At 71.5% G+C, this 56332-nt stretch carries 53 protein-coding genes (2 of these 53 only partly in view); 21 read left to right on the top strand and 32 right to left on the bottom strand.

The window, feature by feature from the left end; genetic code table 11:
- Positions 1–38, bottom strand: the 5' portion of a protein-coding gene (locus E5671_RS10260; protein WP_160503539.1) for an ABC transporter ATP-binding protein. It extends 928 nt beyond the left edge of the window; only the first 38 of its 966 coding nucleotides appear in the window; the start codon lies at positions 36–38; its stop codon lies off the left edge, out of view.
- Positions 39–140: 102 nt separating this feature from the next.
- Between E5671_RS10260 and E5671_RS10255 the strand changes: the two genes are divergently transcribed.
- The 3 genes from E5671_RS10255 to E5671_RS10245 all read left to right on the top strand — a co-directional run bounded on the left by E5671_RS10255 (position 141) and on the right by E5671_RS10245 (position 3965).
- Entirely contained in the window at positions 141–1376 is a 1236-nt protein-coding gene (locus tag E5671_RS10255) for a sensor histidine kinase (protein ID WP_160503538.1), read from the top strand.
- Positions 1373–2062 carry a response regulator gene (locus tag E5671_RS10250; protein WP_160503537.1) on the top strand — a complete coding sequence of 230 codons (690 nt, stop codon included), beginning with the start codon at positions 1373–1375 and terminating at the stop codon, positions 2060–2062. The genes E5671_RS10255 and E5671_RS10250 overlap by 4 nt, the downstream gene beginning before the upstream one ends.
- Positions 2063–2132: 70 nt before the next feature.
- Positions 2133–3965, top strand: a complete 1833-nt coding sequence (locus tag E5671_RS10245) for a glycoside hydrolase family 15 protein (RefSeq protein WP_160503536.1) — start codon at positions 2133–2135, stop codon at positions 3963–3965.
- 27 nt (positions 3966–3992) lie between these two features.
- Here the strand turns inward: E5671_RS10245 and E5671_RS10240 are convergent, their stop codons facing one another.
- The 7 genes from E5671_RS10240 to E5671_RS10210 form a co-directional block, all read right to left on the bottom strand.
- Complete coding sequence (locus E5671_RS10240; RefSeq protein ID WP_160503535.1) at positions 3993–4727, bottom strand: class I SAM-dependent methyltransferase; 735 nt, start codon at positions 4725–4727, stop codon at positions 3993–3995.
- 6 nt (positions 4728–4733) lie between these two features.
- Positions 4734–9158, bottom strand: a complete 4425-nt coding sequence (locus E5671_RS10235; RefSeq protein ID WP_160503534.1) for an aminotransferase class I/II-fold pyridoxal phosphate-dependent enzyme — start codon at positions 9156–9158, stop codon at positions 4734–4736.
- Positions 9159–9340: 182 nt separating this feature from the next.
- On the bottom strand, positions 9341–11017 hold the full coding sequence (locus E5671_RS10230; protein ID WP_160503533.1) for a right-handed parallel beta-helix repeat-containing protein: 1677 nt from the start codon (positions 11015–11017) through the stop codon (positions 9341–9343).
- 5 nt (positions 11018–11022) lie between these two features.
- Entirely contained in the window at positions 11023–11985 is a 963-nt protein-coding gene (locus tag E5671_RS10225) for a UDP-glucuronic acid decarboxylase family protein (protein WP_160503532.1), read from the bottom strand.
- Positions 11982–13352, bottom strand: a complete 1371-nt coding sequence (locus E5671_RS10220; protein WP_160503531.1) for a UDP-glucose dehydrogenase family protein — start codon at positions 13350–13352, stop codon at positions 11982–11984. The genes E5671_RS10225 and E5671_RS10220 overlap by 4 nt, the downstream gene beginning before the upstream one ends.
- A 25-nt stretch (positions 13353–13377) precedes the next feature.
- Complete coding sequence (galE, locus tag E5671_RS10215) at positions 13378–14442, bottom strand: UDP-glucose 4-epimerase GalE (protein ID WP_202121072.1); 1065 nt, start codon at positions 14440–14442, stop codon at positions 13378–13380.
- 6 nt (positions 14443–14448) lie between these two features.
- Positions 14449–16278, bottom strand: coding sequence for a glycosyltransferase family 2 protein (locus tag E5671_RS10210; protein WP_160503530.1), 1830 nt, complete (start codon positions 16276–16278; stop codon positions 14449–14451).
- A gap of 124 nt (positions 16279–16402) precedes the next feature.
- Here E5671_RS10210 and E5671_RS10205 point away from each other — a divergent pair, with 124 nt between their 5' ends.
- A complete protein-coding gene (locus E5671_RS10205) occupies positions 16403–17125 on the top strand; it encodes a TetR/AcrR family transcriptional regulator (protein WP_160503529.1) in 723 nt (240 codons plus the stop codon).
- Here the strand turns inward: E5671_RS10205 and E5671_RS10200 are convergent.
- From E5671_RS10200 to E5671_RS10185, 4 genes are all read right to left on the bottom strand, one after another.
- Entirely contained in the window at positions 17120–17518 is a 399-nt protein-coding gene (locus tag E5671_RS10200) for a MerR family transcriptional regulator (RefSeq protein ID WP_160503528.1), read from the bottom strand. The two genes, E5671_RS10205 and E5671_RS10200, sit on opposite strands and share 6 nt — an antisense overlap.
- Positions 17519–17593: 75 nt before the next feature.
- Positions 17594–18955 carry an aldehyde dehydrogenase family protein gene (locus E5671_RS10195; RefSeq protein ID WP_160503527.1) on the bottom strand — a complete coding sequence of 454 codons (1362 nt, stop codon included), beginning with the start codon at positions 18953–18955 and terminating at the stop codon, positions 17594–17596.
- Between the two features lie 59 nt (positions 18956–19014).
- Positions 19015–19584: a TetR/AcrR family transcriptional regulator gene (locus tag E5671_RS10190; protein WP_160503526.1), complete on the bottom strand. Its 570-nt coding sequence runs from the start codon at positions 19582–19584 to the stop codon at positions 19015–19017.
- A 5-nt stretch (positions 19585–19589) separates the two neighbouring features.
- Positions 19590–20285 carry a type 1 glutamine amidotransferase domain-containing protein gene (locus E5671_RS10185; RefSeq protein ID WP_160503525.1) on the bottom strand — a complete coding sequence of 232 codons (696 nt, stop codon included), beginning with the start codon at positions 20283–20285 and terminating at the stop codon, positions 19590–19592.
- A 111-nt stretch (positions 20286–20396) separates the two neighbouring features.
- Between E5671_RS10185 and E5671_RS10180 the strand changes: the two genes are divergently transcribed.
- Positions 20397–21347, top strand: coding sequence for a LysR family transcriptional regulator (locus tag E5671_RS10180; RefSeq protein WP_160503524.1), 951 nt, complete (start codon positions 20397–20399; stop codon positions 21345–21347).
- A 10-nt stretch (positions 21348–21357) separates the two neighbouring features.
- Here E5671_RS10180 and E5671_RS10175 read toward each other — a convergent pair whose 3' ends face one another.
- Positions 21358–21750 (bottom strand): nuclear transport factor 2 family protein, encoded by a 393-nt coding sequence (locus E5671_RS10175; protein WP_160503523.1) that lies wholly within the window; start codon positions 21748–21750, stop codon positions 21358–21360.
- Between the two features lie 82 nt (positions 21751–21832).
- On the opposite strand from E5671_RS10175, the gene E5671_RS10170 reads away from it, so the two are divergent.
- A complete protein-coding gene (locus tag E5671_RS10170; protein ID WP_160503522.1) occupies positions 21833–22408 on the top strand; it encodes a PadR family transcriptional regulator in 576 nt (191 codons plus the stop codon).
- A gap of 70 nt (positions 22409–22478) precedes the next feature.
- On the opposite strand, the gene E5671_RS10165 is transcribed toward E5671_RS10170, so the two are convergent.
- Positions 22479–25718, bottom strand: a complete 3240-nt coding sequence (locus tag E5671_RS10165) for a bifunctional cytochrome P450/NADPH--P450 reductase (RefSeq protein ID WP_160503521.1) — start codon at positions 25716–25718, stop codon at positions 22479–22481.
- Positions 25719–25900: 182 nt separating this feature from the next.
- Here E5671_RS10165 and E5671_RS10160 point away from each other — a divergent pair, with 182 nt between their 5' ends.
- Positions 25901–26482, top strand: a complete 582-nt coding sequence (locus E5671_RS10160) for a PAS domain-containing protein (RefSeq protein WP_160510098.1) — start codon at positions 25901–25903, stop codon at positions 26480–26482.
- 49 nt (positions 26483–26531) lie between these two features.
- Here E5671_RS10160 and E5671_RS10155 read toward each other — a convergent pair whose 3' ends face one another.
- The 7 genes from E5671_RS10155 to E5671_RS10125 all read right to left on the bottom strand — a co-directional run bounded on the left by E5671_RS10155 (position 26532) and on the right by E5671_RS10125 (position 31313).
- Positions 26532–26870 carry a helix-turn-helix domain-containing protein gene (locus E5671_RS10155; protein ID WP_160503520.1) on the bottom strand — a complete coding sequence of 113 codons (339 nt, stop codon included), beginning with the start codon at positions 26868–26870 and terminating at the stop codon, positions 26532–26534.
- 439 nt (positions 26871–27309) lie between these two features.
- Complete coding sequence (locus tag E5671_RS10150; protein ID WP_160503519.1) at positions 27310–27618, bottom strand: SCO5918 family protein; 309 nt, start codon at positions 27616–27618, stop codon at positions 27310–27312.
- Between the two features lie 47 nt (positions 27619–27665).
- Complete coding sequence (locus tag E5671_RS10145) at positions 27666–27893, bottom strand: CBS domain-containing protein (protein ID WP_237330148.1); 228 nt, start codon at positions 27891–27893, stop codon at positions 27666–27668.
- A 44-nt stretch (positions 27894–27937) separates the two neighbouring features.
- Positions 27938–29455, bottom strand: coding sequence for a DEAD/DEAH box helicase (locus E5671_RS10140; protein ID WP_160503517.1), 1518 nt, complete (start codon positions 29453–29455; stop codon positions 27938–27940).
- A gap of 289 nt (positions 29456–29744) precedes the next feature.
- A complete protein-coding gene (locus E5671_RS10135; protein WP_160503516.1) occupies positions 29745–29948 on the bottom strand; it encodes a cold-shock protein in 204 nt (67 codons plus the stop codon).
- Between the two features lie 322 nt (positions 29949–30270).
- The gene (locus E5671_RS10130) at positions 30271–30729 is read right to left on the bottom strand and encodes a PRC-barrel domain-containing protein (RefSeq protein ID WP_160503515.1); all 459 of its coding nucleotides are present in this window, start codon (positions 30727–30729) and stop codon (positions 30271–30273) included.
- Entirely contained in the window at positions 30726–31313 is a 588-nt protein-coding gene (locus E5671_RS10125) for a PRC-barrel domain-containing protein (protein WP_160503514.1), read from the bottom strand. The genes E5671_RS10130 and E5671_RS10125 overlap by 4 nt, the downstream gene beginning before the upstream one ends.
- A gap of 307 nt (positions 31314–31620) precedes the next feature.
- Between E5671_RS10125 and E5671_RS10120 the strand changes: the two genes are divergently transcribed.
- Together E5671_RS10120 and E5671_RS10115 are read left to right on the top strand one after the other, a co-directional pair.
- Positions 31621–32523, top strand: a complete 903-nt coding sequence (locus E5671_RS10120) for an RNA polymerase sigma factor SigF (protein WP_443032591.1) — start codon at positions 31621–31623, stop codon at positions 32521–32523.
- Positions 32524–32587: 64 nt separating this feature from the next.
- On the top strand, positions 32588–32995 hold the full coding sequence (locus E5671_RS10115) for an STAS domain-containing protein (protein ID WP_160503513.1): 408 nt from the start codon (positions 32588–32590) through the stop codon (positions 32993–32995).
- An 81-nt stretch (positions 32996–33076) separates the two neighbouring features.
- Here the strand turns inward: E5671_RS10115 and E5671_RS45355 are convergent, their stop codons facing one another.
- A complete protein-coding gene (locus E5671_RS45355) occupies positions 33077–33223 on the bottom strand; it encodes a hypothetical protein (RefSeq protein ID WP_202121071.1) in 147 nt (48 codons plus the stop codon).
- Between the two features lie 242 nt (positions 33224–33465).
- Between E5671_RS45355 and E5671_RS10110 the strand changes: the two genes are divergently transcribed.
- The 4 genes from E5671_RS10110 (at position 33466) to E5671_RS10095 (ending at position 36897) form a co-directional block, all read left to right on the top strand.
- Positions 33466–34974 (top strand): FUSC family protein, encoded by a 1509-nt coding sequence (locus E5671_RS10110; protein WP_160503512.1) that lies wholly within the window; start codon positions 33466–33468, stop codon positions 34972–34974.
- 152 nt (positions 34975–35126) lie between these two features.
- Entirely contained in the window at positions 35127–35888 is a 762-nt protein-coding gene (locus tag E5671_RS10105) for a GAF domain-containing protein (protein ID WP_160503511.1), read from the top strand.
- Positions 35860–36252 carry a DUF2267 domain-containing protein gene (locus tag E5671_RS10100; RefSeq protein ID WP_160503510.1) on the top strand — a complete coding sequence of 131 codons (393 nt, stop codon included), beginning with the start codon at positions 35860–35862 and terminating at the stop codon, positions 36250–36252. Before E5671_RS10105 ends, E5671_RS10100 begins: the two co-directional genes overlap by 29 nt.
- Before the next feature lie 84 nt (positions 36253–36336).
- A complete protein-coding gene (locus tag E5671_RS10095) occupies positions 36337–36897 on the top strand; it encodes a VanZ family protein (protein WP_237330147.1) in 561 nt (186 codons plus the stop codon).
- Between the two features lie 24 nt (positions 36898–36921).
- On the opposite strand, the gene E5671_RS10090 is transcribed toward E5671_RS10095, so the two are convergent.
- Positions 36922–37791 (bottom strand): RNA polymerase sigma factor SigF, encoded by an 870-nt coding sequence (locus E5671_RS10090; RefSeq protein WP_160503509.1) that lies wholly within the window; start codon positions 37789–37791, stop codon positions 36922–36924.
- Positions 37792–38001: 210 nt separating this feature from the next.
- Here E5671_RS10090 and E5671_RS10085 point away from each other — a divergent pair, with 210 nt between their 5' ends.
- The 4 genes from E5671_RS10085 (at position 38002) to E5671_RS10070 (ending at position 41379) form a co-directional block, all read left to right on the top strand.
- A complete protein-coding gene (locus E5671_RS10085; protein ID WP_160503508.1) occupies positions 38002–38478 on the top strand; it encodes an ATP-binding protein in 477 nt (158 codons plus the stop codon).
- Between the two features lie 68 nt (positions 38479–38546).
- Positions 38547–38780, top strand: coding sequence for an XRE family transcriptional regulator (locus E5671_RS10080; protein WP_160503507.1), 234 nt, complete (start codon positions 38547–38549; stop codon positions 38778–38780).
- Positions 38781–38943: 163 nt separating this feature from the next.
- Positions 38944–40242 carry a nitric oxide synthase oxygenase gene (locus E5671_RS10075; protein WP_160503506.1) on the top strand — a complete coding sequence of 433 codons (1299 nt, stop codon included), beginning with the start codon at positions 38944–38946 and terminating at the stop codon, positions 40240–40242.
- 81 nt (positions 40243–40323) lie between these two features.
- Positions 40324–41379, top strand: coding sequence for a lactonase family protein (locus E5671_RS10070; RefSeq protein ID WP_160503505.1), 1056 nt, complete (start codon positions 40324–40326; stop codon positions 41377–41379).
- 93 nt (positions 41380–41472) lie between these two features.
- Here the strand turns inward: E5671_RS10070 and E5671_RS10065 are convergent, their stop codons facing one another.
- The 9 genes from E5671_RS10065 to E5671_RS10025 all read right to left on the bottom strand — a co-directional run bounded on the left by E5671_RS10065 (position 41473) and on the right by E5671_RS10025 (position 52192).
- Positions 41473–42414, bottom strand: a complete 942-nt coding sequence (locus E5671_RS10065) for a sirohydrochlorin chelatase (protein WP_160503504.1) — start codon at positions 42412–42414, stop codon at positions 41473–41475.
- A gap of 196 nt (positions 42415–42610) precedes the next feature.
- Positions 42611–43609 (bottom strand): N-acetylglucosamine kinase, encoded by a 999-nt coding sequence (locus tag E5671_RS10060; RefSeq protein WP_336605723.1) that lies wholly within the window; start codon positions 43607–43609, stop codon positions 42611–42613.
- Positions 43606–44283 (bottom strand): uracil-DNA glycosylase, encoded by a 678-nt coding sequence (locus E5671_RS10055; protein WP_160503503.1) that lies wholly within the window; start codon positions 44281–44283, stop codon positions 43606–43608. The genes E5671_RS10060 and E5671_RS10055 overlap by 4 nt, the downstream gene beginning before the upstream one ends.
- Before the next feature lie 33 nt (positions 44284–44316).
- Entirely contained in the window at positions 44317–45408 is a 1092-nt protein-coding gene (locus E5671_RS10050; RefSeq protein WP_160503502.1) for a WD40/YVTN/BNR-like repeat-containing protein, read from the bottom strand.
- A gap of 135 nt (positions 45409–45543) precedes the next feature.
- Positions 45544–46446: a homocysteine S-methyltransferase gene (mmuM, locus tag E5671_RS10045; protein WP_336605722.1), complete on the bottom strand. Its 903-nt coding sequence runs from the start codon at positions 46444–46446 to the stop codon at positions 45544–45546.
- The gene (locus tag E5671_RS10040; RefSeq protein WP_160503500.1) at positions 46443–48485 is read right to left on the bottom strand and encodes an ABC transporter ATP-binding protein; all 2043 of its coding nucleotides are present in this window, start codon (positions 48483–48485) and stop codon (positions 46443–46445) included. The genes mmuM and E5671_RS10040 overlap by 4 nt, the downstream gene beginning before the upstream one ends.
- Before the next feature lie 13 nt (positions 48486–48498).
- Positions 48499–49413: an ABC transporter permease gene (locus E5671_RS10035; RefSeq protein ID WP_160503499.1), complete on the bottom strand. Its 915-nt coding sequence runs from the start codon at positions 49411–49413 to the stop codon at positions 48499–48501.
- The gene (locus E5671_RS10030; protein WP_160503498.1) at positions 49410–50360 is read right to left on the bottom strand and encodes an ABC transporter permease subunit; all 951 of its coding nucleotides are present in this window, start codon (positions 50358–50360) and stop codon (positions 49410–49412) included. The genes E5671_RS10035 and E5671_RS10030 overlap by 4 nt, the downstream gene beginning before the upstream one ends.
- A complete protein-coding gene (locus E5671_RS10025; protein ID WP_160503497.1) occupies positions 50357–52192 on the bottom strand; it encodes a peptide ABC transporter substrate-binding protein in 1836 nt (611 codons plus the stop codon). Before E5671_RS10025 ends, E5671_RS10030 begins: the two co-directional genes overlap by 4 nt.
- A 171-nt stretch (positions 52193–52363) precedes the next feature.
- On the opposite strand from E5671_RS10025, the gene E5671_RS10020 reads away from it, so the two are divergent.
- From E5671_RS10020 to E5671_RS10005, 4 genes are all read left to right on the top strand, one after another.
- A complete protein-coding gene (locus E5671_RS10020) occupies positions 52364–53581 on the top strand; it encodes an ROK family transcriptional regulator (RefSeq protein ID WP_237330146.1) in 1218 nt (405 codons plus the stop codon).
- Positions 53578–55155 carry a M81 family metallopeptidase gene (locus tag E5671_RS10015; RefSeq protein ID WP_160503496.1) on the top strand — a complete coding sequence of 526 codons (1578 nt, stop codon included), beginning with the start codon at positions 53578–53580 and terminating at the stop codon, positions 55153–55155. Before E5671_RS10020 ends, E5671_RS10015 begins: the two co-directional genes overlap by 4 nt.
- A gap of 75 nt (positions 55156–55230) precedes the next feature.
- On the top strand, positions 55231–56061 hold the full coding sequence (locus E5671_RS10010) for a transporter substrate-binding domain-containing protein (protein ID WP_160503495.1): 831 nt from the start codon (positions 55231–55233) through the stop codon (positions 56059–56061).
- A gap of 84 nt (positions 56062–56145) precedes the next feature.
- Positions 56146–56332, top strand: partial view of a hypothetical protein gene (locus E5671_RS10005; RefSeq protein WP_160503494.1) — the beginning only. 1310 nt of this gene lie beyond the right edge of the window; 187 of the gene's 1497 nt are visible here — the first part of the coding sequence; the start codon lies at positions 56146–56148; its stop codon lies off the right edge, out of view.

Raw genomic sequence — 56332 nt, 5'->3', positions numbered from 1 at the left:
GCTTCGCCACCGTCGGGTGTTGCTGTTATGCCATCCATGGGAAGCGAGGCTAGAGACGCCGTGGCCGCGGGTCGTCACGCCGTGGAGCAGTCTTCGTATCCCTCACGTGAGGGACTCCGACGGGGCCCCAGCCGGTGACAATGACACGTGTGAGGGTGAAATCTTCCGGGGCGGGCGTTGCCGCGGCGGTGCTGGCACTAGGCGCCGTGATCGAGGTACTGGTGCGCGCGGACGGCGATGTCCCGCTGCCGCTGGCACTGTCACTCGCACTGGGAACGACGACGCCGGTCGCGGTCCTGGCGGGCAGCAACGTGGCGTCGACCTTGGGCCTACGCCCGCTCACCGCGCGCCGCCTCACCCCGCGCCTGTCCACCCCACGACCCGCCCGCGGTTTCCTCGCCGCCGCTGTCGTGCTCGCCGGTGCGGCGGGGATGCTGTCCCTCGCGCCGTTCCACGTGCTGACCGGCGCCGGTCTGTGCGCGCTGCTCGTCTCGCTCCATCAGGCCGGACGCCGGGGCCTGAGGTACCTTGCCGCCCTCCTTCCCCTGCCCTTCATCGCCTACGCGGTCACCGTGCCCGCCGGCTCCGGGGCGGGGGACCGGTTCCTCGCCGTCCTCACCGCGGTGTGCGCCGCCGTCGCCGCAGGGACCGGTCTCGCCCGGAGCGCGCGCGACACCGCCCTCGTGAACACCGCGGCCGAGCAGGCCATCGCGGACACTTTGCTGGAGCACGTCGCTCGGGGTGAACGGGCCAGGATCGCCCGGGAGTTGCACGATGTCGTCGCCCATCACATCTCCATGATCGCGGTGCAGGCCGAGACCGCCAGGCTGACCACGCCGGGCCTGCCCGCCGTCGGCGCCGAACGTTTCCTGGCCATCGGCGACACCGCCCGCACGGCGCTCACCGAGATGCGCAGGCTGCTCGGCGTGCTGCGCGAGGACGCGGGGGGCGCCGCGCCGGACCGCCGCCCCCAGCCGGGGCTCCGACAGCTCGGCGAACTCGTCGACGAGGCCCGCGACGCCTCGGCCGCCGCCGTGCGCCTCATCGTCGAGGGCCCGGTGCGCCCGCTGGATCCCGGTCTCGAACTCACCGCGTACCGCATCGTCCAGGAGGCCCTCACCAACACCCGGCGGCACGCGCCCGGCGCCGCCGTGGACGTCGAACTCCGCTACACCCAGGGCGGGTTGCGCCTGCGCGTACGCGACAACGGGCCAAGCCCGCACACCTCGGACGGCCTCGGCGAAGGGCACGGCCTCGTCGGCATGCGGGAGCGCGCCGCGATGGTCGGCGGCGAGCTGCGCGCGGGCCCCGCGCGGCGCGGCGGATTCCTCATCGAGGCGACGTTCCCCGCGCCGATGAGGGAGCATGCCGCATGAGCACCCCAGGCAGTCCCGGCGCCCCCGCCCTGCGCCTCGTCATCGCCGACGACCACGAGGTCGTACGCGCCGGATACGCCGGACTCCTCGCCACACAGCCCGACTTCACGGTCGTCGGCACGGCGGCCGACGGCGCGCGGGCGGTCGAACTCTGCCGGCAGCTGCGGCCCGACCTGGTCCTGATGGACGTCCGCATGCCGGTGATGGACGGCATCGAGGCGACCGGACGCCTCGCCGGGACCGGCACGCGCGTGCTGATCCTCACCACCTTCGACCTGGACGAGCACGTGTACGACGCGCTGAGCGCGGGCGCCGCCGGGTTCCTGCTCAAGGACGTCACGGCGGAGCGCCTCTTCGACGCGGTGCGGGTGGTGGCCGCGGGCGAGGGGCTGCTCGCCCCCACCGTGACCCGGCGCCTCATCGCGGAGTTCGCCCGCCTCAGGCCCGGACCGCCCGCCGGACCCACGGCCCGCGTCGACGCCCTCACGCCGCGCGAGACCGAGGTGCTGCGGCTGATCGCGGAGGGCCTGTCCAATCCGGAGATCGCCGGGCGGCTGCACGTCAGCGAGGAGACCGTGAAGACCCATGTGAGCCGGGTGCTCGGCAAACTCGGCCTGCGCGACCGCACCCAGGCGGTGGTCGCCGCGTACGAGTCGGGTCTCGTGGTGCCCCGGGCGGGGGCCTGAGCCCAGGCCCGATGGCCGTGCCCGCCGTACAATGGAAGGGCGGCAATGTGCACGACGGCGTGACTCGATCATGAACGCTCGCATCGAGGACTACGCCCTCATCAGCGACCTGGAAACCGCCGCCATGCTCGGCAGGGACGGGTCGATCGACTGGCTCTGCCTGCCGCGCTTCGACTCACCGGCCTGTTTCGCCGCGCTGCTCGGCACGGCGGACAACGGCTTCTGGCGGATCTCCCCCGTCGGCGCGGGCCCCTGCGCACAGCGGGCCTACCGCCAGGACACACTGGTCATGGATTCCCACTGGGAGTGCGCGACCGGTGCCGTGCGCGTCACGGACTTCATGCCTCCCCGCGCGGAGCTGCCCTGCATCGTGCGCGTCGTCGAGGGCCTGTCCGGCGCCGTGGCCATGCGCAGCGAACTGCGGCCGCGCTTCAACCAGGGCCGAGTCATGCCGTGGGTGCGGGCCCAGGAGCACTGCACGGTCGCGGTGGCCGGCCCTGACTCCCTCTGGCTGAGCGCCGACGGCCCCATGGAGATACGGGCCGGCGCGGACTCCACGGCCCACGAAACCGCCACTGACCCCGGCATCCGCGACTCCACCGTCCTGGACTTCACCGTCTCGGCGGGCCAGCGCCTCGCGCTGCAACTCGTGTGGGCGCCCTCGCACCTGCCCGAACCGCCCGAGCCCCTCAGGGTCCCGGCGGAGACGGCACTGAAGGCCACCGGCGACTTCTGGCGGAACTGGACGGCCCAGTGCCGCTACCAGGGCCCCTGGCGCGAGGCCGTCACCCGCTCACTGATCACGCTGAAAGCCCTCACCTACGCGCCCACGGGCGGTGTCGTCGCCGCACCGACCACCTCGCTCCCCGAGTGCGTCGGCGGCGAACGCAACTGGGACCACCGCTTCTGCTGGCTGCACGATTCCACGCTCACCCTGTCCGCCCTGCTGCGCAGCGGCTATCGCGACGAGGCGACGGCCTGGCTCGACTGGCTTGTGCGTGCCGTGGCGGGCGACCCCGCCGGTCTCCAGGCGGTGTACGGAGTGGAGGGGCAGCGGCTGCTGCCGGAGGCCGAGGCGCCCTGGCTGGCCGGCTACGAGGGTTCGCGGCCCGTCCGGTTCGGGAACGCCGCGGCCCATCAGCTCCAGTTGGACGTCTACGGCGAGGTTCTCGACACGCTCTATCTGTCGCTGCGGGCGGGGATCCCGATGCAGCCCCGGCTGTGGAGCCTGGTCGAATCCCTGATGAGCCATCTGCGGGACCACTGGCGCGAACCGGACCAGGGGCTGTGGGAAGTCCGCGGCGCGGGGCAGCAGTTCGTCCACTCCAAGGTCATGGCGTGGGTCGCCGCCGACCGCGCCCTGCGCATGGGCGAGATGCTCGGCAGGAACGGATCCGCGGGGGAGTGGCGCGCCATGCGGGACGCGGTGCACCGGGAGGTGTGCCGCGAGGGGTGGGACGACGGACGGCGGTCGTTCGTGCAGTCCTACGGATCGTCCGCCCTGGACGCGTCGGCCCTGCTGATCCCCAAGGTCGGCTTCCTGCCCGCCGACGACGCGCGCGTGCGCGACACGGTCCGGGCGATGCGGGCCCTGGACCACCACGGATTCGTGCGGAGGTACGCCCACGACGGCCGGGGCACGCACAGCGTGGACGGTGTGCGTGGCTCCGAGGGCACGTTCGTGGCGTGCTCCCTCTGGTACGCCGACGCGCTGGCGGCGACCGGCCGGCTCCGGCAGGCGCGGGAGACCTTCGAACGCGTCCTGGACGTACGCAACGACGTGGGCCTCCTTGCGGAACAGTGGGACCCGGACAGCCGCCGCCAACTGGGCAACGCACCGCAGGCGTTCAGCCACATCGCCCTGGTCGAGACGGCGTTCGCGCTGCAGGAGGCGGGCGCCTGAGAGTGCCCTGTCGTGCCTGCCTCGCCGTCATACCGGCCTCGCTGCCGTGAGCAGCACCATCCCGGAGTCGCCGTAGTCCGGCAGCGTCGGGTCGGCGTCGATCCGGGTGACGACGAGGCTCTCGGTGAGCGGGGCGAACACCTCGGTGACGACCGCCGGGTCCACCGGGCAGCCGGGCCACCGCGACGCGGGCCCGATGCGGTAGGTCGGCATGTTCTCCATGAACGCCGCGACGAGACGGCCGCCGGGGGTGACGGAGCGGATGAAGCGGTGGCAGAAGTCGGTGAACTCCGCGAAGTCCTCCGTGACGCCCTCGGCGACGAAGTTCATCGACGCGATGTCGTACGTACCCGGCGGCAGTGCCCGGATGTCTCCGTGGACGACGCGCACGCCCGCGAGCGCCCCAGGAAGCGTGGACGGCAGATCGGGGTTGAGGCGGCGGCACAGCGCGTGGAAGGGCAACCAGCTGTCGTCGGGGGCCCGTTCGAGCTGCCGGGTCAGATAGGCGACGCCCGCCGCGCTCGCCTCGACGGCGTCGATGCGGCGGCTCGCAGCGGCGGCGAGCATCAGCGGGTAGAGGTTCGGCCCGGCCCCGAACTCGAGGGAGCGTGCGGCGCTCCCCGGCACGAACTGCCGGTAGAACGCGGAGTGGTGGGCGATGACCGCGGCGTCGGACGGATGCAGCTCGCGGTAGTTCTCGCCGAGATAGTCCTGGACGGGCCAGCTGTCCCAGTCGACGTCGTCGTTGCGGGTCGGAGCCATGGCGGGTCAGCTCCCCGGCCGCAGCGGGAACCGTTCGGACAGGCGCGTCAGGGCGGCGTTGAGCCGGTCGATGTCGTCGTCGGAGTTCAGGGCCGTGAGCTGCACGCGGAAACCCACGCGGTCGTGCGGCACGAGCGGATAGGCCGCCAGGGTCACATAGATGCCCTGCTCCCACAGGAAGTCGGCCACCGCGTCCAGGTCCGACGCGTTGACCAGGGGGATCTCCACGATCGGCAGCTGATCGGAGTTGAGCGTTCCCAGGCCGAGCCCGGCCACGTGGTCGAGCACCCGGACGGTCTTGCGGTGCAGATCGGCACGGATGGCGTCGCCGCGCCGGTCATTGACCTCAAGACCGGCGAGCGCGGTCGCCAGCGAGGCCGTGGGCGAGGGCCCGGAGTACAGATAGGGGGCGGCGGCGACCTTCAGGTGGTCCTTGAGCCAGGGCGGCAGGGCGAGAAACGCGAGGAGCGACGAGTAGGCCTTGGAGAAGCCGCCGACGAGGACGATGTTGTCGTACGTCTCTCCCGTGTGCCGCACGACGCTGTTGCCGCGAAATCCATAGGGGCACGGTTCGTCGGCGCCGCGCTCCCCGATGACGCCGAACCCGTGGGTGTCGTCGATGTAGAGCGTGGCGTCGAAGTCCCGGCAGATACCGGCGAGTTCGGGCACGTCGGCGATGTTCCCGCTCATGCTGTTGACGCCGTCGAGGCAGACCAGGCGGGGCGAACCGTTCGGTACCGCCCGCAGCAGGTCGGCCAGTTCGTCGGGGCGCTCGGCGTGGAACCGCCGCAGCGTCGCGCCCTGCCCGCGGGCCGAGACACAGCCGTCGTACACGGTGCGGTGTGCCGCTGCCTCGACGAAGACGTGTCCCTCGGCGGCGAGGACGGGGATGACCGAGGCGTGGATCAGCGTGGCCGTGGGGAGCAGCAGGGTGTCCGGCGCCCCGAGCAGCGCGGCGAGGCGTTCCTCGATCTCGGGGTAGAGCCGGGGGCTGCCCAGGAGCCGGGACCAGCTGGGGTGGGTTCCCCAGCGGCGTACGGCGGGTTCGATGGCGTCGATGATCTCCGGGTCGCAGTCGAAGCCCAGGTAGTTGCAGGAGGCGAAGTCGATGAGCCAGTGGTCCGCGCTGCGGATGTGCCGGCCGCGGACCTCGTCCAGGACGCAGTCGCTCATCGGGCTGGTGCGCCGCAGTTCGTCGAGATCGCCCCAGCGCGGATCGCGCCGTACTCCCAGGAGTTCGGCGTCCGGTTCGCTCATGGTGGTCTCCCTCTCCGGGAGGGTCGGTGCGGGCGGGGCGACGACAGGGGCAGGAGCGGCACGGGCCCGGCGGCCCCGACCTGCTCCGAGGCCCGCGGCGACACCGTCGAGCCCCCGGCGCCTGCGCAGGAGGTGCTCCCCCTGCTCGGCCGTCAGCGGCCGCGCGAAGAGATAGCCCTGCCCGAACCCGCAGCCCATCCCGGCCAGCAGATCCCGTTGCGCGGGCTTCTCGATCCCCTCGGCGATGACCTGGAGGCCCATCGTGTCGGCGAGGTGCACGATCCCCTCGACGAGGGCGAGCTGCCGGGCGTCGTCGGCGATGTCGTCGATGAACGACTTGTCGATCTTGAGTACGTCGACGGGGAACTCGCGGAGGTAGCGCAGCGAGGAGAATCCCGTGCCGAAGTCGTCCACCGCGATCCGCACGCCGAGATCCTTCAGCGCCTGCATGACCGCCTGGATCTGCCCGTCACGCCGCATCAGCACGGTCTCGGTGAGCTCCAGCTGCAGGGAACCCGGGGCGAGTCCGGGAGTCGCCAGGGCGCCTTGCACCTCGTCGAGGAAGCCCGGGTCGCGGAACTGCCGCGCGGACACGTTGACGCTGATGTAGGGGTGGCGGCCAGAAGAGGCGCCCGCGCTCTGCAGTCCGGCGATGTCCGCTGCGGCGCTGCCGAGGACCCAGGCGCCGAGCGGCGTGATGTGCCCGGTCTCCTCGGCGAGCGGGATGAACTGCTGCGGCGGCACCAGGCCGCGCCGGGGGTGCGGCCAGCGGGTCAGCGCCTCGAATCCGACGATCTCGGCGGCGTGCGGCGCACCGCCCGCCGGGCTGCCGTTCGGGCCGATGTCCACGACGGGCTGATAGCGCAGTGCGAACTCCTTGTCGGCGATCGCCCGGTCCAGACTCGCCTGCAGGTCGTGCCGCTCCAGCATGCGTACGTGCAGCCGCTGCTGGAAGCGGCGCCACTGACGCTTTCCCGAGGCCTTGGCGGCGTACAGCGCGAGGTCGGCGTGGGCGAGGAGTTCCTCGGCATTCACGCTGTCCACGGCCGTGGCCACGCCCACGCTCGCCGAGACGCTCACGCTGTCGCCGGACAGCTGGAAGGGCCTGCTGAGTGCCTGCACCATCTGCGCGGCCAGGATCTCGGCGTCGACGGGCTCCTTGGCGTCCTCCATCAGGACGGCGAACTCGTCGCCGCCGAGGCGGGCCGCGGTGTCGCTGCGACGCAGCGTCCGCGAGAGGCGGGAACCGACGGCGACGAGCAGCCGGTCGCCGACCGAGTGCCCCAGCGTGTCGTTGACGACCTTGAAGTCGTCGAGGTCGACGAAGAGCACGCACGTCAGCGTCGACTCCCGGCGGCCGCGCAGCAGCGCGCGCTCGATGCGCTCCAGGAGCAGCGTCCGGTTGGGAAGGCCGGTCAGCGCGTCGTGGAAGGCCCGCTGGGTGAGCTCGTGCTCCAGCTGACGCTGCTCGGTCACGTCCCGCAGGGTGACCACGAGCCCCCGCACGGTCGGGTCCCGGCGCAGATCGCTGCACCGCACCTCCACCTCGATGCGCCCGGCTCCCCGCGGCATCCACCAGTAGTCGTGGGGCTCCCGCTGTTCGCCGCCGCGCATCGCCGCGAGCACCCGCGTGGCCCGGTCCCTGTCCCGTGGGTCCACCAGCTCCGGCAGTCCGGCCCCGATCAGCCGGACGTCCCCGAAGACGGCCTGCGCGGACGGGCTCGCGTACCGGACGGTGTCGTCGTCGTCGACGATGAGGATGACGTCGGAGGCGTTGCGCACCAACGTGCGGAAGTACGCCTCGCTCTCCCGGCGGATGATCTCCTGCCGCAGCGCGATGCGCTCCTTGGCCAGGCCCGCGTGCGAGGCGAGGATCTCCAGGGAGCCCCAGATCTCGGTGAGCTGCTTCTCGGAGCCTCCCGCGATCAGTACCCCCGGCGGCTCCTCCCCGGCCGGACGGTCGCGCTGGATCATCGGGCACACCAGCGCGCACTGCGAGGCCCCCAGACGGGCCGCGATCTCCGGACCGAGGGTGGCGGCCCGGACCAGACGCGTGCGGCGCAGGTCGAGTGCGGCGTAGGGGACCGCCGGCAGGCAGTCGCCCGGCTCCAGGAGCAGGGTCCCGGGCAGGGTTCCGGGACCGGAGAGCGCGGCGACCGTCGTCTCGCAGGTCCCGGTGATCTCCTCCGCGGTGTTCGCCGAGACCAGCGAGGCGGCCGCGCCACGCAGTGCCAGCTCGCGGTCCACGGCCTTGCGGTGCACCACGACCATGCCCGCGAGCCGCAGGATCACCAGAAGGAACAGGGTGCCGGAGAAGGCGGCGATCACGGCCGCGTCGTGGGCACTGTCGAGCAGGCCCTCCGTGAGCAGGATCGCCGGGGCGATGAGGGTGGCCGCGGCGAGGAGCACGAGTCTGCGCGGCGGCGGGAGCAGGGACTGACGCTGGTGCGTGTACGCGGTCAGTTCGACCATCGAGGGGTGCAGCGCGGCAAGGCCCCACGCCGTGTAGAAGACGATCCAGCCCATGTCCAGAAGCGTGCCGGTCTGCCACAACCCGTTGAGCTGCAGAATCCCGTACGCGATGTCGAAGGCGAGCAGGGTGAACGTGCCGAGCACGAGCAGGCGTACGGCGGGATTGCGGCCGGTCGCGAAGCCCGGGGTGAGCAGCCGGGCGAGGAGGGCCAGGACCAGGACGTCGCCCAGGGGGTAGGCGATGCTGATGGCGCGCTGCGTCCAGGTCATGCCCTCGACCTCGGTGAGCGGCTGGACGAGGTAGACCCAGACGGGCAGCGCGAGCCCGCCGGTGATGATCAGCGCGTCGAGGAGACTCGGCAGGTCGCGGCCCGCCCAGCGGTAGCGGACGAGGCCGAAGAGGCCGGCGGCCAGGAGCGGATACACCGCGAGATAGCAGGCGTCCGCCGGGGAAGGGAAGGGATTCGACGCCTGGAAGTACTGCTCGACCACGTTGTAGTACGTGTCGCCCGCGGCGAACGCGAGCAGCCCGGCCGCGAGCACCCACCACGGCCAGCGGTGCTCGGGACGGTGGACGCGCACACCGACGAGCACGGCCGCGACGCCACCGAGGCCGATGAGGGCCCAGAGAGCGGCGCACAGGCCCGGGAGCGTCATGTACACGGTGGTGAGAGCGACGACCAGGACGACGTAGGCGGCCATGAGCCGACGTGCCCGTGGTGGGACCCGAGGGTGTGCCCGAAGCAATGGCAAAGCGCCTCCCTGCGTGGCAGGGACACCCGGCCGAGAATCACGCGTCATCCCGGGGTCTCGCTCTCTTCGATCGTAGGCCTGGGCGGTGGAGGCCTGCATCTTCGGCCCGCGTCAGCCCACTTCGGTCCTCTTCAGTCCGGCGTGGGCAGCGCGGCCCCGACCGGCGGAGGCGTACCGACGGGCCGGCCGAAGTAGTCGACGGATCCGGGGTCGATGCCGAACAGCTTCCGCAGATCGAGGCCCTTGTCCGCGAGAGCGGCGCAGTCCGGGGCGAACAGGTGCGCGTCATCGGGGGAGGTGATGGACGGCAGCTCGCCTCCGGCGAGACACGGGTCGACGGTCAGGCCGGAGGGCCGTCCTTCGACGCGTTCCTGGCCGGTCGCCTTCCGCCAGGCGTCGAGACCGGTGTAGGCGTGGTCGCCCCACTGCACCGCCCACTGTCCTTGCGGGGCACGGTAGTTGTTGCCCTGCACGAGGACGTTCTTGGCGGTGAGTCCCTGGTCCGCCAGGGCCAGCGGAGAGCCGTCGGTGACGAAGGTGTTGTTGCGGACGGTGACTCCTGTCTGGCCGTCCATCAGGCGCAGGGCCGGCCCGCTCTTCCCGTTCTCCAGGGCCGTCATCACCACGGTGTTCTGGTAGATCCGCAGGTTCCGCACGTCATGGCCGTAGACGGCGAGCCCGCCGAAGCGCGGCAGCTTGCGGCCGTCGTCGGAGGTGATGTTGTAGCGGATCGTGTTGTCGGTGTGCGCGCCGTTCACCTTGCGGGTGTACGCGTAGAAGCCGGGGCCGTCGTTGTGGAACGCCAGGTTGTACTGCATCGTCGAGTCCGAGACGTTCTCGTCGAAGCCGAACCCGGCGCCGTCGACCTTGGATCCCGTGTGGTTGCGGTAGGCGGTGTTGTGCTCAAGGACCACGTCCTTGGCGTCGTACGCCCAGATTCCCACCGGACCCGAAGGCGCCTCGCCGGACGACCTCGATCCGTTGTCGTGGGCGCTGGAGTCGCGCACCGTGGCGTGGCGCACGGCACCGAGGATGATGCCGTCACCGGTGTGCCGGTCGTCCGCGCCGGGATCACCGGTGTTCCGGTACGCGTCGACGTCCGAGATGTCGAAGTCCTCGTGCGCGTAGGCCGGTTGACCGGGTTCGAACGCGGGGCCGTACGTCAGGAGGCCGGCGTCCTTGTTGCCGTGCAGCTGGGCCTGACGGATCGTCACGTTCTTGAAGCCGTTGCCCTTCTCGACGCCGCCGACCGCGATGCCCACCTGGAATCCGGAGACGGTCACGTCGGAGACGGAGACACGGTCCAGCTTTCCGCCGCCGGGACGGTCGGCGTGGAGGTTGATGCCACCATCGCGGGCGTAGGAGGCGCGATCCCCGGTGACGGTGAGGTCGCGGATCTCCACGCCCGCGGTGTTGTGCACGGAGATGCCGGGGGAGCCCTCGGCATCAACCGTCGCACGGCCGTCGCCGTACGAACCGACCACCACGGGCCGGTCCGCACGGCCTGCTTCGGCACTGCCCAGGGTGATGGTGCCGGTGAACCGTGCGCCGCCCTCCAGAAGCAGCCGGTCGCCGGGTTCGAGCGCCACGCGTTCGGCACGGGCGAGGGAACGCCAGGCCTGCCCCGGCGAGGAACCCTCGTTCTGGTCGTCCCCTTCGGGGCTGACGTAGTACGTGCTGGTGTCGGCCGAAGGGGCGTAGTGCGGCGTGGCCGCACAGCCGCTCGCGCCGATCAGCGCGATCGCGGCGGTGAGGACGCCGGGGGCGGTGAGGCGCCCGACGGCGGAGGTCGCGGCTTTCCCGGTCATGGGGATCAGGCCTCCACCGGCATACGCGTGCGCCGCGGCGCCGACCGCGCGGTGAACCACGCCACCGTGTGCCGCAGGCCCTCGTCGAGCGGGACCCGGGGCATCCAGCCGAGCTGCTCCACGGCCCGGTTGATCACCGGGCGGCGGCGGGCCGGATCGTCGACGGGCAGCGGGCGGTACGCGATCCGCGACGGCGATCCGGTGATGCGCAGCACGAGTTCCGCCAGTTCGCGGACGGTGCGCTCGCTGGGGTTGCCCAGGTTCACCGGACCGCCGCGGTCGCTGTCGAGCATCGCGACGAGGCCACGGACGAGGTCGTCGACGTAGCAGAAGCTGCGGGTCTGGCTGCCGTCGCCGTAGAGCGTCAGCGGCCTGCCCGCCAGGGCCTGGCGGACGAAGGTGGAGACCACGCGTCCGTCGTGCGGCCGCATCCGGGGGCCGTAGGTGTTGAAGATCCGTACGATGCCCACGTCGACGCCGTGGCTGCGCCGGTACGCCATGGACAGCGCCTCCGCGAACCGCTTGGCCTCGTCGTAGACGCTGCGCGGGCCGACCGGATTGACGTGGCCCCAGTACTCCTCGGGCTGCGGATGGACCTCGGGGTCGCCGTAGACCTCGCTGGTGGAGGTGAGCAGGAACCGGGCGCCGTGCCGCCGGGCCAGGCGCAGGGCGTTCTCGGTGCCGCGGCTGCCGACGGCCAGGGTCTCCACGGCGAGCCGGTGGTAGTCCGGCGGTGACGCGGGGCTCGCGAGATGGGCCACGGCGTCCACCGGGCCCGGCACGTCGAAGGGCGTCGTCACGTCGGCGCGGACCAGCCGGAAGCGGGGCGCGTCGCGCAGATGGGCGACGTTCTCCGGTTCACCGGTGCAGAAGTTGTCCAGGCAGTAGACCGTGTCGCCTCTGCGCAGCAGGGCCTCGCACAGATGGGAGCCGACGAACCCGCCGCCGCCCGTCACCACGACCCTCATGACGCACCTCCGGCGAGCGCGGCGGTCTCGGCCTTCGAAGGAGCGGGCGCGCAGAGCCGTGGGCGGCCCGGGGCGTGCACGGCCCAGCCGGCCGCCGACCAGGACCCGGCGTCCAGGCTGTTGCGGGCGTCCAGGAGGACGGGGGAGCGCACGAGGGTGGCGAGTGCCGCGGGGTCGATGTCCCGGTACTCGGGCCAGTCGGTGAGATGCAGGACCAGGTCGGCGTCCTCGCACGCCTTGTCGACGTCCAGGGCGTAGGTCAGTTCGGGATGGGCGTCGCGTGCGTTGTCGATGGCCTCAGGGTCGTGCACACGGACCGTGGCGCCCTGCTCCTGGAGGGCCGCCGCCACGACCAGGGCGGGCGAGTCGCGCACGTCGTCGCTGCCCGGCTTGAACGCCGCGCCGAGCACCCCGGCCCTGCGCCCGGTGAACGAGCCGCCGAGCAGCCTGCGCGCCTGGTCGACGGTGCGCGAGCGCTGCCGGGTGTTGATCCGGTCGACCTCGTGCAGGAACTCCACCGCCTCACCGGCGCCGATCTCCTCGGCGCGGGCGGCGAAGGCCCGGATGTCCTTGGGGAAGCAGCTGCCGCCGAAGCCGAGCCCCGGTGCGAGGAAGCGCGGACCGATCCGCGAGTCCGCGCCGATGGCCCTGGCGAGGACCGACGCGTCGGCGCCCGCGGCGTCGCACACCTCGGCCATGGCGTTGATGAAGGAGATCTTGGTGGCGAGGAAGGAGTTGGCCGCCACCTTGACCAGCTCGGCGGTCGCGGGGTCGGTGCTGAAGAACGGCACCCCGGCGAGGATCATCGGCGCGTAGATCGCCCGCAGCACCCCCTCGGCATGCCGCGACGTCACGCCGACGACGAGGCGCTCGGGCCGCATGGTGTCCCGCACCGCGGATCCCTCGCGCAGGAACTCGGGGTTCCAGGCGACCTCCGTACCCGGGGCCGACGCGGCCCCGGCAAGGCGCTCGGCGAGCCGGGCCGCCGTGCCCACCGGCACGGTCGACTTGCCCACGACGAGGCTGCCGGGCCGCAGATGCGGGGCCAGACCGTCCACGACGGCGTCCACGTAACGGAGGTCGGCGGCGTGGCTGTCGGGGCGTTGCGGGGTGCCCACGCACACGAAGTGTGTCCTGGCGAACGCGGCGCCGTCGGCGAGCGAGGTGGAGAAGCGCAGCCTGCCCGAGGCGACGGTCCTGGCGAGCAGTTCGTCGAGGCCGCTCTCGTGGATGGGCGCCCGGCCCGCCGACAGGGCCGCGATCCGTTCGGCGTCGATGTCGATGCCGAGGACCTGGTGGCCGATGTCGGCCATGCACGCGGCGTGCACCGTCCCCACGTATCCGGTGCCGATCACTGTCATCCGCATGACGTCGCTCCTTACGCGTCGGGTCTCATGGGGCCTGCCGCTGGTTGTTCCGGCGCCGGCCGGGACCGGCGTAGCCATGGGGGTTGAGCTGCTGGAAACGCCATGCGTCCCGGCACATCTCGGGCAGCCCCCGGGTGGGCCGCCAGCCCCAGGCGCGCGCCACCGCGCGTGCGTCGGCGACGAGTTCGGTCACGTCGCCGGGGCGGCGCGGCATGATCTGGTACGGGATGGCCCTGCCGCAGGCCGCGCCGAACGCGGTGATGACGTCGAGGACCGAACGGCCCGTGCCGACACCGAGGTTGAACACGCGCAGGCCCGGCCCGTCGGCGAGGTGGTCGAGGGCGACGCGGTGGGCCTCGGCGGTGTCCATCACGTGGAGGTAGTCGCGGATCGCGGTGCCGTCGGGCGTGGCGTAGTCGTCGCCGAAGACGGGGAGCCGCTCGCGCCGCCCGACGGCGACCTGCGCCACGTACGGCATCAGATTGTCGGGGACCCCGCCCGGATCCTCGCCGAGGAGCCCGCTGGGATGGGCGCCGACCGGGTTGAAGTAGCGCAGGGCGAGGACCGTGAACTCCGGGCAGCGGGCGCACACATCGGCGAGCACCTGCTCGCACATCCACTTGGACGCCGCGTACGGATTGGTGGGCCTGGCGGGCGTCGACTCGTCAAGCGGGCCGCGCCCGGCGTCGCCGTAGATCGAACAGGACGAGGAGAACACCAGCTGGTGCACGCCGTGTTCGCGCATGACCCGCAGCAGCGCTGTCGTGCCGCCGAGGTTGGTGTCGTAGTACTCGATGGGCATCCGTGTCGACTCGCCCACGGCCTTGTGCGCGGCAAAGTGCACGACGGCGTCCACGGAGTGGCGGTCGAATACGGCCGACAGGGCGCGCCGATCACGGATGTCCAGCTCATAGACGGCGCCGACGAAGCGGTCGGCGATCCGTTCCACCCGCGTGAAGACCTGCGGGGTGCTGTGGGAGTAGTCGTCGATCACGATCAACTCGTAGCCGTGGTCGAGGAGTTCGACGCAGGTGTGGCTCCCGATGAAGCCCGCACCGCCGGTGACGAGGATGGTGGAGGGTGCGCTCATGACCTTTCACCAGCCCAGGACAGCGGCGACGTACGCCGGGTAGAAGACGATGGCGGTGGCGACGGGCAGTGACGCCAGAAGACCGAGGGCGACCGGGAGTCGCGCGGTCGACAGTGCCCGGGTGAAGGGGATGCCGGCGGCCCGTGCCGTCTCCCGCACATGGAGCAGGGGTACGGCGACGGCGACGGCCGCGTAGGTCGTGGCGGCGAGGAGACAGAGGAAGACATAGCCCGCCGACGGGCTCGTCAGCTCGCCCACCAGGGCGACGGAGGACAGACCGGCGGCCAGCGCGACGAACGGCCAAGTGAGCCGGGCGGGCAGGGGCCGCGGTCCACCGGTGTCCTTGGGTGTGACCTTGAAGGTCACGGGCCGTGGGCGCAGCTTCTGCGAGACGGCGCCGAACAGACCCAGGATGACGAACGGCCAGCGCGCGAGCGCGAACAGCCACGTCTCCCAGCTGATCACCGGGGCTGTGCGCGGGCGCAGCATCCCGCGGCGGCGCATCAGGTACAGGGTCAGGAGCAGCCACACGGGCATGGACCAGAAGTGGATCAGGAAGTCCACGTAGTTGACGTTCATCCACGGCAGGCCGGTGAGGACGGCGATCGGCGGGAGCGTGAGGCCCGCGGTGATCATCAGGCCGAGGAGCGGGTAGTAGGCCAGGGCGTACGAGAAGCGCAGCCGCAGCATGAGGGGCAGCCGTCGCAGATGACGCGGCAGCAGACCGAGGAGCATCGTGGTCAGGCTCCGCGACCACTGGTACTCCTGCGTGATCATGTCGGCGAAGGTCAGCGGTCCGTCACCGTGCGCCTCGGCGTCGATGGCGAACGCACCGTGCCAGCCCGCCGAGTTGAGCAGATACGTGGTGGAGAAGTCCTCGGCGAGCTCGGGGCCGAGGCCGCCGATGTCCCGCAGCGCGCGGGTGCGCACGGCGTAGTGGGAGCCGATGCACATCGGCGCGAGGCCGTCGCTGTGCCCCAGCTGCACCGCGCCGTGCCAGACGGCCTCGCGGTGCAGCCGTCCCCGTGCCGCCCACGACCTCGCGCCGTTGGCGTCGCACATGCTGGGCGCCGCGACGTAGCCGATGGCGGGGTCGTCGAAGGGGCGGACCATCTCCGCGAGGTAGGTCGCCGCGGGCACGTGGTCGCAGTCGAGCTGCGCGACCACGTCGTAGCGGCGGTAGCCCCAGTTGTCGTAGAAGTAGGCGAGGTTGCCTTCCTTGCAGCGGGTGCGGCGCGGCCAGTCGCCGCGGTGGTACGGGAGCACGCCGCGGCGGCAGGACATCCGCACCCGGTGCGCGCGGCACCAGGCGATGATCTCCTCGGTCGGGTCCTCGTCGCACAGCCACACGTCGTAGCGGTGCGGAAAGTCCTGGGCCAGCATCGCCTCCAGCGTCTGCCGGGCGGTGGGCCAGGGCTCCGAGGGGGCGCGGGTCACGGCGAAGGCGACCGGGAGCGCGGGGACCGGCAGCTCCGGGTCGACGCGGCGCAGGCGCAGGGCGGTGACGAAGAAGTAGCAGGGGAGGCTGGTGAGGTAGAGCAGCAGCGCGCTGTTGACGATCAGGCCCGCCCAGCCGACGCGGTGCTCCGGCTGCAGCCACCAGGACCAGAACCACACGAAGCTCAGTGTCCAGCTCACGGCGATCACCATGAGGGCCGCCCGGTCGCGCCGGGGGAGTGCGGGCACGAAGGTCGTCGGCCGGACGGTGCGCACCGGGAACGGATGGCCGAAGACGGGGCCGCCGGCGGTGACGCGGACGACGTTGCCGTCCGACATCAGCGCGAGATCGCGCTCCACCTGGACCAGATCCGCCGACATCGGCTCGCTGTGCGTCATGGCGCGACGCTCCTGGGGGGGGTCGACGCTGTACGCTGACTACGTACGTTTACGCCGTATATGTACGACTTTGCACCCGATGCTCTCTGTGGTCAAGGGGGCCAGAGAGGCGGAGGTGGCGGACATGCCGAAAGAGACGCCGAAAGAGAAGCCGAAAGGGAAAGCGACGGACGCGGCCGAGGGGCGGCGCGCCAGCGACCGCGGGCGCTACGGACGCCTCAGCAGGGAGCGCGTCCTGGCCACGGCCCTCGAGGTCGTCGACCGCGACGGGCTCTCCGGCCTGAGCATGCGCAAGCTCGGCGCGGAACTGGGCGTGGAGGCGATGGCCCTCTACCGTTACGCGGCCGGCAAGGGGGCCCTCCTCGACGGCCTGGTCGAGGCGTTCTGCCAGGAACTGGAGGGCGATCTGGCGGCGAAGCCCCGGGCCGACGACTGGCGTCGTGAGTTGCACCGCATCGCGCTCGCCACCTACGGAGTCGCCCTGCGGCACCCGAACATGGTTCCCCTGCTCGCCACCCGCCTGCTGTCCACCCCGCTGGCCCGCCGCCCCGCGGCCGTGCTGCGCAGCGACGAGCGTGTCCTGGCCCTGCTCCATGACGCCGGTCTGGGCGACCGCCGCACGGTGCAGGTCCACCGGGCGTTCACGGCGTGGCTGCTCGGCTATCTCCTCGTCGAGCTGCGGGCCATGGACGACGAGCCCGGCGAACAGGACCCGGCCTTCCGGCTCGGCCTGCACCGCATGCCCGCGCAGGAGTTCCCGCGGCTGCGGGCCACCGCCATCTCCCTGGACGGGCGGGGCGGGCCGAAGCAACTGGCCGCGGGGCTCGACGCGTTGCTCGGGTCATGAGACCGCGGGCTCCTGGGGCACCCGGTCCGGGGGATTGCCGTCGCGCACCGCGTCGAGGTACTCGACGATGGCGTCGCGATTGCGGGCCAGGCAGTCGACGCGCTCGGTCATGCGGTCCCGCTGGTGCTCCAGGGTGGCGATCATCTCCGGTGTCGCGTCCGGGAAGTAGATGGTCCTTGGCTTGTCCAGGCAGGGCAGGATCTGCTTGATGATGCGGGTGGGAAGGCCCGCGTCGAGCAGCCCTCTGATCTGCACGACGCGGTCCACGAAGCGCTCGTCGTACTCGCGGTAGCCGTTCGCCGAGCGCGCGGCCATGATGAGGCCCTGCTCCTCGTAGTAGCGCAGCAGTCGCCGGGGTGTCCCGGTCCGCTCCGACAGCTCTCCGATCCGCATACGATCTCCCTCGCAGCCCCTCGCTCGACCATCACATCAATGTGAGGGTCCGAGCATACTCGCCGGGAGTCGGAGTCACCCCAGCGGAACGTCGAGCCGGGCCTTGCGGTGGCTGAACGTGGCGATGGAGTGCGGGCCGTGGTAATTGCCGACGCCGCTCTCGCCGACTCCGCCGAACGGCAGCTCGGGTACGCGCAGATGAGCCATCGGGAGGCCGAAGCCGAGCCCGCCCGACGATGTCTCCGCGGCGAGGCGCTGCCGTGTCGTCTCGCTCTCCGTGAAGCCGTAGAGGGCGAGCGGCTTGTCGCGGTCGTTGATGAACGCGATGGCCTCGTCGAGCCCGTCGACGTTCACGATCGGCAGTACGGGACCGAAGATCTCCTCCCGCATCACCGGCTCGTCGGGCTTCACGTCGGTGAGCACAGTCGGCGCGATGTAGACGTCGTCGCGGTCGCTCTGCCCGCCGAACGCCGTCGTCCCGGAGCCGAGGAGGGCCGAGACCCGGTCGAAGTGCCGCTCGTTCACGATGCGACCGTACGCTTCAGAGGACTTGGGGTCCGTGCCGAACACCCGCGCCACGGCCGTGCGCAGCTCCCGGGCGAGGGCGGGCGCGGTGTCCGGGTCGGTCAGGACGTAGTCGGGAGCGACGCATGTCTGGCCCGCGTTACGGAACTTGGACTCGGCCAGGCGCGTGGCGACGGCGGCCAGGTCGACGCCCCGGTCCACGAACACCGGTGACTTGCCGCCGAGTTCGAGGGTGACGGGGGTGAGGTGCTCGGCCGCCGCGCGCATCACGATGCGGCCGACGGCGCCGTTGCCGGTGTAGAAGATGTGGTCGTAGCGCTGGGCCAGCAGCGCGGTGGTCTCCGGCACGCCGCCCTCGACGACGGCGACCGCGTCCGTGTCCAGGTACTCCGGGATGAGCCGTGCGATCAACTCCGAGGTGGCCGGGGTGACTTCGCTCGGCTTCAGGACGGCCGTGTTGCCCGCCGCCAGCGCGCCCACGAGGGGCACGAGCAGGAGCTGGACGGGGTAGTTCCACGGCGCGATGATCAGGACGGTGCCGAGCGGTTCGTACTGCGTACCGGCGGTCGAGCCGTCGGGCAGCCCCGCAAGGGCGCCGGACGCGAGCGGCTGCGGGCGCAGCCACTCCTCCAGATGGGCCAGAGTGTGGTCGATCTCCCTTACGGGGAAGTCGACTTCGGCGGTGTACGCCTCGGTGCGCGGCTTGTGCAGATCGGCGTGGAGGGCGTCCGCGATGTCCTCGCGGTGCTCCGTGAACAGGGAGCGCAGCCGGGTGAGCTGTTCCTCGCGCCAGGCCAGGGGGCGGGTGCGGCCGGTGGCGAAGGTGGAACGGAGCTTGGCGGCGAGGGCTGCGGGGTCGAGCACTTCGGAATCGGACGCTTCGGGGTCGAGCACGTCGGGGTGGCGGTGCATGAGGGGTCTCCTCGGGAGTTTTCAGGAGCGGCTGTGCATGGGGGGTGAAACGGGGGTGATCAGCGGGGCGCCGTCGTGGTGACCGGCGATCCGAGAAGCCCGGTCAGGAGCGCGTCCGTGGCGGGGCCGAAGAGCCGGTGGCCGTCGGACACGGACTCCAGGCCTATGACCAGGGAGATGCAGATGTCGGCGGCCTCGGCGGGCTCCACCGTGGCCGGGGTACCCGCTTCGGAGAACAGGTCGATGAGCAGGCGCCGCAGCGAGCCGGTGAAGCCGTGGCAGATGTCGCCGAAGAGGCGGGCCTTCGCGTCGAGGAGTTCGGCGGAGTGCGGTGAGTCCCCGGCCAGGCGCAGGACCAGGTCGAGTTTGGCGGCGAGGACACCCCGGATCCGCTCGGCGGCGGAGGTGTCGTCGGCCGCCGCCTGCCGGGCCCGCGCGAGCGCCTCGGCGTGCAGGCGCTCGGCGAGCTTGCGGAAGGCGTCGTCCTTGTTGCGGACGTACTGGTAGACCGCTGACCGGGACACGCCCATCGTGGAGGCGATGTCGTCCATCGTGGTGCGCCGTACGCCGTACCGGGTGAGGGAGTCGTAGGTGGCGTCGAGGACCTCTTCGAGCCGGTCGGTGCCCATGAGGGTCAGGCCAGCTTCTTGAGCAGTTCGTCCGCCAACGGGGCTGCGGAGGCCGGGTTCTGACCGGTGACCAGGTTGCGGTCGACGACCACCTTGGGGGCCCACGGCTCGCCCTCCTGGAAGTCGGCGCCCGCCGCGACGAGCCGGTCCTGGAGCAGCCACTTGGCCTTCTCGGCGAAGCCGGACTGCGTCTCCTCGACATTGGTGAAGCCGGTCAGCCCGTACCCCGCGAAGGCGTTGGAGCCGTCCTCCTTGGTGGCGGCGAGCAGCGCGGCAGGACCGTGGCAGACGACGCCGAGCGGCATGCCGATCTCCAGCGCGGCGCTGAGCAGCCTGCCCGACTCGGCGTTGACGGCGAGGTCCTCCATGGGGCCGTGGCCGCCGGGGACGAAGACCGCGGCGTACTCCGCGAGGTCGACCTCCTCCAGCTTCACCGGCGACAGGAACTCGGCGATCTCCGCGAGAGTCGTGGCGACCTTGTCGGCGCCTTCCTGGCCGCCGTTGAACTCGGGCGCGAGGCTCGCCTGGTCGACGGTCGGCACGACGCCCCCCGGTGTCGCGACGACGATGTCGTGTCCGGCGGCCTTGAACGCCTCGTACGGCGCGACGGCCTCCTCGGCCCAGAAGCCGGTCGGGTGCTGGGTGCCGTCGGCCAGCGTCCAGTGGTCGGCGCCGGTCACGACGAACAGGATCTTGGACATGGTGTCTCTCTCCGAGGCTGGAATCTCTGACGTTCTGTGCTCAGGACGTCAGTCGGTGCTGTCCTCGAAGGTAGGTGGGGCGACCCAATGAATTCCAATAGGCTGACCCATATGGGAGATAGGAATTCCAATGAGTCCGATGGGGCGGCGGGAATAGCTCCGCTGGACCTGAACCTGCTGCGCACGTTCCTTGCCGTGTACCGGTCGGGTTCCTTCACCGCCGCGGCCCGCCTCCTCGGCCTCTCGCAGCCCACCGTCACCACACAGATCCGGGCCCTTGAGCGGCAGGTCGACCGGGAGCTGTTCGAGCGGCTGCCCCGGGGCGTGGCGCCCGCACCGTACGCGGACGCGCTCGCCGCCCGTGTCGTCGATCCTCTCGACGCCCTCGCCGCGGTCACCGGACACGGCGGCCCCCTCGACGGCGCCCCCGCGGAGCCCGTCCATCTGGCGGGCCCGGCCGAGATGCTCTGCCACTGCGCGCTGCCCGCGCTCGCGCCGCTGGTCGAGAAGGGGGTCAGGCTGCGCGTGACGACGGGCCTGACCGACCGGCTCCTGGACGAGCTGCGGACGGGACGGCACGACCTGGTGATCGCCACGGCCCGCCCCCGGGGGCGCTCCCTGAGTTCCGTGCCACTGGCGGACGAGGAGTTCGTCCTGGTCGCGGCGCCCTCGTGGGCCGAGCGCATCGGCGGCGCCGGGCGAATCGCCGCTGACGGCCCCGGAGTGCTGCTCGGCGTCCCCCTGGTGACCTACGCCGAGGACCTGCCGATCGCCCGCCGCTACTGGCGGCACGTCTTCGGCAAGCGGCTGACCTGCGAGGCCTCCGTCACCGTCCCCGACCTGCGCGGCGTGCTCTCGGCTGTCACGGCGGGCGCGGGCTTCTCCGTGCTGCCCCGCTACCTCTGCCGCGACGCCCTGGCCGCCGGCACCCTGACCCTGCTCCACGACCCGGAGGACGCCCCGATCAACACCGGCTTCCTGGTGCGGCGCCCGGGATCCGCGGACAACCCCCACGTCTCCCTCGTGCACGACCACCTCGTTCAGTCGGCCCGCGCCTGGTAACCCCGGGGCGCTATGCGCCAAAGGCCTCCTGCGTGATCCGCTCCCACTGGGCGCCCATGGCCGCCGCGAGCGCCTGCGCGGCCGACAGGGGGCGGACCATCACCGTGAACTCGTCGATCAGTCCCTCCTCGTTGACGTGGAGGAAGTCGCAGCCGGTGATCTGCCGGTCGCCGACCCGCGCCTCGAAGACGAGCGCGGAGTCGCGCCCTCCGGCGTCGTTGATCTCGCGTACGTACCGGAAGTCCTCGAAGACCCTCGTGACGCCGCGCAGGATCGCGGCGGTCGTCGCCCTGCCCGGGTAGGGGCGGAAGACGACCGGGCTGGAGAAGACGACGTCCTCGGCCAGGAGCGCCTCGACGGCAGCATGATCGTCGGCCTCGACGGCCTTGCGGAAAGCCTGCATACCCGAACCTCGCATCGCGATCAGTAGTCAATTTGTTGACTAGGTGCGAAGGAGGGTAATCACATCGGTGTACGGTGTCCAGATGTCTCTCAAGTACGCGGTGCTCGCGGCGCTCCTGGAGGGCGAGTCGTCCGGCTACGACCTGGCCAAGATCTTCGACGTGTCCGTGTCGAACTTCTGGTCCGCGACCCCCCAGCAGCTCTACCGCGAGCTGGAGCGACTGGCCGCCGACGGCCTGATCGCCGCGCGCGTCGTGCAACAGGAACGCAGGCCGAACAAGCGGATGTTCACGCTCACCGACGCCGGGCGGCGGGATCTGCACGCCTTCGCCGCCGAGCCGCCCCGGCCCATCGCCATCCGGGACGAGCTCATGGTCAAGGTGCAGGCCATGGACGGCGGCGACCCGGCAGCCACCCGCGCGCTGATCGAGGAGCGCATGGCGTGGTCGCGCGGCAAGCTCGCCCGGTACGAACGGCTGCGCCTCCACCTCCTCGGCGGCCGCGAGGAGGAGGCGTACCTCCGCGAGGCCGAGCGCGTCGGCCCCTACCTCACGCTGATGGCGGGCAGGTCCCTGGAGGAGTCGAACCTGCGCTGGGGCGAGCGGGTCCTGGAGATCCTCGACCGACGGCTCGACTACGCCCACAAGGGCGGCACTTGAGGAGGCGGAAGCGGATGGCGTGAGCGCCGGGGGCGCACCTGGCCGGGGCCGCACCTGGCCGGGGCCGCACCTATCCGGCCGCGTACACGTCCTCCACGTAACGCCCCTCCGCAGTCAGCTCGGCGAGCCACTGTTCGGAGTCCGCCGCCGTGGCCCCCGGGGTCCGGTCGCGATGGAGCGTGCGCAGGGCGTCGCGTACGCCCGGGGCCATGCGTGAGCCGTCGCCGCACACGTATATCCGGGCTCCGGCGGCCAGCAGGGCCCACACTTCGTCGGCCTCCGCCGCGATGCGGTGCTGGACGAAGGCCACCCCGTCGACGGGGGAGGCGCTGAAGGCGGGGCGCAGCGAGACCGCTCCCGCGGACTCCGCGGCGCGCAGTTCCCCGGCGTACAGGAAGTCGCCGTCCGGGTCGTCGCAGCCGAAGTAGCAGAGCGCGGGCGGGAGTTGGGCTCCCTCGGCGGTCAGCGCCACGCGGTCCGCGATGGCGCCGCGGAAGGGGGCGAGGCCCGTGCCCGCGGCGACCATGATGACCGGCGCGGCGTCCGTGTGGCCGATGCGGAAGGCCTCGCGGCACGGCTGGACCCGGGCCAGGACGGTGTCGCCCGGCCGCACCCCGTTGAGATGGCCGGAGCCCGTGCCGCGGTACAGCCGCCCGTTGCCCGAGCGGGCCGGAGCCTCCAGGAGGGACACCATCAGGTCGGCGTGGCCGGGGTGCACCGCCGGTGATGAGGACACCGAGTAGTGGCGGGGCCGCAGGGGCGTGAGCACGTCGAGCAGCCGCGGCCACTCCAGGGCGCCGCGCAGGGCGGGGCAGGCCTCGACCAGTTCGAGCAGCGTGCGCCCGTCGGCCGCGCGGGCCTCGGCGTCGTCGGCCAGGGCGGAGAGGGCGGACCGCTCGGGCGGGCAGGGGTTGGCCGCCGCCAGTACGGCCAGCTGACTCGCCGTGGGCCGCTCCTGCAACTCGACGTGATGGGACAGAAGTTGGCGTACCGTCAGCGGGCGGTCCACGGCGAGACCGTCACGGCGCGGGCTGCTCGCGCGGATGTCGAGAACGGCGTCCAGGTCCACGCCGAGCGCGGCGGCTGCCCGCTCGACGAGCGCCGGGTCGTTGGCCGGCAGCACGGTGAGGTGGTCGCCGGTGCGGTAGGTCGCGCCGTCGGGCAGGGCGAGCCGTACGAAGCGCTTCGTGCGGGGGTGGCCGGGCGCGGTGAGGTCGTAGGCCTCGGTGACCGTCATCGGGACAAGGCCGTGCCGCGCGGCGAGCGCGTCCAGCGGGCCGCCGGTCACCTCGCGGACCTCGTACGCCGTCGGGGCAGCGGCGGCTTCCGGAGTCGCCTGCGCGTCGGGATCGCCGTACCGCTCGAGCAGCGCCGTACGCAGCCGCGCCGTGAACTCCCGTACGGTGCCGCCGAGATCGCCCGAGGCATCGGCCGCCGCACGCTCCAGGAGCCGGGTGCCGCCCAGCTCCGCGAGCCGCTCGTCGAAGCGCGTCGGGACCTGCTGATACGTGGCGGCCCAGTTGCGGTCGCCCACGCCGAGGACCGCGTACGTGACGTTCTCCGCGGTGGCCGCCGGGGCGCCGTCCAGCCAGGAGGCGAACGCCGTGGCGTCGTCGGTGGGACGGCCGTTGTAGGAGGCGGCGGTGATGACGACCGGACGGTCGGCGGGCAGCGCGCCGGCGTACTCGTCCAGCGGCGCGACCTCCGTCTCACAGCCCACCGATGCGGCCTCGTCGGCGAGTTGGGCGGCGAAGTCCCGGCAGGTGCCGTAGTTGCTTCCGTGCAGGAAGAGCGCGCGGGTGCCGGGCACGACCCGCGCCGGTAGATCGGCCGCTTCGGGCACTGCTGCTGCCGATGGGGTTGCTGTGCCCAAAAGCCCGCCGTGCACGCGGTCGGCGGCGGTGCGCGGCGTCAGCGTGAGCGTGAAGCCGTCGGGCTTGAGGGTGAGCGTCTCCTTGACGGTGAGCCGGTAGTCGGCGTGGTCGTGAAGGCGGTAGCGGTGGACCAGCATCCCGAGCAGCATGGTCGCCTCGTGCAGCGCGAACTGCCGCCCGATGCAGGCCCGTTCACCGGTACCGAACGGCAGATACGCGTGCGGGGAGCGCGCCGCCCCCGCCTCGGCGGTGAAGCGCGCCGGGTCGAACAGCTCCGGGTTGTCGCCCCACACGGGCTGCCGGTGCAGCATCGGCGTCAGGACGGTGACGCCCTGGCCCGCGCGCAGCGGTATGCGGCCGCCGAGAAGCGTGTCCTCGCGGGCGCGTCGGCCGAACGCGGCGGCCGTCGGCCACAGGCGCAGCGCCTCGTTGAGGACCTGCCGGGTGTACGTGAGCCGCCCGACGTCGTCGAAGGACGGCTCGGGGTCGGCCGCGTCGCCCCACAGGGCGTCGACCTCGCGCCGCACGAGATCCAGCACGGCGGGATGCTTGGCCAGGTAGTACAGCGCGAACGACATCGCGCCGGACGTCGTCTCGTGCCCCGCGATCAGGAAGGTGATGACCTGGTTGCGGATGTTGGCGGTGTCCAGCTTCGTGCCGTCGCCCGGGTGCGCGGCGCTGAGCATGAGGCCGAGCAGGTCATCGGCGGGTTCCGCGCCCGGCGCGTCGCCCGACCGCGCGGAGATGACCTCGTCGACCACCCGCGCCAGATAGTCGGCGTCAGCCCGGAAGGCCGCGTCCGCCGCCGAGTGGTCACTGCCCGGCGTACGGCTCAGCCGCGTCATGCTCCACTCCAGGCAGCGGACCATGGAGTCGACGAAGGGGTGCGGCTCGGCCCGCTCGAACGACCCGAAGTCGTGGCCGAACCCGGCGAGCCCGATCGTGTCCAGGGTCATCCGGGTCATGTCGCCCGGAACGTCCACGGGACGCCCGTCCCGCGCGCCCCGGTCCCACGACTCGACGAGCCGGCGGGCGACACGCAGCATCATCGGGTGGTACGTACGCATCGAACCCAGCGCGAACGCGGGCATCAGGATGTCGTGCGCGCGGGCCCAGTTGGGCTCGTCGTTGTACGCCGTGAACAGTCCGTCGGCGGTGAACTCGCGCACGTTCTCCAGGGCGGGGCCGACGTGCTTGGCGAACCGCGTCTCGTCGGCGAGCTCGGTGACGAGATCGAGATCGCTGACGAACAGCGCGTCGCGGCCGTGCAGCCGCCGCCGCACCACGGGCCCGTGGCGGCGGACCAGTTCCATGACCTGCTGCAGTGGGGCGGGCCCTGGCCCGGTGGCGGAAATGTCGATCAGCGGTACACCGCCGAGGTCGGAGAGGTCGGAGCCTGCGTCCTGGGAGAGCGGTGCGGTGGTGGTGGGGGGCATGGCGTGACAACTGCCTTTCGCCGTACGGAAGTCACTGCTCATCAGCTTGATCGCCGATCCCCGCAGGTCCGCGCCGTACCACTACATGATTGTGTAGTGGAGAACGACGTTCCGCTCTTGACTGCCCCGGAAGGAGCCGCCCCGTGGACTCCGCGGACTCCGTGCTGTGGCGCAACCGCGCCATGCTCCTCTTCAACCGCATCCCGATGCCGGTCGCGGTCTGTGACGCGAGCGGGGCGATCATCCTCGCCAACCCGGCGATGGCGGCGGAGTGGGGCGAGACCTCCGGCACCCTGCGCGAGCGCAACGTACTGGAGCTGTTCCGCCCCGAGGAGAAGACACAGGTCCTGCGGATCGCCGAGGCGGTGCGGCTGCGGCGCCGCTCGCGCTATCCGGTCGCGGTGCACTGGGAGGCGGCCGACGGGGTGCGGCGCCACGGCGAGCTGACGGCGGAGCCGGTGAGCGACACGGTCGACGAGACCCCCGGCCTGCTCGTGCTACTGCGCGTCCTGGGCGAGGAACACGCCCCCGCTCAGGCACCCGCCGAAGCGGTCACGGCAGCCGAGGCTCGCATCCTGGCCCTGCTGGCAGGCGGCGCCACCACGGCTCAGGCCGCCCGCGGAACGGGCCTCACCACGGACGGCGTCACCTACCATCTGCGCCGCCTGACCGAGCGCTGGGGCGCGGCGAACCGGACGGAACTGGTGGCGCGGGCGTACGCGCTGGGGGTTCTCGCCCCGGGAGTGTGGCCTCCGGTCGCGTGAACCGGGCCTGCCGGGGGAGTGGCGTGGCCCCTGCCGGGAGGGGCGGGGCTCAGGTCGGGCTTTCGCTCGACTCTGACGCGGCGCGGCGGTACTTGGCGTTGATGCGCTGAGCCTCCTCGAGCTGGTCCTCGAGGATGACGATGCGGCATGCCGCCTCGACGGGGGTTCCCTGGTCCACCAGTTCGCGGGCGCGAGCGGCGATCCGCAGTTGGTAGCGGGAGTAGCGCCGGTGTCCGCCTTCCGAGCGGAGCGGCGTGATGAGTCGGGCCTCACCGATGGCCCGCAGGAAGCCGGGAGTGGTGCCGAGCATCTCGGCGGCCCGCCCCATGGTGTAGGCGGGGTAGTCGTCGTCGTCCAGACGACCACTGAGTGGGGTATCTGCTGTCATGTCACCTCGTTATGCCAACGCGTCGAGGGGCCCTGGTGCCGTACGGCACCAGGGCCCCGAAGGAAATTCAACACCATCTGTCGGCCCTAATGCAGCGCCGACCTCTTGTTTCCGCTGTCCGGCCCTGCCTGAGGGCGGGAACGCGGGGATCGCTGATGCGTAACCGAGGACCACCTTCCGTTCCGGGGTCTTGCGGTACCCGGGCCGAATCGATCTCGGGCCGGGCGATCCTGATGGCGTCTGCTCCCTCCGTTCTCCCTCTGGATTACAGCTACGCGAGAAACTCTAACCATGTGATCGCCCAATGTCTACACTGGCGAGCATAGATTTTGTGGGCTGCCGCAGAGGCGCATGCGAGTGGGCAACGCGAAGAGGGCCCCGCCGGCACGTGCCGGCGGGGCCCTCTTCGCTGTTCTGGGGATGTGTCCCGCGTCTCCCGCTACACGGGAGTGGCGGCGCCGAGCAGGGCCGTCGCCGTCTGGAGCGGGGTGAGGTCGCGCGGGGCCGCATCCTCGGAAGGGGTGCGGCAGGTGAAGCCGAGATGCGTCATGGCGCGGGTGACTTCCCCGGCGCTGAAGTCACGACGGTCCTGCCGGGTGATGACCGCGCCCACCTGCTTGATGGGGTAGTGACGGCGGCCGATGATGACGGAGTCGCCCGTGATGGGCTCGGGCTTGATGCCCTTCATCGATTCCAGCACCCCACTCTTGGTGAGGTCGAACGGGAAACGGGCGATGACGCAGCGCATGATGCCTCACAGATGAGGAGTTGGGGCGGCTGACAGGGGTGAGGCGCTCAGCGCGAGAGGGCGAGAACGTCCCGTAGGCGGACCTGGTCCGTGTAGGCGGGGCTGTCACGGACGGCGACGAGCCGGGCCCGGGTGATCAGGCCCGTGCGCTGGTCGTCCTCGTCACACAGGAACAGATGTCCGGCGCTCGCGCCCGACATGACCGACAGGGCCAGCTCGACGGTCATGTCGTCACGGACCTGCGGCCCGCGCGACGGTGCCTGAACCGGTGTCAAATGTGCCTCCTGCAAGGGGTGGGTGAGCCTGGTGGTCGTGAGCCCTAGGCTGCCGGGTTCGACGCGGGCCGGCCCTGGGGGGCGCGGCGCGGAGCGCGGTCGGTGCGCCGGTCCTGGGCGCTGCGGCTGCGCCGGCCCCGGGCAGCGGAGGAGCCGCCGCGTCGGGGGCGCTCCGCGGCCGGCATGGTGATGGTGACCGGCACGCCCGAAGGGGCCTGGGCGCCGGTGATCCTGCTCAACTCCTCGTCGCCGGAGCGCACTTGGGCTGACTGCGGGGTGATGCCCGCGGCGGCCATCAGACGGGTCATGTCGCGGCGCTGATTGGGCGTCACCAGGGTGACGACGCTGCCGGACTCACCGGCGCGGGCCGTACGGCCGCCGCGGTGGAGGTAGTCCTTGTGGTCGGTGGGCGGGTCGACGTTCACGACCAGGTCGAGGTTGTCGACGTGGATCCCGCGGGCGGCGACGTTGGTCGCCACGAGCACCGTCACATGACCGGTCTTGAAGTGGGACAGCGTCCGCGTGCGCTGCGGCTGGGACTTCCCGCCGTGCAGGGCCGCGGCACGGACACCGCTGTTCAGCAGGTGCTCGGTCAGCTTGTCGACGGCGTGCTTGGTGTCCAGGAACATGAGCACCCGGCCCTCGCGGGCAGCGATCTCGGTGGTCGTCCGGTGCTTGTCCGCGCCGTGCACGTGCAGCACGTGGTGCTCCATCGTGGTGACCGCGCCCTGCGAGGGATCGACGGAGTGGACGACCGGGTCGTTGAGATAGCGGCGGACCAGCAGGTCGACGTTGCGGTCGAGGGTGGCCGAGAACAGCATCCGCTGGCCCTCGGGGCGCACCTGGTCGAGCAGCGCGGTGACCTGGGGCATGAAGCCCATGTCGGCCATCTGGTCGGCCTCGTCGAGGACGGTGATGCCGACCTGGTTCAGCCTGCAGTCGCCGCGGTCGATGAGGTCCTTGAGCCTGCCGGGCGTGGCGACGACGACCTCGACGCCGGAGCGCAGCGCACCGGCCTGCTTGCCGATCGACATGCCGCCGACCACCGTGGCGAGCTTCAGCCTCAGGGCGCGGGCGTACGGCGTGAGCGCGTCGGTGACCTGCTGGGCCAGTTCGCGGGTGGGCACGAGGACCAGGGCGAGCGGCTGGCGCGGCTCGGCGCGCTGACCGTCCGTACGGGCGAGCAGCGCGAGGCCGAAGGCGAGAGTCTTGCCCGAGCCGGTGCGGCCGCGGCCGAGTACGTCACGGCCCGCGAGGGAGTTGGGCAGGGTCGCGCCCTGGATCGGGAACGGCACGCTCATGCCTTCGTGGCCGAGCGCGGCGAGCAGCGGCGCCGGCATCGCGAGATCGGAGAACGCCTCGACGGCCGGGAGCGCGGGGGTGACCGTGACCGGCAGGGCGAACTCGCCCTGGGGCGCGGACGGTCGGCGGCCGTAGCCACCACCGGAACGGCGAGGTGCGCCGGAGCCGGAGCCGGAGCCGGAGCCGGAGCGGGAACCGGAGCCAAAGCCGGAGCCGGAGCGGGCGCGGAAAGGGCGGTCGTTCGTGCGTGCGCGGTTCATGCGGAACCTTCCTCGATGCGGCACGTACCAAGGAATTTCCGCAGCGAGAGCGCAGCACGGAGAATCGCGAGAACGGGCCGGATGAAATGCGTGAAGCGAATCCGGCCGGCGGCAGGTGTTCTGCGGGGCGGATGCGCGGGAACGATTGACGTTCCGGACGGGGCACGGCGAGCGCGATAGTGAATGACATTCACGCAAGAAATTTCGTGACCCCGGATGGTGCGGGAAATGCACGAGCTGGGGCCCGCACCCCAAGGTGCGGGCCCCAGCTGCGAAGTACGCGTGAGCGTCAGGCGGGAACGATGTTCTCGGCCGTCGGGCCCTTCTGGCCCTGGGCGATGTCGAAGCTCACCTTCTGGCCTTCCTGGAGCTCACGGAAACCCTGGGCGGCGATGTTCGAGTAGTGGGCGAAGACGTCGGGGCCGCCGCCGTCCTGCTCGATGAAGCCGAAGCCCTTTTCCGAGTTGAACCACTTCACGGTGCCAATAGCCATGTCATATCTCCTTCGGGTGCAGTGCCCGGAGTCCGCACTGTGCGGACCCGGTGTCGCCGCGATGATTGCCCCGCCGGAAATGACCGGAAATACAAAAGTGCTCCCACCGGCCGAAATGGTCGGTGAGGGCACTTGAAGTTTTTGGGAACCACAACTGCAACTGAGATCGACAGTAGCACGCTGTGGTCGGCTCCGCGTGGTAAAAAATTCCGTTCCGGGCGTCGCGCAAGAAACTCTCAGAGCGCCTTGCGCTGATATCTCTCACGGCCGGCACATATATTGGTTCGCTCGAAACACAGCGTTTCTGCGGGCTGGGCCGGACTCAGTCCGCGGGCGTGGGCGGCGGCCCCGCGCCGAGGATCAGCGCGTAGGGCCCCAGGCCGACCAGGCGGCTGCCGGGGACCTGCTCGCGTCCGACGTACAGATCGCCGACGCTGCCGGTGTCCGGATCGAAGGTGACTTCGGTGAGCGTGCCGATGTCCTCGCCGTACTCGGTGAGGACCCGCTTGCCCAACAGCCTCTTGTGCGCACGGGAGTGCGAGCCGCCACGGCCCGCCTCGGTCGCGGCGGCGGCGCCGGTGTCGATGATCACGGCGTCCGGCCCCATCCCTCGTACGTGCGACCAAGGAACGCTGTCGCCGCCGCTCTTGGTGGCCCGCAGGTACAGCTCCGTGATCCTGCGGGTCCGCGGATCGATGCCGAGTCCGGCCACTTCCCCTGCGGGGCGGGCGTCCTCGGCGCTGATGACCGGGTGTCCCAGGACCTGGCTGAGCAGCATCATCGGTCGTCCCCCTTCCAGAACCCCGTCTCACCCGCGGTCCGGGTCCTGTCCCACGCCGCGGCGAGCGCGTCCAGGTCGTCCACCGCCTGCCCGGCGACCTGGGCCGGGATCACCAACGTGTCCCCGGTCATGGCCAGTTGGCCGTGCGCCGGCAGGAAGGCACGGCGTTCGTGCCGGCCCATCGCCTCGGTGGTCGCGACCTCGAAGCCGGCCACACGGCCACTGGTGCCGCCTTCGACCACCGCGTCCAGTACGGTGCCCAACTCAAGACCCGCGTCGCTCAGTACGCGGGCGCCGCGCACCTGGCCGGTGCCGGCCTCGCCCTTGTCCACCACCACCTCCCTGGCTTGCAGGACCTCGGCGGAAGGGATCATCACCGCGTCCGGCCCCAGCGCGTGGACGCCGGACCAGGGCAGGCTCTGCTTGAGCGGCCCTGACAGCAGCCCGCGGCCCGCCAGCGTGAAGCCGGTGATCTGTCCGCCCGACGCGTCGAAGACCGTGTCCTTGACCTGGGCCACCACCTCGCCGCCGAGGGTGACCACGGGCCGCTTGGTCAGCTCGGCGGCGAGCATCAGCGTGATCATCGAGTCCTCCCGCGTCCCGCGCGGCGACCCCGCCGGACCACGATCGCGCCGCCGCCACGGCGCCGTGCCTGGGTCCCGAGGACCGCACCGGTCAGCAGGAGCAGTGCGACAAGCACCGCGGTCACCCACATCCACCAGATCACAGCCGTCCACCTCCCGTGTCGTCCCGCGGTTGCTCCGAGTTCCCAGGAAGGCGCTTCCTATACGGAGAGTCAAGTCACGGGAATGTAACGGGAGATGGTGGGTAAGAGCCCGTGCACAGCGCGCTCTCACCGGGAGGGTGCCATCTGTTTCGGGAGTGACGACGGTGGCTTCGACGACCAGCAGCCCAGCACCCACGGTGTCGTACGCCGAACGACATACCACCGGCCCCGACATCGCCACAGCCGAGCCGACGGCCACCGAGCATCCCCTGTCGCACACCGCGCCGCACACCGGCAGTCGGCGCACGGCCGACCTCCGGGCCCTCTCCAACGCGCTCTTCGCCCGCCTCGACGCGGTGGAGGAAGGAACGCCCGAGCACTCCTACGTACGCAACTCGCTGGTGGAGCTGAACCTCAACCTCGTGCGGTACGCGGCGCATCGGATGCGCCCGCGCGACGAATCGTACGAAGACGTCGTCCAGGTGGGCACGATCGGTCTGATCAAGGCGATCAACCGCTTCGACCTCCACCGGGGCGTGGAGTTCACCACCTTCGCGCTGCCGACGATCATGGGCGAGATCAAGCGCTTCTTCCGCGACACCACCTGGGCCGTGCGCGTTCCCCGCCGGCTGCAGGAGCTCCGCCTGGACCTGGTGAAGGCGACCACCGACCTAGAGCAGAGCAACGGGCACGCCCCGACCACGGCCGAACTCGCCGAGCACCTGGACCTGGACGAGGCCGAGATCAGCGAAGGTCTCACCGCGGCCAACGGCTACACCACGGCCTCCCTGGACTACCCGGCCGACGGCGTCGACTCCGACGACACGCTGGCCGACCACGTGGGTTACCGCGATCCGGAGCTGGACAAGGTCGAGGACCTGCACAGCCTGAAGCCGCTCATCGCCGCGCTGCCGGAACGCGAACGCAGGATTCTCGCGATGCGCTTCGCCGCCGACATGACGCAGAGCGAGATCGGTGCGGAGCTGGGCATTTCCCAGATGCACGTCTCGCGCATCCTCACCAGGACCCTCGGGCGGCTGCGGGTCAAACTCCTCGACAAGAGGTAGCGACAGCAGCTGTTCCGGGAGAGGCCACTGGGTTGATCTCGCTACGATGGCTCATGGGGGTGCGATGTCCACTGAGACCCATCGCCTGACCATCACCGAGCTCGCGAGTTGCTCCGACTCCGCGGTGCTGCGGGTCAGCGGCGAGCTCGACCAGTCCTGCGAGGAGTACTTTCTGCGTACCCTCGGCGCTTCCGTCGAGGCCGGGCACCGGCATCTGGTCCTGGACGTGACGGCGCTGATGTTCTGCGACTCGCGCGGACTCAACTGCCTGCTCGCCGTGCGCTGGCTGCTCGCCCGCCGCGAGGGCAGGCTGCTGCTTGCGGGGGCCGGGCGCCGGCTGTCGGAGATGCTGGCGCTGACCGGGAGCACGGAACTGCTCCCCGTCCACCGCACGGTCGGCCAGGCCCTGCAGACCCTCCCGGCCGACGAACGCCCCCAGTGGCCGCCGACGGAACCGTCGAAACCGGACTGATCTCCCGGTTCACGCGGGCCGCGCTCGCCGCCGTACGGAAAGGGGCGCCACCGGGGCTGACTGTTCAGTGGCGCCCTCGGATCAGTGGCGTCCTCGGAACTTGCGCAGCATCCGCTTGGCCTGGGCCCGCTTCCTGGGGTCGGCCGAAGCCTGGCGGACCTGGCGGATCGTGCGCTGTCCCTGAGGGCTTCGGACGAACTGCTTGATGCGGTCGATGACTCCTGGCATTCCGACTCCTAAGACGTGAGAACTGCCAGCCTACGACGGAGTGCCCGGATGGAATGGTCCGATGGTCCTTCTGTGGCACGGCAATACGGCTGAGTAGTGGGCCAATGGCCCAGTCAATCTGGTGCCTGTTGAGCCAGCAGGGCCCTGGATGGTGTGATGTGTCTGTCGATGGCGCTGCGGATCCCCGCGGCGCCTTTTTCATGTGGGCAGGCAGAGCTGGACGCGAAAGGGGCGGGGTAGCCGTGCTGAAGAGGGTGTTCGTGGCGCCGGATCCGGGACGGGTGCGGCTGCGGTTCGCCGCGCGGGCCGTCATCGGCATCGCGCTTGCGGTGACCGTGTGCGGTCTTGCCGGACACTCGCTCGTCGCGGCGATCACCGGTGGGCTCGCGGCGCTGCTCGCCCTGTTCACCGTGAGCGACGCGACGGTACGGGGGCAGGCCCTCACCACGGCGCTGCTGCCCGTCGTCGGGTTCCCGGTGCTCGCTCTCGCCGCGGTCCTGCACGACGTGCCCGTGGCCAGGGACGTCGCCTTCCTTGCCGTGATGGGCGTGGGCGTGTACGCGCGGCGGTGGGGGCCGCGCGGGCACTCGCTCGGGGTGTTCGCGTTCATGATGTTCTTCGCGACGCAATTCCTGCACACGGGGCCGGGGCAGCTGCCCGAGCTGTTCGCCGCCATCCTGGTGTCGCTGTGCGCCTCGTCGGCCGTACGGTTCGGGCTGTGGTGCTACGAGCGCCGCCTGCCGCCCGCTGCCGTGCCCGCGCCGCCGGGAGGCAGGGGCCTCGCCAGGACGACCACCCGGCAGGCGATCCAGGCGGTGCTCGGCGGCGCCTTCGCGCTCGCCGCGGGTCAGGTGCTCTCCCACGAGCGGTGGTACTGGGCCGTGGGCGCCACCTGGTGGGTGTTCGTGAATACCGCGTCGAGCGGGGAGACGCTGGTGCGCGGCTTCCGGCGAGTGCTCGGCACGGTCATCGGCATCGGCGCGGGCTTCGTCCTCGCGCTGCCGCTGCACGGTGCGCCGGTGCCCTCGGCGATCATCGTCGCCGTCAGTGTCTTCGGGATCTTCTACACCGCCGCGGTCTCCTACACCTGGATGATGCTCGCGGTCACCGTCATGGCCGGGGTGCTCTACGGGCTGCTCGGGGTGCTGAACCCGGGGCTGCTCGCCCTGCGGGTCGCGGAGACCGGCGTGGGAGCGCTCGGCGCCGTCCTCGCCGTGCTCCTCGTCCTGCCCGTCACCACGCATGCCACGACGAACGCCTGGATCGAGCGCGCCCTGCGGTGCGTCCACGCCTGCACGGCGGAGGCCGCGGCCCGGCTCGCGGGATCCGGGAGCGCCGACCCCGCGCCGCGCGTCGCCGAACTGGAGCAGCTCCTGGGGAAGGTGCGGTTCTCGCTCGCCCCGCTGGTGCACCCGTTCAGTCCGCTGCGGGCCCGCAAGGAACGCGCCCGCCAGGTGCTCGCGCTGCTCGACGCCTGCGCCCGCGAGGTGCGCGGGCTCGCCTCGATCGCCGCGGACCCCGAGGCCTCGCACGACGACCGGCTCGCCGCCGCCTGCTGGCGCGTGGAGGCCGCCGTGGAGGCGCTCACCGCTCCGGAGGACGCGCGCGGCCCGGCCGCCGACGCCGTCGCCCTGCCGCACCCCTCCACCGTCGAGCCCGTGCTGGCCCATCTCCACGGCCTGGAGAAGGCGCTCGTCGAACTGGCCGTGCCGCTGCGCAGTCCGACTCGTACGCCCCTGATCGGGGCCTGAGCAGGCACATTCCGGTCGGTGTGTGACACCGGACCGGTCATGGCGCTCGGTCGCGCCGATCGATGTCTCTGGCCGGTGACACATGAGGTGGCTCATCGCGTGGTAGACGAACTCCCGCTCCTGGAGGCGCGCGACTGAGAGGGATGATCACCATGCCGGAGGAATCACCGTCGATCGTGCATGACGTGTCGGTCGCGGCAGCCGTCGGGCGGCGCGCACTGCCGAACCGCCTCTGTACCGCCTTCACAGAGTCGCTGGGCGCGCAGCGGGCGGCCCTGTCCTGGCTGCCCCGGCTCGAACACTGGCAACTGCTCCACGCCACCGACGAGCCCGCGCTGCAGGCCGAGGCCGCGCAGTTCACCCGCGCCGACGGCCCCTCGGTCAGCGCCGCACTGGGGATGCATCCCGTGTTCGTACCGGATCTGCGCGACTATCCGTGCCGCACGGGACCGCCCCTGTCGGCGGAACTGCCGGGCACCCGGCGCGTGCTGGCGCTCCCGCTGCACGACGGTCACACACCGCTCGGCGTGCTCTGTCTCTACTACACCGAGCGCACCGACGTGACCTCCAGCCACATCACCCACGCTCAGCGCGCCGCCGCCCTGGCGCTCGACGCGCTGCTGCGCTGGCGGCCCGTGCACGACGCGGCGGGCAGCGGCTGCCGGCGCCCGGTGTGGACCACCAGCACGCGCGCGGCGCGCTGGGAGCGCATCCACCAAGCGGCCGACTACGTCGCCGCCCGTCAAGAGTGCGACGTCGCCGAGGGGTTGGCGTGGCTCCAGGAGGTGAGTGCGCGGGACCGTCTCTCGCTGCTCGACGTGGCCGACACCGTCCTGCAGCCGTCCCACGCCCACCACGAGGACGAGTCCGAGGGAAGGAGCGGCCATGAACGAGCCCGTGGAAGTGTTGCTTGACCGCGTCCAGGAACGCGGAGGGTACGCGGAGCGGCAGGAGGCCGCCGGAGCGGTGCAGAGCGTCCTCGAGGTCCTGGGGGAGCATCTGGTGGGGGACGACCGCACCGATCTCGCCCGCCTGCTGCCCCGTCAGTGCGGCCCGCTGCTCACCGAAGGCTCACCGGCCAGTGAACCGCTGACGCCCGCGGCCTTCATCGCGGCGGTGGGCGCGCGCGTCGACGTCGACGCGGGACAGGCCCGCCGTGCTGTCACCGCGGTGCTCGCCACCGTCGCGGAGGTCGCCGACGACGCCCTGCTGCGCCGCATCCTCACGCAGCTTCCGCCGGGGCACGCCGGTCTGTTCGGCCGTACGGACCCCACGTGACGCGCAGGGAAATCCACAGAAGGTGCAAAAGGCGCAGAAGGCGCGGAAGAGGTAGTCGGAACACCCCCTGAATGGAGGCTCGTGATGGCACGGACAGTCCCGCAGGGCAAGGCCGCGAAGGAAGCGGGGAGCCGGAGAACTCCCGGTACACCCCCGCTCTCCGGATGGGCGCGTGCGATGGCCATGCTGCTGGCCTTCGCGGGGACGGTGGTCTTCGCCGTGCTGCTCGCCCGGCTGACGCTGGAACCCTCGGCCGCCTCCGAGCCCCTGACCCACAGCAATATGCGCCCCGGCGACTCGATCCGCGACTATCTCGCGCAGCCCGCGTTCCGCGACACCGTCAAACAGCTCGGCGGCAACATCGCGCTCGGCCTGCCGTTCGGCATGCTGCTGCCGGTGCTCGTGCCCCGCGCCCGGGGGCTCATACGCGTCATAGCCGTCACGGCACTGGTCATGCTGCTCGTCGAACTCGCCCAGGGCGTCCTGGTCACCGGGCGGGCCTTCGACATCGACGACGTCCTGCTCAACACCACGGGCGCCGTGCTCGGTTACCTGCTGATCGGCCGCAGGCTGGGCCGTGCCGTGCATCCTCGCCGCAGGCATTGGTGGCACCGCTTCACGAAGCGACGCACCGCCGCCGGCTAGGCCGGGGCGTCAGCAACCGGGGCGTCAGCCTGTGGTGAGCATGCCGTCGCGCAGGCGGGACAGGGTGCGGGAGAGCAGGCGTGAGACGTGCATCTGGGAGACGCCGAGGTGTTCGCCGATCTGGGACTGGGTGAGTTCGTCGACGAACCGCATGCGCAGGATCTGCCGGTCGCGCTCGTCGAGCCGGGCGAGCAGCGGGGAGAGGGTGTGGAAGTCCTCCACGAGCTCCATGGCGGGGTCCTCCGCGCCGATGAAGTCGGCGAGGGCCGTCTCGCTGTCGTCGCGGTCGCCGTGGACGGCCGCGTCGAGGGACGTGGAGTTGTAGGCGTTCGCGGCCGTGCGGGCCTCGATGACCTCGTCCTCGGTGAGGTCCATCAGCTCTGCCAGTTCGCTGACCCGGGGGGCGCGGCCCAGGCGGGTGCTGAGTTCGTCGGTGGCCTTGGCGAGTTCGACGCGGGCCTCCTGGAGGCGGCGCGGAACGTGGACGGCCCAGGAGGTGTCGCGGAAGAACCGCTTGATCTCCCCGACGATGTAGGGCACGGCGAAGGTGGCGAACTGGACCTCGCGGGAGAGTTCGAAGCGGTCGATGGCCTTGATCAGGCCGATCGTGCCGACCTGGACGATGTCCTCCATGTCGTCGCCGCGGTGGCGGAACCGCCCGGCGGCGTACCGGACCAGCGACATGTTCATCTCGACGAGGGTGTTGCGGGCGTACTGGTACTCGGGGGTGCCCTCTTCCAGCGCGGCGAGCCTGGTGAAGAACAGCTTCGTCAGGTCGCGGGCGTCGCTGGGCCCGACCTCCTGGGGAGAGGCGATCTCCGGCAGTTCCGCGATGCCGGTGTCCGTGGATGTACCGTCCGTGGACGTACCGGTAGCAGCTGTCGCCACTGTCATGGTTTGCCTCCCCAGTCCGCCGGCCCTTTGTCGTCCCCCGACCGGCCGGTGAGGCGCACGTACCCGCACGGCGGTGCTTCATGCGCGTCACTCCGCAACAAGATCCGTTATGTGCCGGGGCGTTACAGGCCCGGCTTTGCGGGCAAGTGTGCAACTCGGACAGCGGCCATCCCATATTCGGACAGAGGCCACCCCGTACGAGGAGGGCTCATGAGGACGCACGGGACGCGACTGAACACCGGACGGTCGGATCTGGACACCGGACCGCCGGACGTGGACACGGGACCGCCGGACCTGGACACGGGACCGTCGGACGGAGCGGTCTTCGACAAGCGGCCGGAGGCCGTCGCCCACGCTCGGGACTTCGCCCGCGCCTTCGTGGACAGGCTCCGCCCGGCCGTGGAGGCCCAGGACGTCGTGAGTGTCGAACTCACGGTGTCCGAACTCGTCACCAACTCCATACGGCACGCACGCGGGACATCGTGCTCCCTGCGGCTGCAGGCACAGCCGGACGGCATAGCGGTGACGGTCGGCGACGCCGACCCGCGACCGCCGCAGGAGCGGGCGCCCGACCTGGCGGGCGGCACCGGCGGATTCGGCTGGCCCATGGTCCAGCACATGGCCAGGACGGTCACCGTGACCAGGGGCCCGAACGGCAAGACCGTCCGGGCCGTCCTGCCCCGGTAGCGACGGCCCGCAGCGCCGTGCGATGAGGCGTACGGCATGAGAGCGTGCGGGCGGGGCAGGAGGGGTCAATGGACGACCTGTCTCAGCTACTCCAACAGACCATGCGCCGCCGTCATTTGACGCCCCAGGCGATCGCGGACAAGACCGGCATCCGCACTCCACGCATCCGGGCCTTCGCGGAGGACGGCGCCGACGGCCCCGTCCGCCCGACCGACGAGGAACTGGCGGAACTGGCCGGCGCCCTCGCACTGCCCGCCATCAAGGACGCCGCGCGGCCCACGGCCGCGGCAACCTCCCCTTGACCTCGGAGACCCTCATCCCGTGGACAATTCGCCCACGTCTGAGGCATGTTCACCGGGCACATACAGGGTGGATCACCCCGTCGGAGGGGTAACTCCGCGGCTAACAGACGCGCGGACCGTGCGGGAGCGGTTCATGCCCCGGAGCCGCCCCTGGGGGTGCACCATGCGGAAATTCCTGCGCAGGCCCGGATACGGAACTCCTGCGGACCGCGGCGCGCAAGGTGCCGCCCTCCCTGGCGACCCCCATCAGCGTGCCGCCGACACGGCCTGCCCGGAGCGTGCCGCGGGCCACGCAGAGGCCGCCGCGCCGCCGCCCCCGCGCCCCGCGGACGGCTCGCTGTCCGGGCCCGCCCTGCGCCGGGCCGCCGCCGAGTTCGTCCGCCTCCACCACGGCGAGGCCCGCCGCGGCGCCCCCGAGCCACGGATCTCCCAGGTGTTCGCCGAGATCGCGGAGACAGGGACGTACCGCCACACTCACGAGGAACTCGTTTTCGGCGCCCGGCTCGCCTGGCGCAACGCCGCCCGCTGCATCGGACGCCTCTACTGGCGCTCCCTGCGCGTCCTGGACCGCAGGGAGCTGACCGGCGCCGAGGAGATTGCCACCGCGTCCGCTGATCATCTGCGGGAGGCCGTCAGCGGCGGGCGGCGGATCAGGCCCCTCATCACCGTCTTCGCGCCCGACGCGCCAGGCCGCCCCGGGCCCCGCATCTGGAACGAACAGCTCATCCGGTACGCCGGATACGAGCGGCCCGGCGGTGGTGTCGTCGGGGACCCGCGCAACGTCGGGATCACCGCGTTCGCGCGCGGCCTCGGCTGGCCCGGCGGCCCCGGCACCCCCTTCGACGTGCTGCCCCTGGTGATCCAGGGCACCGACGGGGCACCCCGCTGGTTCCGGCTGCCGCCCGACGCCGTGCTCGAAGTGCCGATCGAGCACCCCGACCACCCCTGGTGGGCGGAGCTCGACCTGCGGTGGCACGCCGTCCCCGCGCTGGCCTGTATGTGCCTGGAGATCGGGGGAGTCTGCTACCCCGCCGCGCCCTTCAACGGCTGGTACATGGGTACCGAGATCGGCGCCCGCAACCTCGCCGACAGCGACCGCTACGACCTGCTGCCGCGCGTCGCCGAACGGCTCGGGCTCGACACGGCGAGCGACCGTTCGCTCTGGAAGGACCGCGCCCTCGTCGAGCTCAACCGGGCGGTGCTCCACTCCTTCGACCGGGCCGGTGTCACCATGGCCGACCACCACACCGAGTCCCGGCGCTTCCTGACCCACCTCGGCCGGGAGGAGAGCAAGGGCCGCACCGTCGGAGCCGACTGGTCCTGGATCGTGCCTCCGCTGTCCGGCAGCGCGACCCCCGTCTTCCACCGCACGTACGACCTGGTGGAGCGGCACCCCGCCTACGTCCACCACCCGGAAGCCCTCGCGAGGACGCGCGGCGAGAGCCGGGGCGCCTTGGTCTAGACCGACTGCTAGCGTCTGCCGCACGAGCGCCCCCGGACACGGCGCTCGGTCGAGAGTCGAGAGGGGAACGCAGTGGTCGGCATGCACGGCGAAAGGCACGACAGTCAACGGGCGTACATCGGGTCCTTCACCGCGGCGGGCGGTGCCGGGATCCTCACCGCCGCCGTCGACGCGGACAGCGGCGCGCTGACCGTTCTCGGCGCCACGGACACCGTCGCCGACCCCTCCTACCTCGCTCTTTCGGCCGCGGGCGACATGCTCTACGCCGTCAGCGAGACGTCCGACGGGGCCATCGCCGCGTACCGCCTGGAAGGCGACAAGCCCGAGCAGACCGGGCCGCCGGTCGCCGTCGGCGGGGCCGCGCCCACGCATCTCGCCCTGCACGCGGGCCACGTCCTCACCGCCAACTACGGCTCCGGCAGCGTCAGCGTCGTGCCCGTGCGCCCCGACGGCAGCCTCGCGCCCGCCCTCTCGGGCGTCCTGGAACACACCGGCGCGGGGCCCCACCCGCAGCGCCAGCAGCGGCCGCACGCCCATCAGGTCCTGCCCGACCCGAGCGGCCGCTGGGTGGTGAGCGTCGACCTCGGCACCGACTCCGTACGCGTCTGTGAGCTCTCGGCGGCGGGCGAGCCGTCCCTGCACCGCGAGATCGCGCTGCGGCCGGGTTCGGGCCCGCGGCATCTCGCGTTCCACCCGCGCGGCGATCGTGCCTACGTCCTGAACGAGCTCGCCCCCACCGTCACGATCTGCGCCTGGGACGCCGCCGAAGGGGTCCTCAAGCCGCTCGGCGAGGCGGCCGTCCTGCCGGGCCCCACGAACGGCGACGGCGAGGCTTTTCCCTCCGAGGTCGTCATCGCCCCCGACGGGCGCTTCCTGTGGACCGCGACCCGCGGTCAGGACGTCATCTCGGTGCTCGCCCTCGACGAGGCGGGGACACGGCCGCGGCTCACCGCCACCGTGCCGTGCGGCGGCCACTGGCCGCGTGACCTGGCCATCGACCCGTCGGGGCGCTTCCTGTACGCGGCCAATGAGCGCTCCGGCGACGTGACCTGGTTCACCGTGGACCCGGAGACGGGCATTCCGCGGCGCGCGGGCTCGATCGAGGCCCCGGCCGCCTCCTGCGTGATCTTCAACTGAACCACCGCGCCCGCGTACGCCGATGGGCCCGCCCCCTGCATCAGGGGGCGGGCCCATCGGCGTAACGGCATCAGTTCTGCCGGCGCGGTGCGGTCAGTGGACCGGCGCGCCCGACGGCTGCGGGGCGATCCCGAGGGCCGACGTGTACTTGGAGAGGGCGAGCTTGCCGATCGCCGGGTAGGCGCCGAGCGACTCGGCGACCGAGCAGCCGGCCTCCTTGGCGGCCGCGTCGAGCAGGCTGCCGTCGATCTCGGGACCGATCAGGTACGGGGCGAGCGCCAGCTGCGTGGAACCGGAGCCGCGCAGCTCCTCCGCGGTGCTCGCGATGGCGCCCTCCTGGTCGAGCGCGGCGGCCATCACCGGCACCGCGAGGCGGGCCGCGAGCAGCATGCCGGTGATCCCGGCGGCCTGCACGGCCTCCTCGCCGCCGACCGTGGCGAGGACGATGCCGTCCGCCGCGGTGGCCACCGTGAACAGGCGGGCGCGGTCGGCGCGGGCCAGACCGGCCTCCGAGAGGCGCACGTGCAGCCCCTCGGCGAGCAGCGGGTGCGGGCCGAGGACGTCCGTCAGCTCGGCGGGGGCGCGGCTGTCCATCACGGCCTGGCGCACGCGCCGCATCAGCGCGTTGTCGGGGCCCGCGAGGAGGGGCACCACGACGGCGACGGGGCCGTCGGGCTCGGCGACGTCCGCCCCCGCGGCGCGCGCCTGCTCATAGCGTGCGGTGCGCTCGGTGGCGGCGCGCGCGAGCACGGAGTGCAGCGAGGGGAACTCCGGGAACGACGTGGTCGTGGCGTCCTCGGTCCCGTCGAGGTACCCGATGCGGGCGTCGAGGCCGGGCAGCTCGGAGCGGGCGATGCTCACGACCTCTTCGGCGAGGCTGCGCGTGGCGCTGCTGGGTACGCCCGGTACGGCGAGAACGAGCGCGGGCGCGTTCTCGGGAGCCGCCACGGGCTCCGGGCGGCGGTGCCGACCGGGCTGGCGGGGTCGCGGCATTCGTACGGGCAGGCCTGATGCGGGCCCGGTGGGGGAGCTCATGGCCCCGCATGCTACTGGTCCACGGGGCTTCGCTGTTCGGGGAGGGTACAGGTGGGCGGTATAAGTCCGGTTTTGTCTTATGAGTTACGTAAAGCTCAACTGTCATATTCCGGAGTGGTCATCCGGAGTGGTCATCCGGAGTGGTCATCCGGAGTGGTCATCCGGAGTGGTCATCCGGAGTCGTCATCCGGGGCGGTCAACTGTCGTACTCCGTGTGCACGGTGAGCATGCGCGGGTCGAGCGGCAGGCGCAGCCGGTCCGCGGCGAGATCGGCGGCGATGCGCACGGCGCCGTCCAGCGGGTCACCGGCGGCCGGCACCAGTCGTACGTGCCGCAGGCGCCCCTTCAGCTCCGCGCGCACCGGGCGGAGCAGCGCGTCGCCCATCTTGAACAGGCCTCCGGTCAGGGCGACTTCGGGCCGCTCGCTTTCGGTCACCGCGCCGGACGCCGGGCAGACCGCGGCCGCGGCTTCGGCGATGTGCCGGGCGGCGTCCCGCAGGATCGCCCCGGCCACGGGGTCGTCCGGAGCGCAGCGCGACACTTCGGGTGCGAAGGAGGCGAGCATCGCGGGCCGGTCCGTGCGGGGATAGAGCTGTCCGGGGAGTCCCTGCGCGGGGCCGAAGAGCTCCTCGGCGCGGGCGAGCAGCGCCTTCGACCCGTGGCGCCTGCCGTCGAACGCCCGCATCGCCGCTTCGAGGCCCGCGCGGCCGATCCAGGCGCCACTGCCGCAGTCGCCCAGGAGATGCCCCCAGCCGTCGGCGCGGTGCCAGGCGGCCAGGTCCGTGCCGATCGCGATCATGCCGGTGCCCGCGGCGACGACCGCGCCGGGGCGGTCGCCGAGCGCGCCCGCGTACGCGGTGACGGCATCCGCGGCGAGTGCGATGTGCCGTACGCCCAGAGCCTGGTGCAGCGCGGTCGGCAGTTCCGCGCGCAGGTCGTCACCGAGGGTCGCCATGCCTGCGGCGCCGATGGCGACGGCCGTCACCCGCCCTCCGCCCGCCCGCTCCAGCAACTCCCTTGCCATGGGCACCAGTTGCTCCGTGAAGTGCCCGGCGTCGATGCCGCGCTCGCCGGTGGGCACCGGCTCCTTCGAGCTCACCGGGGGCGGGCCGCCCGCACCGTCGAGGCCACCGAGGGCGACCCGCATCCCCGAGCCGCCCGAGTCCACCCCGAGTACACACGGGGCGTCCGTCACGGAAGCCGCCAGTCCACCGGCTGCCCGCCCTGCTGGACAAGCAGGTCGTTGGCCCGGCTGAAGGGGCGCGAGCCGAAGAAGCCGCGGTCCGCCGACATGGGCGACGGGTGCGACGACTCCACCGACGGCAGCGGGCCGAGCAGCGGCCGCAGATTGCGGGCGTCACGCCCCCACAGGATGGAGGCGAGGGGGCGCCCGCGTGCGGCGAGCGCCTTGATGGCCTGCTCGGTGACCTCCTCCCAGCCCTTGCCCCGGTGCGCGGCAGGACGCCCCGGGGCCGTGGTGAGCGCCTTGTTGAGCAGCAGGACGCCCTGCTGTGTCCAGGGCGTGAGGTCGCCGTTCGACGGCGGCGCGATGCCCAGGTCGGAGCCCATCTCGCGGTAGATGTTGATGAGGCTGCCGGGCAGCGGGCGCACCTCGGGCGCGACCGAGAACGACAGCCCCACCGCGTGCCCGGGGGTCGGATAGGGATCCTGCCCGACGATCAGCACCCGCACCTCGTCGAAGGGCTGTTGGAACGCCCGCAGGACGTTCGGCCCGGACGGGAGGTAGGTGCGTCCCGCGGCGATCTCCGCGCGCAGGAAGTCCCCCATCTCGGAGATCTTCCCGGCGACGGGTTCGAGGGCCTTCGCCCAGCCCGCTTCGACGATTTCATGCAAGGGTCGTGGTGCCACGGCGTCACCCTACTGCCGTAAAGGGGGCGTCGATCAACCGATGGCCGCCGCCCTGACGCACAGTACGTCGGGCAGGTGGGACGCCAACTCCCGCCAGCTGTCGCCGTCGTCCGTCGACGCGTACACCTCGCCGTTGCGATTGCCGAAGTAGATGCCCGCGGGATCCTGGTCGTCGCTGCACATCGCGTCGCGCAGCACCGTGCCGTAGTGGTCGCCCGCCGGGAGGCCCGCGCTGAGCGGCTCCCAGCTCTTGCCCGCGTCGGCCGTGCGGTAGACGCGGCACCGGTGGTCGGCGGGGACGCGGTCCATGTCGGCGTTGATCGGGAAGACGTAGGCCGTGTCCGCGCGGTGGGGGTGGGCGACGGCGGCGAACCCGAAGTCGGAGGGCAGGCCCTCGCCGATGTCCGTCCAGTGCGCGCCCGCGTCGTCGCTGCGGAACACGCCCCAGTGGTTCTGCAGATACAGGCGGTCCGGGTCGACCGCGTCCCGCGCGACTTTGTGCACGCACTGGCCGAACTCCGGGTTCGGGTCCGGCAGGAAGACCGCGGACACGCCGTTGTTCGACGGGGCCCAGCTCTGTCCGCCGTCCAGGGTGCGGAAGACTCCGGCGGTGGAGACGGCGACCGTCACCGCGTCCGGGTCCCGGGGGTCGGTCAGGATGGTGTGCAGGCCTTCGCCGCCTCCTCCCGGCACCCACTGGGCGCGCGTGGGGTGCTCCCAGAGGGGGCGTACGAGCTCGAAGGTCTCGCCCCGGTCCAGCGATTTGTAGAGGGCGGCCGGTTCCGTGCCCGCGTACACGACGTCCGGTTCGGCGGCTGCGGGGTGCAGTTGCCAGACCCGCTCCAGGGAGGCTTCGGTGTCCTTGGGGAACTTGACCGGCGCCTTGGGCGGTTCCGTCCACGTCCTGCCGAGGTCGTCGGAGTGGAAGACGGACGGGCCGAAATGGGAACTGTCGCCGCCCGCCAGGAGACGAGGAGTGTCGCCCCGGGTGTCGATGGCCACCGAATAGATGGCCTGGGCGTTGAAGTACGGACTTTCGTCGAACTGCCAGGTGCTCGCGCCGCTGTGCTTGCGGCCGATGAAGAGGCCTTTGCGGGTGCCTACGGTCAGGATCATCTCGGCCATGGTGGCCACCTCCGGGACGTCGTTGTCTCAGGTATGGCTCAGTCTGCACCCCGGCACTGACAGTGACCCCCGGGCCGGACGTCTCCGCAGGTCGGTGCGGGTGTGGCGGAGGTGTCGCCCGCCCTTGAGGCCTTGCTACGACCGCCCGGTCCCGGACAGTTCCGCGGCCACCCGTGAGATCGTTTCCGGCCCCACCCGGCAGCAACCCCCGATCAGCCGTGCCCCCGCGTCCCGCCAGCCCGCGACCCGGCCCGCGGTGAAGTGCGCCGGGCCCCGCCACGTCCTCGCGGCCGCGTCCCACGTCTCGCCGCTGTTCGGGTACGCCACCACCGGCTTTCCCGTGATCCGCGCGGCGAGGCGCACCGCCGCGTCCGCGTCCTGCGGGTCACAGCAGTTGACGCCGACCGCGAGGATCTCCTCGGCGTCGGCGGCCAGCGCGAAGGCCTCCGTCAAGGGCTGGCCCGCCCGCGTGTAGCCGCCGGAGACGGTGTACGAGAGCCAGGCGGGCACGCCCAGCCCGCGCACGGCCCGCAGCAGGGCCCGCGCCTCGTCCGTGTCCGGCACCGTCTCCAGGGCCAGGACGTCCGGCTCCGCGTCGGCCAGGACCTCCAGGCGCGGGCGGTGGAAGCGTTCGAGCTCGGCCACCGTCAGGCCGTACCGGCCCCGGTACTCGGAGCCGTCCGCGAGCATCGCGCCGTACGGTCCCGCGGACGCGGCCACCCACACCTCGCGCCCGGCATCCGCTCCCGCGTCGCGGGCCAACTCCACGCTCAGGCGCAGCAGTTCCGCAGTGCTCACCGCGTCGACGCCGTGCTTCGCGAAGCCTTCGAACGTCGCCTGATAGCTCGCCGTGGTGGCGATGTCCGCGCCTGCCTCGTAGTACGCCCGGTGCGCCGCGGCGACGGCCCCCGGCTCGTCGGCAAGCAGCCTCGCCGACCACAGGGCGTCGCTCAGGTCGTGCCCGGCGGCCTCCAGCTGGTTGGAGAGGCCGCCGTCGAGCACGAGCGGGCGGCGGGTCAGGGCATCCGCGAGTTTCACACTGCCGACGCTAGCCGAGGCGCGGACAGGGGGAAGTGGCACGCGACCTGGTGTCCCGCACTGTTCGGGGTGGACACCGGCGGCTCCGTGGTGGCGCACACCACCTGGGCCAGGGGGCACCGGGTGCGGAAGCGGCAGCCCGACGGGGGCTTCGCGGCCGACGGCGTCTCGCCCTCCAGGGGAGTGCGGCCTGGGCCCTTGGCCGCCGTGGGGTCCGGCAGGTTGACCGTGTCGAGCAGCCCCCGCGTGTAGGGATGCAGCGGATAGGAGTACACCTGCGCGGCCGGGCCCGACTCGACCAGCTTGCCCAGGTACATCACGCCGACGGTGTCCGCGAGGTGGCGCACCACCGCCAGGTCGTGCGAGATGAACAGATACGTCAGGCCGCGTTCCCGCTGCAGCTCCCGCATCAGGTTCAGGATCTGCGCCTGCACGGAGACGTCGAGCGCGGAGACCGGCTCGTCCGCGACCACCAGGTCGGGGGACAGAGTCAACGCCCGTGCCAGACCCAGACGTTGGCGCTGGCCACCGGAGAACTCGTGCGGGAAGCGGTGCACGGCGCCGCGCGGCAGGCCGACCGCGTCCAGGAGTTCGCCGATCAGCTTCTCCTGGTCGGCGCGGGTGCCGACACCCTGGATGACGAGGGGCTCCCGCAGGATCTCGCCCACCCGCATCCGGGGATCCATGGCGGCAGTGGAGTCCTGGAACATCAGCTGCACGCGCCGCCGGTGCGCCCGCCGCTCGGCCCGCGACATCTCTGCCGGGTCGTGCCCCTCGAAGCGCACCCGCCCGGCGGTCGGCTCCTCCAGGCCGGCGACGATCCGCCCGAGCGTGGTCTTGCCGCACCCGGACTCGCCGACCATGCCGAACGTCTCGCCCTTCCTGACCTCCAGGGACACCCCGCCGACCGCGCTCACCGTGCCCCGACGGCGCGAGAAGGCGCCGCTCTTGAGGGGGAAGTCCTTGACCAGAGCGTCGAGTTCGAGGAGCACGTCACCGGGTGCGCGCGGCGCGGGCACGGCCGGCGGGATCACGACCTCGTCCTCCGACGCGTTGTCCGGCACCGGATGGAAGCAGGCGAACCGGTGCTCGCCGCCCCGCACTTCGTCGTCCGCGAGCTGCGGCTCCCGCTCCCGGCACTCGTCCGACGCGAAGGTGCAGCGCGGCGCGAAGCGGCACCCCGTCGGGCGCACCGCCAGGTTCGGCGGAAGGCCCGGGATGGTGTGGAGCGCGGTGCCGCTGTCCGCGGCGCGCTCGGGGAGCGAGGCGAACAGCGCCTCCGTATAGCGGTGCCGGGGTCTCGCGAACAGGCCGCGCACATCGGCCTGTTCGGCGACCCTGCCCGCGTACATCACCGCGACCCGGTCGACCCGGCTCGCGATGACACCCAGGTCGTGCGTGACCAGGATCATCGCCATGCCGAGCCGCTCGCGGAGCCCGTCGATCAGCTCCAGGATCTGGGCTTGCGTCGTCACGTCCAGGGCGGTGGTCGGCTCGTCCGCGATGAGCAGTTTCGGCTCGCAGACCAGGGCCATGGCGATCGCCACGCGCTGGCGCATGCCGCCTGACAACTGGTGCGGATACGCCTTCATGCGCTCGGCGGGCTGCGGCATGCCGACCAGGCGCAGCATCTCCTCGGCCCGCGCCCACGCCTCTTTCCTGCTCAGCTCGGGGCGGTGCAGGACGAGTGGCTCGGCGACCTGAGCCCCGATCGTCATCGTCGGGTTCAGCGAGGTGAGCGGGTCCTGGAAGACCATGCCGATGGTGTTGCCCCGTACGTCCTGAAGGACCGGCGCGGGGGCCGCGGCCAGGTCCTGGCCGTCGAACAGGACGCGTCCGCCGGTGACTTCGCCGCCGGGCGGAAGGAGTCCGAGGACGCTGAGCGCGGTCATCGTCTTGCCGCAGCCAGACTCGCCCACGATGCCCAGGGCCTCACCCGGGGCGAGTTCGAAGGAAACGCCGTCGAGGGCGTGGACGGTGCGCTCGCGCGAGGTGATGTCGACGCGCAGATCTTCGATCTTGAGCAGAGGGTGGGTCATGTCTTGTACTCCCTTACTTCCGCAGCCGTACTTCGAACGCGTCCCGCAGCCCGTCACCGATGAAGTTGAACGCGGCGACGACCAGGACGATCGCGATGCCCGGCGGGAAGATCAGCCACCAGTAGCCGTTCTGGGTGTAGGTGATGCCGGCCGAGAGCATCGAGCCCCAGTCGGCCGATGGCGGCGGAATGCTCAGGCCCAGGAAGGCGAGATAGCTGACGTAGAGGATGGCGTCGGCGATCTGGAAGGTGCAGTTGACGATGACCGTGCCGATCGCGTTGGGCACGATGTGCTTGAACACGGCCCGCGCGCCACCGCCGCCCATCATCCGCATCGCCTGTACGTACTCGCGGTCGCGCAGCGAGAGCGCCTCGCCGCGCACCAGACGGGCGGGGGAGAGCCAGGCGACCGAGGCGATGATGACGATGAGGACGCCCTTGCTCGGCGTGATGATGGCGGCGACCACGACGAGCAGGAACATCGCCGGGATCGCGAGTGCCGCGTCCGTGATCCGCATCATCGCCGCGTCCACCCAGCCGCCGAAGTACCCCGCGACCGCGCCGTACACGGTCCCGAAGAGCGTCGCCAACAGGCCTGCCGCCAGGCCTATTTCGAGCGAGGTCTGCCCGGCGGCCATCAGCCGCCCGACCATGTCGTAGCCCAGGTCGGTGGTGCCCAGGAGGTGGCCGGGGCTGCCCGGCGCGAGATTCGCCTGGGAGAGGTCGGTGTGCACCTGCTCCGTGGGGTGGAGCAGCGGGCCGAGGTAGCTGAAGGCCAGGAGCAGCATCAGGACCACCACGCCCGTCAGGGCGAGCTTGTTGCCGGTGAAGACCTGGAGCGTTCGGCGGGCCAGCGAGGGCGTGGCCTGCGCCGCCGCCTCGTTCCCCGGGGCCGCCCCGGGGGTGACGTCTGCGGTCGCGGTACTCATGCCACGCTCCGGATCCGGGGGTCGAGGACGGCGTAGAGGATGTCGGTGAGCAGCGAGCCGATGACGGTGGCGACGCCGACGACGAGCGTCACGCCGAGCAGCACGGGGAAGTCGGAGCCCTGCGCCGCGTTCCAGAACAGCAGCCCCATGCCGGGGTAGTTGAACATCGACTCGACGACGAGCGCGCCGCTGAAGAGCGTCGGCAGATAGAGGCCGAGCAGCGTGGCCAGCGGAATGAGCGCGTTGCGCAGGACGTGGCGGACCATGATCCGGCGGCTCGACTGGCCCTTGGCCATCGCCGTACGGACGTATTCCTCGGTGAGGTTGTCGAGGACCGCCGAGCGCATGTAGCGGCTGAACATCGCCACGATGCCGAACGCCATGGTGACGACCGGGAGCACCAACCCCGTGAAGTCGCCGAGGAGTTCACCGACGCTCTCGCCCTGCGGTGCCTCCGCCGGGAGGATCGGCAGCACTTGCGCGAACACGATGATCATGATGAGGCCGAGGAAGAACACCGGCGTCGCGTAGAGGAGGAAGGCGAGCCCCGTCAGCGCGTAGTCCGACGCCTTGCCGCGCCGTACGGCCTGGAGCAGGCCGAGTGGGACGGCGATGACCACGGCGAGCGCGGTGGAGAGCACCGTCAGGAGCAGGGTCTTCGGCAGGCGCTGCTTGAGCAGCTCGAAGACCGGCGAGTTGAGCTTGAACGACTCGCCGAGGTCGCCGGTGAAGAGTCGCTTCAGGTACATCACGTACTGCGCGGGAAGCGAACGGTCGTACCCCTGCTGGTGGTTGAAGGTGTCGATCTGCTGCGGTGTGCCCTTGGGGCCCAGGATGGCGCGCGCGGGGCCGCCGGGCAGCATGTGGAGCAGTGTGAAGACGATGATCGAGACGAGGAACAGCACGACGAGCGCCTGAAGGAAGCGCTTGACCAGAAAGCCGGTCACTTGTCGGCTCCCTTCTTCTTGACGTAATACCAGTCCTGCGGCGCGAAGGTGACGGTCGGGTTCTGGCTGACGCCTCGCAAGTCGTTGCGGATGACGGAGACTTGGTAGGCGGGGTTGGGCATCCACATCACCGGCAGCTGCTCGGCGAGGTACTCGCCGTACTCGTGCACGGCCTTCATGTCGGGCGAGTACTGCACTCCGCGGATGATCCGGTCGGCCTTCTTGTCGCTGTAGTTGCCGAAGTTGGCCGAAGCGCCGGTGGAGAAGAGCTGCTCACCGCTCGGGTTGAGCGGGTAGTACCAGCTGCCGGCCGTGCCGAAGAACGACATGTCCCATGCGCAGCCGGGGTCCTTCGCCTTGCACGGAACGGAGTTGCCGAGCACCGAGTTCAGCGGCTGCTGACGCACGGTCAGGTCGATACGGCCCTTGGAGAGCGAGGACTTGAGCTCCTGCATCATGTTCGTGGTCTCGGTGGAGCCGGACTGGGAGAGCAGGGTGAGTTCGAGCGGTGCGTTCTTCGCGATGCCCTTGCCGCACTCGTCGGGGCCCGTTCCGGGGCGTACACAGCGGGCGGTCCCGTCCTCGGTCTTCCAGCCGTGCTCGGTGAGGAGCCGCTGGGCCTCGTGCACATCGAAGGGGTACTGGTTCTTCTCCATCGCCTTGGACAAGTACTGGCTCTTCGGCGTCACCGGCACCGGACCGAGCGTCGGCGTGGCGCTGCCCTGCCAGATGACGTCGCTCATCGCCTTCTGGTCGACGAGGTGCTGCATCGCCTGGCGGATGTAGAGCTGGTCCATCATCGGGCCCGCGTGCGTGGAGTTGAAGTTGTAGACGATGTACGTCGCCGCCCAGCCCTCCCAGGGGTCGACGCGGTAGCCCTTCTCCTCGAACTTCTCCTTCTGTGCCATCACCGACGGCGGGATGTAGCCGTAGTCGACGCCTCCCGAACGCAGCACGTTGTACTCGGAGTCGGCCGTGGTGAAGGGCTTGAAGACGACCTTGTCGAGGTGCGGGCGCTGCGACTTCGGGCCGGTGTACTTCTCGTTGGGCACGATGGTGACCTGGCCGCTGTCGCGCCAACCCGCCAGCTTCCACGGGCCGTTGACGGTCTTCCAGAGCGGGTCGGAGCCGTACGAACCCAGGCTCTTGGCGTGCCGCGTGAGCCGCGCGAAGACGGTCTTGGCGCCTTCCTTCGTGCGGTCCCAGTCGCCGACCTCGCCGCCGTCGGTCCTGGCGTCCCAGGCGTGCTGGGGGAGTGCCCGCATCAGCGTGAGCTGGTTGGCGGTGAACCAGTCGGGGTTGTACGCGCGGCTCAGGTGCAGGCGCACGGTATGGTCGTCGACCGTCTCGAAGCGCTTGACGTTGTCGGGCATCGTGCCGACCGAGTAGTTGCCCCAGCTCGTCTTGTTGGCCTTGACGAGGTTGAACCAGAACTCGATGTCGCGGGCCGTGACCGGCTTTCCGTCGGACCACTTCACGCCCTCGCGCAGCGGCACGGTCACGGTCTTGTTGCCGTCGCTGAACTCCGGCTCCAGACCGAGCGTGCTGGGGCCGTGCGTGGTCAGCTCGCCCTTCTCCTGCACGGCGTCGTACACCGGCATGAAGAGCAGCGACTGGATCCCGTAGTTGTACGAGGCGCCGTAGCCGGGGGCGCCGATCGGGAAGATCCAGTTCGGCGTCGCGGCGGGCGGCAGGGCCATCGTGGCGGTGCCGCCCTCGACCGGAGCGCCGCCGGTGGGGGCCATGTCGATACGGCCGCCCTCCTGCGTGCAGCCCGTGAGCGCCGCCGCGAGGACGAGCAGCGCTGCCGCCGCAGACCTGAGTGAGCGCATGGCGATGGGCCTCCAAGGGGTACGGGACCGGCCCCGTGCCGGAGAACGACGAGGCGGCGCCCGAACGCTAGGCCGCACGAGAAAACCAAGTCAATAGCTTCATTCGGCAAGAAGTCCCAAAGTCGGGAGGGTCTGGCCAACTTGCTTCGAAGAGATCTAGTGTTCGTCCCGATGTCGAACGAACAGATCGAAGTAACTGGGGGCGGCATGGCCGGAACACCGCACGGCGAACCGGGGTCGGCGCAGCACATCCTGCAGCTGGTCTCCTCGGGCGCCGCCTCCTCGCGGGCCGATCTCGTAAGGGAGTTGGGGCTCGCCCCCTCCACCGTGTCGCTGCGCGTACAGGAACTCGTCGCCGCCGGCGTGCTCACCGAATCAGGCGAGGGAGCCTCACGCGGTGGCCGCCGCCCCCGGCTCCTGCAAGTCCACGCGCAGGGCGGCGTCGCTCTCGCCGCCGACCTCGGCAGCCACCACGCCCGTATCGGCGTCGTCGACCTCGGCGGCACCGTCCTTGACGCCGTCGACCTGCCGCACGACATCACAGCCGGGCCCGAGTCCGCCGTCGACTGGCTCTGCGGCCAGGTCGCCGAACTGGGCGCCCGGCAGCGGGAGTCGGGCCGCGCGGTCCGCGCCCTCGGCGTCGCCTTCCCCGGCCCCGTGCGGCCCGGCGAGGGCCGCGTCATGAGCCCGTCCCGCATGCCCGGCTGGCACCGCTACCCGCTGCGCGACGTCCTCGCCGAACGCCTCGGCATCCCCGTCACCGTCGACAACGACGCCACGATGATGGCCGTCGGCGAGCACCGCACCGCGCGCCCGGGCCTCGACCACATGGTCGTCGTCAAGGCGGGCCGCGGCATCGGCAGCGGCGTCATCGTGGCGGGCCGCCCGCACGACGGCGCGGGCGGCTCCGCGGGCGACATCAGTCACGTACGCATCGAGGCGGCGGGCGACCGCCCGTGCAGCTGCGGCAACATCGGCTGTCTGGAGACCGTGGCAAGCGGCGCCGCCCTCATCCGCGAACTCGGCAAGGAGGGCGTCGAGGTGGCGGACACCACCGAGCTCCTGCGGCTGGTCGCCGACGGCGACCCGCAGGCCACCACCCTCGTCCGCACCGCGGGACGGCACATCGGCACGGTCCTCTCCGTCGTCGTGAACTTCTTCAACCCCCAGGCCGTCGCCCTCGGCGGCGTACTCGCCACCGCCGAACCGCTCGTCGCCGCCGTGCGCGGCGTCCTCTACGAGCGCTGCCTGCCCCTGGCCACCGCGGACCTGGAGATCACCACCACCGTGACAGGGCGCGACGCGGGCCTCCTCGGCGCCGGACTCACCGCCCTGCGCCAGAACCTCCCGATCACCCCGGCACCCCAGGAAGAGAGCGTCCAGGCATGACCACCCCCGCAACGAACCAGCGTCGCCTCCGCATCGGCATCGGCGGCATCGGCATCGAGTCCTCGACCTTCTGCCCGCACCGCTCCACCACGGACGACTTCCGCCGGACCCGGGGCCAGGACCTCCTGGACCGCTACACCTGGACCCAGCCGGACTCGGACCTCGCGTACACGGTCGAATGGGTGCCGCTCCTGCACGCGACCTCGCTGCCCGGCGGCCCGGTCGAGGCCGAGTCGTACCTGATCCTCAAGGACGAACTGGTCACGCGCATACGGGAAGCGGGCCCTCTGGACGGCCTCGTCTACGACATCCACGGCGCGATGAGCGTCATCGGCCTGACCGACGCCGAGGCCGACCTGACGGAAGCGGTCCGTGCCGCCCTCGACGCCGTGGGCACCCCCGACGGCGGCCGCCCGATGATCTCGACCGCCATGGACCTGCACGGCAACGTCTCACGCCGGTTCGCCGAGCCCGTCGACCTGCTCACCGCCCACCGCCTCGCCCCGCACGAGGACGCCTGGGAGACCCGTGAGCGGGCCGCACGCAATCTCATACGCTGCCTGCGCGAGGGAACCCGGCCGCACCGCGCCTGGGTCCAGGTGCCGGTGCTCCTGCCCGGTGAGAAGACCAGCACCCGCCTGGAGCCCGCCAAGTCCCTCTACGCCTCGCTCGCCGACATCGAGAAGCTGGACGGCATCCTCGACGCCGCGCTGTGGGTCGGCTACGCCTGGGCGGACGAGCCGCGCTGCAAGGCCGCGATCGTCGTCACCGGGGACGACCCCGAACTGGCCGCCGCCGAGGCCGAGAAGCTTGCCCGTCGCTACTGGGACGCGCGCCGCGACTTCGTCTTCGTCGGCCCGACAGGCGGCGCGGAGGAGTGCATCGAGAAGGCGGTCGCGTCGGCCAAACGACCCTTCCTGATCAGCGACTCCGGCGACAACCCCACGGCGGGCGGCGCAGGCGACCTCGCGTACATGCTCGGCAAGCTCCTGGAGAACGACGCCATCCGCTCCGGGAAGGTCACCGCCGTCCACCCCGGCATCACCGACCCGGTCGCCGTCGCCCGCTGCTTCGAGGCCGGAGTGGGCGCCGAGGTCACCCTGAGCGTGGGCGGCAAGGTCGACGCGAACCACGGCGGCCCGTACGAACTCACCGGCACCGTCACGGCGTTGCAGCGCGCGACCGAGCAGAAGGACCGGGCGGAGGGAGGCGCCTACGACCGTGGCGTCGACATGGCGGCCGTACGGACCGGTGGCGTGACCGTCATCCTCGTCGAGCGCCGCAAGCCCTTCCACACCCTCGCGGACTTCATGGGCCCGGCGGACGGCGGCCTCGGCATCGACCCGCGCACCTTCGACCTGGTGGTCGTCAAGATCGGCTACCTGGAGCCCGAGCTCTACGGCATGGCCGCCGACTGGCTCCTCGCCCTCACCCCGGGCGGCGTCGACCAGGACCTGCCCCGGCTCGGCCACCACCGGGTGGAGCGCCCGCTCTACCCGTTCGACGAGGCCGCGCACGACGACGGGGCGGGCCCCGACCTGACACCCACTCAGCTGGGGTCGCCCGGCAGGTGAGAAGGGGCTTCACCGGCGGGAACGCTTCTGCGAAGGTGATCCCTCCGAGCCGCGAACCCGTACGGAGGAGCCCCCGTGAAGCGTGCCGCCACCCTGTCCGCCCTGGTCTGTCTGCTCGCCGTCACGGCCGCCGCGCCCGCGTCCCCCGACGCCGGGCGCGGCAAGGACCGCCACCACGGCAGCCTCCTGGACTCCGTGCCGAAGTCGGGGGTCCTCAAGGTGTGCACGACCGGCGACTACCGCCCGTTCACGCACCGGGACCCCGCCGACAAGACGTACAGCGGCGTCGACATCAAGATGGCCGAGGACCTGGCGGAGAGCCTCGATGCCAAGCCCAAGTACGTGGCCACGACCTGGGCGAACCTCGCCAAGGACGTCGCGGCGGGGCGCTGTGACATCGCGGTCGGCGGCGTCTCCATCACCCTGCCGCGCGCCCGTCAGGTCTACTTCAGCGAGCCCACCCGCGAGGACGGCAAGACGCCGATCGTGCGCTGCGCCGACAAGGAGAAATTCGGCGAGGGCACGCTCAAGGACATCGACAAGCCGGGCACCACCGTCATCGTCAACCCCGGCGGCACGAACGAGCAGTTCGCGCGCGAGAACATCAAGCAGGCCACGATCAAGCTGCACCCGGAGAACACCACGATCTTCAAGGAGATCATCGCGGGGCGGGCGGACGTGATGATGACGGACGCCAGCGAGACCCGCTACCAGGCCAAGATCCACCCCGAACTCTGCTCCCTGCACCCCGAAAAGCCCTTCACCTTCTCCGAGAAGGCATACGCACTGCCCCGTGGGGACGAGGAGTTCAAGGAGTACGTCGACCAGTTCACGCACCTGGCGACGCACGACGGGACGTACGCGGGATACGAGGCGGAATGGATGGGTCCTGCCTCGGGGTCCTAGCCGCTCCCGGCCGTTTCCGGTCCGGGGTTATCCCTGAGCCCGTCCCCGATGTCGCGGCAGCGCCGCCGCTCTACCTTCCTGGGCATGGCTTCCTACCGTGAGCGGTGCATCCACAGCAGGCAGAGCGGTCGACTCGCCTCGACCACCACCGCCGACATCGACGAGCTCGTGGCCGGGCTCAAGGACCGGCCGCGCGTGGTGCTCCACTTCCACGGTGGACTCACCGACGACATGCTGGGGTTCGCCACCGCCGAGCGGCTCGCGCCCATGT

This window comes from Streptomyces sp. BA2 (assembly GCF_009769735.1).
Lineage (GTDB): Bacteria > Actinomycetota > Actinomycetes > Streptomycetales > Streptomycetaceae > Streptomyces.
The sequence above is the reverse complement of the archived record's forward strand: the minus strand, read 5'-3'. Positions and strand labels throughout refer to the sequence as shown.

Bases quoted from the DNA above. Each gene is read 5' to 3' on its own strand.
- E5671_RS10225 (WP_160503532.1), bottom strand. From the start codon at position 11,985: ATGAGGGTCGTGGTGACGGGCGGCGGCGGGTTCGTCGGCTCCCATCTG.
- E5671_RS10130 (WP_160503515.1), bottom strand. From the start codon at position 30,729: ATGATGCTGCTCAGCCAGGTCCTGGGACACCCGGTCATCAGCGCCGAG.
- E5671_RS10065 (WP_160503504.1), bottom strand. From the start codon at position 42,414: ATGAGCTCCCCCACCGGGCCCGCATCAGGCCTGCCCGTACGAATGCCG.
- E5671_RS10095 (WP_237330147.1), top strand. From the start codon at position 36,337: ATGGCACGGACAGTCCCGCAGGGCAAGGCCGCGAAGGAAGCGGGGAGC.
- E5671_RS10185 (WP_160503525.1), bottom strand. From the start codon at position 20,285: ATGTCCAAGATCCTGTTCGTCGTGACCGGCGCCGACCACTGGACGCTG.
- E5671_RS10160 (WP_160510098.1), top strand. From the start codon at position 25,901: ATGCTCCTCTTCAACCGCATCCCGATGCCGGTCGCGGTCTGTGACGCG.
- E5671_RS10080 (WP_160503507.1), top strand. From the start codon at position 38,547: ATGGACGACCTGTCTCAGCTACTCCAACAGACCATGCGCCGCCGTCAT.
- E5671_RS10220 (WP_160503531.1), bottom strand. From the start codon at position 13,352: ATGCGGATGACAGTGATCGGCACCGGATACGTGGGGACGGTGCACGCC.
- E5671_RS10190 (WP_160503526.1), bottom strand. From the start codon at position 19,584: ATGGGCACCGACCGGCTCGAAGAGGTCCTCGACGCCACCTACGACTCC.
- E5671_RS10210 (WP_160503530.1), bottom strand. From the start codon at position 16,278: ATGACGCACAGCGAGCCGATGTCGGCGGATCTGGTCCAGGTGGAGCGC.
- E5671_RS10105 (WP_160503511.1), top strand. From the start codon at position 35,127: ATGCCGGAGGAATCACCGTCGATCGTGCATGACGTGTCGGTCGCGGCA.
- E5671_RS10155 (WP_160503520.1), bottom strand. From the start codon at position 26,870: ATGACAGCAGATACCCCACTCAGTGGTCGTCTGGACGACGACGACTAC.
- E5671_RS10135 (WP_160503516.1), bottom strand. From the start codon at position 29,948: ATGGCTATTGGCACCGTGAAGTGGTTCAACTCGGAAAAGGGCTTCGGC.
- E5671_RS10200 (WP_160503528.1), bottom strand. From the start codon at position 17,518: ATGCGGATCGGAGAGCTGTCGGAGCGGACCGGGACACCCCGGCGACTG.
- E5671_RS10020 (WP_237330146.1), top strand. From the start codon at position 52,364: ATGTCGAACGAACAGATCGAAGTAACTGGGGGCGGCATGGCCGGAACA.
- E5671_RS10180 (WP_160503524.1), top strand. From the start codon at position 20,397: ATGGGAGATAGGAATTCCAATGAGTCCGATGGGGCGGCGGGAATAGCT.
- E5671_RS10125 (WP_160503514.1), bottom strand. From the start codon at position 31,313: ATGATCACGCTGATGCTCGCCGCCGAGCTGACCAAGCGGCCCGTGGTC.
- E5671_RS10050 (WP_160503502.1), bottom strand. From the start codon at position 45,408: ATGGCCGAGATGATCCTGACCGTAGGCACCCGCAAAGGCCTCTTCATC.
- E5671_RS10015 (WP_160503496.1), top strand. From the start codon at position 53,578: ATGACCACCCCCGCAACGAACCAGCGTCGCCTCCGCATCGGCATCGGC.
- E5671_RS10165 (WP_160503521.1), bottom strand. From the start codon at position 25,718: ATGCCCCCCACCACCACCGCACCGCTCTCCCAGGACGCAGGCTCCGAC.
- galE (WP_202121072.1), bottom strand. From the start codon at position 14,442: ATGAGCGCACCCTCCACCATCCTCGTCACCGGCGGTGCGGGCTTCATC.
- E5671_RS10150 (WP_160503519.1), bottom strand. From the start codon at position 27,618: ATGCGCTGCGTCATCGCCCGTTTCCCGTTCGACCTCACCAAGAGTGGG.
- E5671_RS10250 (WP_160503537.1), top strand. From the start codon at position 1,373: ATGAGCACCCCAGGCAGTCCCGGCGCCCCCGCCCTGCGCCTCGTCATC.
- E5671_RS10140 (WP_160503517.1), bottom strand. From the start codon at position 29,455: ATGAACCGCGCACGCACGAACGACCGCCCTTTCCGCGCCCGCTCCGGC.
- E5671_RS10025 (WP_160503497.1), bottom strand. From the start codon at position 52,192: ATGCGCTCACTCAGGTCTGCGGCGGCAGCGCTGCTCGTCCTCGCGGCG.
- E5671_RS10040 (WP_160503500.1), bottom strand. From the start codon at position 48,485: ATGACCCACCCTCTGCTCAAGATCGAAGATCTGCGCGTCGACATCACC.
- E5671_RS10175 (WP_160503523.1), bottom strand. From the start codon at position 21,750: ATGCAGGCTTTCCGCAAGGCCGTCGAGGCCGACGATCATGCTGCCGTC.
- E5671_RS10090 (WP_160503509.1), bottom strand. From the start codon at position 37,791: ATGACAGTGGCGACAGCTGCTACCGGTACGTCCACGGACGGTACATCC.
- E5671_RS10230 (WP_160503533.1), bottom strand. From the start codon at position 11,017: ATGACCGGGAAAGCCGCGACCTCCGCCGTCGGGCGCCTCACCGCCCCC.
- E5671_RS45355 (WP_202121071.1), bottom strand. From the start codon at position 33,223: ATGCCAGGAGTCATCGACCGCATCAAGCAGTTCGTCCGAAGCCCTCAG.
- E5671_RS10240 (WP_160503535.1), bottom strand. From the start codon at position 4,727: ATGGCTCCGACCCGCAACGACGACGTCGACTGGGACAGCTGGCCCGTC.
- E5671_RS10235 (WP_160503534.1), bottom strand. From the start codon at position 9,158: ATGGCCGCCTACGTCGTCCTGGTCGTCGCTCTCACCACCGTGTACATG.
- E5671_RS10070 (WP_160503505.1), top strand. From the start codon at position 40,324: ATGCACGGCGAAAGGCACGACAGTCAACGGGCGTACATCGGGTCCTTC.
- E5671_RS10170 (WP_160503522.1), top strand. From the start codon at position 21,833: ATGTCTCTCAAGTACGCGGTGCTCGCGGCGCTCCTGGAGGGCGAGTCG.
- E5671_RS10115 (WP_160503513.1), top strand. From the start codon at position 32,588: ATGTCCACTGAGACCCATCGCCTGACCATCACCGAGCTCGCGAGTTGC.
- E5671_RS10075 (WP_160503506.1), top strand. From the start codon at position 38,944: ATGCGGAAATTCCTGCGCAGGCCCGGATACGGAACTCCTGCGGACCGC.
- E5671_RS10205 (WP_160503529.1), top strand. From the start codon at position 16,403: ATGCCGAAAGAGACGCCGAAAGAGAAGCCGAAAGGGAAAGCGACGGAC.
- E5671_RS10035 (WP_160503499.1), bottom strand. From the start codon at position 49,413: ATGAGTACCGCGACCGCAGACGTCACCCCCGGGGCGGCCCCGGGGAAC.
- E5671_RS10100 (WP_160503510.1), top strand. From the start codon at position 35,860: ATGAACGAGCCCGTGGAAGTGTTGCTTGACCGCGTCCAGGAACGCGGA.
- E5671_RS10195 (WP_160503527.1), bottom strand. From the start codon at position 18,955: ATGCACCGCCACCCCGACGTGCTCGACCCCGAAGCGTCCGATTCCGAA.
- E5671_RS10255 (WP_160503538.1), top strand. From the start codon at position 141: ATGACACGTGTGAGGGTGAAATCTTCCGGGGCGGGCGTTGCCGCGGCG.
- E5671_RS10085 (WP_160503508.1), top strand. From the start codon at position 38,002: ATGAGGACGCACGGGACGCGACTGAACACCGGACGGTCGGATCTGGAC.
- E5671_RS10245 (WP_160503536.1), top strand. From the start codon at position 2,133: ATGAACGCTCGCATCGAGGACTACGCCCTCATCAGCGACCTGGAAACC.